52 protein-coding genes and 1 riboswitch (1 of these 53 running past the window's edge) are annotated in these 57,671 nt (G+C 52.1%); of the genes, 24 read left to right on the top strand and 28 right to left on the bottom strand.

Annotated elements, in window-relative coordinates:
- The 3 genes from EZJ44_RS05635 to EZJ44_RS05625 all read right to left on the bottom strand — a co-directional run.
- Positions 1 to 805: the 5' portion of a DUF2971 domain-containing protein gene (locus EZJ44_RS05635; protein ID WP_206661855.1), read on the bottom strand. It extends 239 nt beyond the left edge of the window; the window shows 805 of its 1,044 coding nt (coding positions 1-805); its start codon is at positions 803 to 805; its stop codon lies off the left edge, out of view.
- A gap of 552 nt (positions 806 to 1,357) precedes the next feature.
- A complete protein-coding gene (locus EZJ44_RS05630) occupies positions 1,358 to 2,191 on the bottom strand; it encodes a serine hydrolase domain-containing protein (RefSeq protein WP_241658610.1) in 834 nt (277 codons plus the stop codon).
- A 40-nt stretch (positions 2,192 to 2,231) separates the two neighbouring features.
- Positions 2,232 to 3,185, bottom strand: a complete 954-nt coding sequence (locus EZJ44_RS05625; protein ID WP_131281180.1) for a sugar-binding transcriptional regulator — start codon at positions 3,183 to 3,185, stop codon at positions 2,232 to 2,234.
- 95 nt (positions 3,186 to 3,280) lie between these two features.
- Between EZJ44_RS05625 and EZJ44_RS08750 the strand changes: the two genes are divergently transcribed.
- The 7 genes from EZJ44_RS08750 to EZJ44_RS05595 all read left to right on the top strand — a co-directional run bounded on the left by EZJ44_RS08750 (position 3,281) and on the right by EZJ44_RS05595 (position 9,178).
- A complete protein-coding gene (locus EZJ44_RS08750; protein ID WP_165496129.1) occupies positions 3,281 to 3,421 on the top strand; it encodes a hypothetical protein in 141 nt (46 codons plus the stop codon).
- Between the two features lie 126 nt (positions 3,422 to 3,547).
- Positions 3,548 to 4,534, top strand: coding sequence for a phosphotriesterase family protein (locus EZJ44_RS05620; RefSeq protein ID WP_131281178.1), 987 nt, complete (start codon positions 3,548 to 3,550; stop codon positions 4,532 to 4,534).
- 1 nt (position 4,535) lies between these two features.
- Positions 4,536 to 5,189 carry an orotidine 5'-phosphate decarboxylase / HUMPS family protein gene (locus tag EZJ44_RS05615; RefSeq protein WP_131281176.1) on the top strand — a complete coding sequence of 218 codons (654 nt, stop codon included), beginning with the start codon at positions 4,536 to 4,538 and terminating at the stop codon, positions 5,187 to 5,189.
- On the top strand, positions 5,186 to 6,091 hold the full coding sequence (locus EZJ44_RS05610) for an L-ribulose-5-phosphate 3-epimerase (protein WP_131281174.1): 906 nt from the start codon (positions 5,186 to 5,188) through the stop codon (positions 6,089 to 6,091). The genes EZJ44_RS05615 and EZJ44_RS05610 overlap by 4 nt, the downstream gene beginning before the upstream one ends.
- Before the next feature lie 2 nt (positions 6,092 to 6,093).
- Positions 6,094 to 6,762: an L-ribulose-5-phosphate 4-epimerase gene (locus tag EZJ44_RS05605; RefSeq protein ID WP_131281172.1), complete on the top strand. Its 669-nt coding sequence runs from the start codon at positions 6,094 to 6,096 to the stop codon at positions 6,760 to 6,762.
- Complete coding sequence (locus EZJ44_RS05600) at positions 6,762 to 7,709, top strand: sugar kinase (RefSeq protein ID WP_241658609.1); 948 nt, start codon at positions 6,762 to 6,764, stop codon at positions 7,707 to 7,709. Before EZJ44_RS05605 ends, EZJ44_RS05600 begins: the two co-directional genes overlap by 1 nt.
- 68 nt (positions 7,710 to 7,777) lie before the next feature.
- Positions 7,778 to 9,178 (top strand): MFS transporter, encoded by a 1,401-nt coding sequence (locus tag EZJ44_RS05595; RefSeq protein WP_131281168.1) that lies wholly within the window; start codon positions 7,778 to 7,780, stop codon positions 9,176 to 9,178.
- Between the two features lie 130 nt (positions 9,179 to 9,308).
- Here EZJ44_RS05595 and pyrB read toward each other — a convergent pair whose 3' ends face one another.
- The 6 genes from pyrB to EZJ44_RS05565 form a co-directional block, all read right to left on the bottom strand.
- Complete coding sequence (gene pyrB / locus EZJ44_RS05590) at positions 9,309 to 10,514, bottom strand: aspartate carbamoyltransferase (RefSeq protein WP_131281166.1); 1,206 nt, start codon at positions 10,512 to 10,514, stop codon at positions 9,309 to 9,311.
- 1 nt (position 10,515) lies between these two features.
- Positions 10,516 to 11,178: an orotate phosphoribosyltransferase gene (gene pyrE, locus EZJ44_RS05585; RefSeq protein ID WP_131281164.1), complete on the bottom strand. Its 663-nt coding sequence runs from the start codon at positions 11,176 to 11,178 to the stop codon at positions 10,516 to 10,518.
- Positions 11,179 to 11,243: 65 nt separating this feature from the next.
- Positions 11,244 to 11,963, bottom strand: coding sequence for an orotidine-5'-phosphate decarboxylase (gene pyrF, locus EZJ44_RS05580; protein WP_277751399.1), 720 nt, complete (start codon positions 11,961 to 11,963; stop codon positions 11,244 to 11,246).
- Positions 11,953 to 12,891, bottom strand: a complete 939-nt coding sequence (locus EZJ44_RS05575; RefSeq protein WP_131281162.1) for a dihydroorotate dehydrogenase — start codon at positions 12,889 to 12,891, stop codon at positions 11,953 to 11,955. Before EZJ44_RS05575 ends, pyrF begins: the two co-directional genes overlap by 11 nt.
- Complete coding sequence (locus EZJ44_RS05570) at positions 12,888 to 13,685, bottom strand: dihydroorotate dehydrogenase electron transfer subunit (RefSeq protein WP_206661854.1); 798 nt, start codon at positions 13,683 to 13,685, stop codon at positions 12,888 to 12,890. Before EZJ44_RS05570 ends, EZJ44_RS05575 begins: the two co-directional genes overlap by 4 nt.
- Positions 13,682 to 14,950, bottom strand: a complete 1,269-nt coding sequence (locus tag EZJ44_RS05565) for a dihydroorotase (protein WP_131281160.1) — start codon at positions 14,948 to 14,950, stop codon at positions 13,682 to 13,684. The genes EZJ44_RS05570 and EZJ44_RS05565 overlap by 4 nt, the downstream gene beginning before the upstream one ends.
- Between EZJ44_RS05565 and EZJ44_RS08960 the strand changes: the two genes are divergently transcribed.
- The 3 genes from EZJ44_RS08960 (at position 14,922) to EZJ44_RS05555 (ending at position 16,954) form a co-directional block, all read left to right on the top strand.
- The gene (locus tag EZJ44_RS08960) at positions 14,922 to 15,053 is read left to right on the top strand and encodes a hypothetical protein (RefSeq protein ID WP_277751401.1); all 132 of its coding nucleotides are present in this window, start codon (positions 14,922 to 14,924) and stop codon (positions 15,051 to 15,053) included. The two genes, EZJ44_RS05565 and EZJ44_RS08960, sit on opposite strands and share 29 nt — an antisense overlap.
- Positions 15,054 to 15,179: 126 nt before the next feature.
- Complete coding sequence (locus EZJ44_RS05560; protein ID WP_131281158.1) at positions 15,180 to 15,761, top strand: TM2 domain-containing protein; 582 nt, start codon at positions 15,180 to 15,182, stop codon at positions 15,759 to 15,761.
- A 113-nt stretch (positions 15,762 to 15,874) separates the two neighbouring features.
- On the top strand, positions 15,875 to 16,954 hold the full coding sequence (locus EZJ44_RS05555; protein ID WP_131281156.1) for an inositol-3-phosphate synthase: 1,080 nt from the start codon (positions 15,875 to 15,877) through the stop codon (positions 16,952 to 16,954).
- Positions 16,955 to 17,120: 166 nt separating this feature from the next.
- Here the strand turns inward: EZJ44_RS05555 and EZJ44_RS05550 are convergent, their stop codons facing one another.
- The gene (locus tag EZJ44_RS05550) at positions 17,121 to 18,428 is read right to left on the bottom strand and encodes a TIGR04053 family radical SAM/SPASM domain-containing protein (protein WP_131281154.1); all 1,308 of its coding nucleotides are present in this window, start codon (positions 18,426 to 18,428) and stop codon (positions 17,121 to 17,123) included.
- Between the two features lie 80 nt (positions 18,429 to 18,508).
- A complete protein-coding gene (gene clpB, locus EZJ44_RS05545) occupies positions 18,509 to 21,160 on the bottom strand; it encodes an ATP-dependent chaperone ClpB (RefSeq protein WP_131281152.1) in 2,652 nt (883 codons plus the stop codon).
- Between the two features lie 358 nt (positions 21,161 to 21,518).
- Between clpB and EZJ44_RS05540 the strand changes: the two genes are divergently transcribed.
- Together EZJ44_RS05540 and ybaK are read left to right on the top strand one after the other, a co-directional pair.
- A complete protein-coding gene (locus EZJ44_RS05540) occupies positions 21,519 to 23,003 on the top strand; it encodes an ATP-binding protein (protein ID WP_131281150.1) in 1,485 nt (494 codons plus the stop codon).
- A gap of 115 nt (positions 23,004 to 23,118) precedes the next feature.
- Positions 23,119 to 23,643 carry a Cys-tRNA(Pro) deacylase gene (ybaK, locus tag EZJ44_RS05535; protein ID WP_241658608.1) on the top strand — a complete coding sequence of 175 codons (525 nt, stop codon included), beginning with the start codon at positions 23,119 to 23,121 and terminating at the stop codon, positions 23,641 to 23,643.
- Here ybaK and EZJ44_RS08905 read toward each other — a convergent pair.
- A complete protein-coding gene (locus tag EZJ44_RS08905; RefSeq protein ID WP_131281146.1) occupies positions 23,624 to 24,691 on the bottom strand; it encodes a glutamyl-Q tRNA(Asp) synthetase in 1,068 nt (355 codons plus the stop codon). The genes ybaK and EZJ44_RS08905 overlap by 20 nt on opposite strands.
- Positions 24,691 to 25,170 (bottom strand): GNAT family N-acetyltransferase, encoded by a 480-nt coding sequence (locus EZJ44_RS05525; RefSeq protein ID WP_131281144.1) that lies wholly within the window; start codon positions 25,168 to 25,170, stop codon positions 24,691 to 24,693. Before EZJ44_RS05525 ends, EZJ44_RS08905 begins: the two co-directional genes overlap by 1 nt.
- Before the next feature lie 514 nt (positions 25,171 to 25,684).
- On the opposite strand from EZJ44_RS05525, the gene EZJ44_RS05515 reads away from it, so the two are divergent.
- Positions 25,685 to 27,157 (top strand): catalase, encoded by a 1,473-nt coding sequence (locus tag EZJ44_RS05515; RefSeq protein WP_131281140.1) that lies wholly within the window; start codon positions 25,685 to 25,687, stop codon positions 27,155 to 27,157.
- Between the two features lie 143 nt (positions 27,158 to 27,300).
- Here the strand turns inward: EZJ44_RS05515 and EZJ44_RS05510 are convergent, their stop codons facing one another.
- Positions 27,301 to 30,441, bottom strand: a complete 3,141-nt coding sequence (locus tag EZJ44_RS05510) for an ExeM/NucH family extracellular endonuclease (protein ID WP_165496127.1) — start codon at positions 30,439 to 30,441, stop codon at positions 27,301 to 27,303.
- 211 nt (positions 30,442 to 30,652) lie between these two features.
- On the opposite strand from EZJ44_RS05510, the gene purT reads away from it, so the two are divergent.
- The gene (purT, locus tag EZJ44_RS05505) at positions 30,653 to 31,876 is read left to right on the top strand and encodes a formate-dependent phosphoribosylglycinamide formyltransferase (RefSeq protein WP_131281136.1); all 1,224 of its coding nucleotides are present in this window, start codon (positions 30,653 to 30,655) and stop codon (positions 31,874 to 31,876) included.
- A 253-nt stretch (positions 31,877 to 32,129) separates the two neighbouring features.
- Positions 32,130 to 32,843 (top strand): hypothetical protein, encoded by a 714-nt coding sequence (locus tag EZJ44_RS05500; RefSeq protein ID WP_131281134.1) that lies wholly within the window; start codon positions 32,130 to 32,132, stop codon positions 32,841 to 32,843.
- 36 nt (positions 32,844 to 32,879) lie between these two features.
- Here the strand turns inward: EZJ44_RS05500 and EZJ44_RS05495 are convergent, their stop codons facing one another.
- The 5 genes from EZJ44_RS05495 to dnaK form a co-directional block, all read right to left on the bottom strand.
- Entirely contained in the window at positions 32,880 to 33,476 is a 597-nt protein-coding gene (locus EZJ44_RS05495) for an NUDIX hydrolase (protein WP_131281132.1), read from the bottom strand.
- 65 nt (positions 33,477 to 33,541) lie between these two features.
- Complete coding sequence (locus tag EZJ44_RS05490; protein ID WP_131281129.1) at positions 33,542 to 34,057, bottom strand: heat shock protein transcriptional repressor HspR; 516 nt, start codon at positions 34,055 to 34,057, stop codon at positions 33,542 to 33,544.
- 202 nt (positions 34,058 to 34,259) lie between these two features.
- Positions 34,260 to 35,267, bottom strand: coding sequence for a DnaJ C-terminal domain-containing protein (locus tag EZJ44_RS05485; protein ID WP_131281127.1), 1,008 nt, complete (start codon positions 35,265 to 35,267; stop codon positions 34,260 to 34,262).
- Between the two features lie 13 nt (positions 35,268 to 35,280).
- Positions 35,281 to 35,907, bottom strand: a complete 627-nt coding sequence (locus EZJ44_RS05480) for a nucleotide exchange factor GrpE (protein ID WP_131281124.1) — start codon at positions 35,905 to 35,907, stop codon at positions 35,281 to 35,283.
- 192 nt (positions 35,908 to 36,099) lie between these two features.
- On the bottom strand, positions 36,100 to 37,998 hold the full coding sequence (gene dnaK, locus EZJ44_RS05475; RefSeq protein ID WP_131281121.1) for a molecular chaperone DnaK: 1,899 nt from the start codon (positions 37,996 to 37,998) through the stop codon (positions 36,100 to 36,102).
- Between the two features lie 503 nt (positions 37,999 to 38,501).
- Between dnaK and EZJ44_RS05470 the strand changes: the two genes are divergently transcribed.
- Genes EZJ44_RS05470 through EZJ44_RS05460 form a run of 3 tightly spaced genes read left to right on the top strand, consistent with a single transcriptional unit; the run spans position 38,502 to position 42,754 of the window.
- Positions 38,502 to 41,096: a DMSO/selenate family reductase complex A subunit gene (locus EZJ44_RS05470; RefSeq protein ID WP_131281119.1), complete on the top strand. Its 2,595-nt coding sequence runs from the start codon at positions 38,502 to 38,504 to the stop codon at positions 41,094 to 41,096.
- A 3-nt stretch (positions 41,097 to 41,099) separates the two neighbouring features.
- Positions 41,100 to 41,738: a DMSO/selenate family reductase complex B subunit gene (locus tag EZJ44_RS05465; protein ID WP_131281116.1), complete on the top strand. Its 639-nt coding sequence runs from the start codon at positions 41,100 to 41,102 to the stop codon at positions 41,736 to 41,738.
- A 2-nt stretch (positions 41,739 to 41,740) separates the two neighbouring features.
- Positions 41,741 to 42,754, top strand: a complete 1,014-nt coding sequence (locus EZJ44_RS05460; RefSeq protein ID WP_131281114.1) for a dimethyl sulfoxide reductase anchor subunit family protein — start codon at positions 41,741 to 41,743, stop codon at positions 42,752 to 42,754.
- 210 nt (positions 42,755 to 42,964) lie between these two features.
- Here the strand turns inward: EZJ44_RS05460 and EZJ44_RS08740 are convergent, their stop codons facing one another.
- The 3 genes from EZJ44_RS08740 to EZJ44_RS08735 all read right to left on the bottom strand — a co-directional run bounded on the left by EZJ44_RS08740 (position 42,965) and on the right by EZJ44_RS08735 (position 44,415).
- On the bottom strand, positions 42,965 to 43,120 hold the full coding sequence (locus EZJ44_RS08740) for a hypothetical protein (protein ID WP_165496126.1): 156 nt from the start codon (positions 43,118 to 43,120) through the stop codon (positions 42,965 to 42,967).
- Positions 43,121 to 43,634: 514 nt separating this feature from the next.
- Positions 43,635 to 44,285, bottom strand: a complete 651-nt coding sequence (locus EZJ44_RS05455; protein WP_131281111.1) for a TetR/AcrR family transcriptional regulator — start codon at positions 44,283 to 44,285, stop codon at positions 43,635 to 43,637.
- Positions 44,278 to 44,415, bottom strand: a complete 138-nt coding sequence (locus EZJ44_RS08735) for a hypothetical protein (RefSeq protein WP_165496125.1) — start codon at positions 44,413 to 44,415, stop codon at positions 44,278 to 44,280. The genes EZJ44_RS05455 and EZJ44_RS08735 overlap by 8 nt, the downstream gene beginning before the upstream one ends.
- 89 nt (positions 44,416 to 44,504) lie before the next feature.
- Between EZJ44_RS08735 and EZJ44_RS05450 the strand changes: the two genes are divergently transcribed.
- Positions 44,505 to 45,173: a TorD/DmsD family molecular chaperone gene (locus EZJ44_RS05450; protein ID WP_165496124.1), complete on the top strand. Its 669-nt coding sequence runs from the start codon at positions 44,505 to 44,507 to the stop codon at positions 45,171 to 45,173.
- Positions 45,174 to 45,185: 12 nt separating this feature from the next.
- Complete coding sequence (locus EZJ44_RS05445; protein ID WP_131281105.1) at positions 45,186 to 46,127, top strand: ROK family glucokinase; 942 nt, start codon at positions 45,186 to 45,188, stop codon at positions 46,125 to 46,127.
- A 161-nt stretch (positions 46,128 to 46,288) separates the two neighbouring features.
- On the opposite strand, the gene EZJ44_RS05440 is transcribed toward EZJ44_RS05445, so the two are convergent.
- On the bottom strand, positions 46,289 to 46,771 hold the full coding sequence (locus EZJ44_RS05440; RefSeq protein ID WP_241658607.1) for a cupin domain-containing protein: 483 nt from the start codon (positions 46,769 to 46,771) through the stop codon (positions 46,289 to 46,291).
- Positions 46,772 to 46,875: 104 nt separating this feature from the next.
- A complete protein-coding gene (locus EZJ44_RS05435) occupies positions 46,876 to 48,261 on the bottom strand; it encodes an MFS transporter (RefSeq protein ID WP_131281102.1) in 1,386 nt (461 codons plus the stop codon).
- A 141-nt stretch (positions 48,262 to 48,402) separates the two neighbouring features.
- Between EZJ44_RS05435 and EZJ44_RS05430 the strand changes: the two genes are divergently transcribed.
- Together EZJ44_RS05430 and EZJ44_RS05425 are read left to right on the top strand one after the other, a co-directional pair.
- Complete coding sequence (locus tag EZJ44_RS05430; protein WP_131281100.1) at positions 48,403 to 49,725, top strand: DUF4921 family protein; 1,323 nt, start codon at positions 48,403 to 48,405, stop codon at positions 49,723 to 49,725.
- A gap of 24 nt (positions 49,726 to 49,749) precedes the next feature.
- On the top strand, positions 49,750 to 50,850 hold the full coding sequence (locus EZJ44_RS05425; RefSeq protein ID WP_131281098.1) for a glycerophosphodiester phosphodiesterase: 1,101 nt from the start codon (positions 49,750 to 49,752) through the stop codon (positions 50,848 to 50,850).
- 3 nt (positions 50,851 to 50,853) lie between these two features.
- Here EZJ44_RS05425 and EZJ44_RS05420 read toward each other — a convergent pair whose 3' ends face one another.
- The 3 genes from EZJ44_RS05420 to EZJ44_RS05410 are packed head-to-tail and all read right to left on the bottom strand — an operon-like array spanning position 50,854 to position 54,320.
- Positions 50,854 to 51,567, bottom strand: coding sequence for an ABC transporter ATP-binding protein (locus EZJ44_RS05420; protein ID WP_241658606.1), 714 nt, complete (start codon positions 51,565 to 51,567; stop codon positions 50,854 to 50,856).
- 1 nt (position 51,568) lies between these two features.
- On the bottom strand, positions 51,569 to 53,230 hold the full coding sequence (locus EZJ44_RS05415; RefSeq protein ID WP_206661853.1) for an ABC transporter permease: 1,662 nt from the start codon (positions 53,228 to 53,230) through the stop codon (positions 51,569 to 51,571).
- A 58-nt stretch (positions 53,231 to 53,288) separates the two neighbouring features.
- Complete coding sequence (locus tag EZJ44_RS05410) at positions 53,289 to 54,320, bottom strand: thiamine ABC transporter substrate-binding protein (protein WP_131281096.1); 1,032 nt, start codon at positions 54,318 to 54,320, stop codon at positions 53,289 to 53,291.
- Between the two features lie 50 nt (positions 54,321 to 54,370).
- Positions 54,371 to 54,475, bottom strand: a riboswitch (TPP riboswitch).
- Positions 54,476 to 54,802: 327 nt separating this feature from the next.
- Here EZJ44_RS05410 and EZJ44_RS05405 point away from each other — a divergent pair.
- Complete coding sequence (locus tag EZJ44_RS05405) at positions 54,803 to 55,507, top strand: ABC transporter ATP-binding protein (protein ID WP_131281094.1); 705 nt, start codon at positions 54,803 to 54,805, stop codon at positions 55,505 to 55,507.
- A gap of 323 nt (positions 55,508 to 55,830) precedes the next feature.
- Positions 55,831 to 56,706 (top strand): aromatic acid exporter family protein, encoded by an 876-nt coding sequence (locus EZJ44_RS05400; protein ID WP_131281092.1) that lies wholly within the window; start codon positions 55,831 to 55,833, stop codon positions 56,704 to 56,706.
- 527 nt (positions 56,707 to 57,233) lie between these two features.
- On the opposite strand, the gene EZJ44_RS05395 is transcribed toward EZJ44_RS05400, so the two are convergent.
- Positions 57,234 to 57,620: a YccF domain-containing protein gene (locus tag EZJ44_RS05395; RefSeq protein ID WP_131281090.1), complete on the bottom strand. Its 387-nt coding sequence runs from the start codon at positions 57,618 to 57,620 to the stop codon at positions 57,234 to 57,236.
- Positions 57,621 to 57,671: the final 51 nt, after the last annotated feature.

The following is a 57,671-nucleotide window of genomic DNA, read 5'->3' as shown; positions in this document are numbered from 1 at the left end:
CATTGACCCTGTATTTAATTCCGTGATTTCTCGCCCACTGGGCGGCGTTGGCGGAGTTTACATCACTTGAATGGTCCAGATCCTGCCACGGTTGCGTTAAAACAACACGCCATTCTTTTTCATGAGCAAAATGTGCAGATTTCAAAACTGGCAGATAATCGAACAAAATTTGGTATGCAGCTGACCATATATCGCAACCTGTACTAATTGTCTGTGTGAATCTGCTAGTGATATCTTCTTGAATTTCGTTGAAGCTATCAGGATACACTACTTCCTTTAAAGAAAAATCTTTTTGAGTTTTTATAGCAGACCTCAATTTATGCTTATCAAATCCAAGAGCAACTCCACTGTTTGATGCGTAACCATGCCATTGCACCGTTGAGTCCCTTTCTGCGCAAAAACAGCTCGCATAAAGGTTCAATTCATATGGGTATAGACGATCTGGCTTCAAGTCTGGGTGATAATATAAAAAGTCTCGTAAGTATTGTTTATCGAATTCAAACTCTGACGGATCAACATCGTCTATACCCTTGATATATAAATATGACGCATTATCCATTGCATCTAGAATATAATCACGAATTGTATGTAGCGGAAATGATATCTCTTGTGAATCATTCATTGAACCTAACTGCGATGCCCAAATCTGACCGGATTGCAGGATACTTACCGCAGACTCCACCGAAGTGTAGTGCCAAAGAATTTCGTTTGAATCATCAGTTTCAATTATCGCTTGTGTTCTCACATTACTTTTTATTTCTTCCACCTCAGAAAATACCTTGAATTTACTTGTATTTTTACCCACTCTTGTTCGTTTCATGTGATACCTCGCCCTATTTCCACACCATTGTATCCCTTGTCGTAGCAAGAGGTTAGGAAGATACCGATCAATTTATCAGTTCGGAGCCGATATCGACTAATATATTATTCTCACCGAGACTGAACATATGCCATGATTAAAGCAACTATACCTGTCACAAACAGAACACCATAGAACGGTCAGATCGACCACGTAGTCATCATTGACCAATACTCACGAAGGAGTTCCTTACAGTCTTCCTCTTGATTTCTATAGTCCAATGAGCAGAGAGAAACATCCGGATCTATATCTGTCCTTTAACCCAGATTTTTCCTTTGGCAAGAAGCATGATTGCTAAATGTAAGCACTTGGCATAGTCCATATTTTGCTAATTAACGCCGGGCTACTGTCCAGTCACTTACTCTTTAAGTAACTCTGTTTAAGTTAGATATAATCTTCACGAAGCCCCGGTGGAGTGCTACCTCCAGAGTGATCTGGAAGGTATTCTTACCGGGGTATTGCTTAGGAAAACACCTTGGCTCGTGTCAAGTGATCGTGCTATAACCCACGCATCTCATCCGTTAGCCCAGGCCAATACTTAATATGCTCCTCGCCAAAATTCTGTGCGCCTAAAAACAATCCTGCTTTGTTCACCTGCGGATCCACCCAGATAAAAGATCCTGATTGCCCAAAGTGCCCGAATGTGGCTGGGGAGAAATCTCCGCCCAGCCAGTGCGGAGATTTCTCCCCGCGCAGCTCGAATCCCAGACCCCAGCAATTGTCTCTATGCCGGCCATAGCCAGGCACGATACCGGCGACGCCGCCGAATTGCACCTGCACAGCTTCCCTCAACAACTCATGCGAAATCAGCTGCGGGTTCATCAACTCCAGCACAAACCGAGCCAAGGAATCAGCACTCGCCCGCCCCGAATAAGCAACACTGCCCGCAATCTCAGCCGTATCCATCTCCAGCGGGAGTAACACCGATTCCCGAATCCACTCTTGGATAGGCATGCCAACCAACGGCTCTATAGCCTGCGCTAATACGTCAAAACCATAATTTGAATAAATCCGACGCTGCCCTGGCTTTGCAATAGCTTCCCCCGCCTCTGCTGGCAAACCGGACGCATGCGCCAACAGATGCCGCACTGTGCTACCTGCGGGACCGGCGTCGGCATCCAAATCCACCAGACCACGCTCCACCGCAACCAAAACGGCATACGCGGCAATCGGCTTCGTTACCGATGCCAGCGGAAATACTTCATCAGGATCGCCGACCAGCAATGTGCACGCTGCATTTCCGCCAGCTGCTCCCCAAGCATTCTCACCCGAAAATGCCATATATACGTGTTCGAACGAAAAGCCATCTGAGTTCAAAGCTGAATTGCGCATGCCTATACCCTACGCTTGTTTAACCAATGCTTTCACTTCTTTAACCTATGCTTTCACTATGCACGAGCGCATTGGCAGTGGCTTCGTCGGTCACAAACGTATTGATATAGCCGCCTTTCAACGCAGCACGCAAGGCAGCGATCTTCTCACTCCCCCATGCCACTGCCACCACCTGCGGAATCGTGCGCAATTTCTCCACGTCCATCGCAATGATCCGCCTGCACAACGGCGTCTGAATATGGTTTCCTGAGCTATCAATATGATGTGCACAAATATGCCCCACCGCGCCTTGACGGGCAATCTGTCGATCCAGATCAGCCGAATACCAGCCGTGAAAAATCTGCCCGGGAACGTCGGCTACCAGCGCTCCCACACCCACCAAAGCCAAATCAGCACGCGCAGCCAGCTCCAAAACAGCAGCTACCTGCCCATCTTGGCGCAAGAACTTCGCAGTTGCCGGCGAATCCAGCACTAACGGCGCCGGCAAAATACGATATGTGCCACCGAGCTTTGCTGCCATTCTTCGGCAAATCTCCGGCGAATCCTCCAAGGGATTCGACCTTCCTAAAGAACCAAGCATCTGCACCACACAGGAATTACTGCGATGTTGCTGCGGCAAAGAATCCACCGTTGCCGAAATTGAACTTCCATTCGACACCGCAATCAAGCCATCGCGCGGGGTCTGCGAAGCTACGAATTCCGCAGCTAACTGCGGTGGCCCGATAGGCCCAGAGCGCTGCGATACAAGCGTTCGCTCCACTCCGTATAGTGCGCATATTCGCTCCTCCAAACGTTCAAGACGCTCGAGCGGATGCGAAATCGTGATTTTCACAAGTCCCAAATCCTTTGCCTCTTGCAACATGCGAGAAACAGTCGGGCGAGAATATCCGATTCGTCGGGAAATTTCGGCCTGAGATTCACCGTTGTCGTAATACGCACGGGCGACGTCGATCAGCAAATGTAGACGTCGTCGGTCACCATCACTATTGCACATATGTTCATTCTGCCATGTTTTCCCAAAAACGGAACCCCAATTTACCAGCAAATTATTCAACTACCCACAATCGTCAAGAAATTATAACTGAACAAATGTTCAACTTTTTCCTTGGCAAGCCTGCTTTCCCGTGTGATTCTGGTGACGAACGCACCGTTGCGGAAACGGCCGAAACAGCGGAAACAAGCAACAACAAAATCCGTACGCGCTCCCAAGCGCAGACGACGAAGCGGTAACAGCGGCGGTGTCACATCCAGTTTCATATCCAGCGCCACGCCAAGTGACGCAGACCTAAACACATAACAAACCGAATCACATAGCACACGAATCACGTGTCACATACCGAATCAAAGGAGATCACAATGAGTTTCGCACGTACAATCCTCGGCGACATTGATCCAGCCGACCTTGGCGTCGTCAACGCCCACGACCACCTCATCCGCACCGGAGCAGGCGAGGTTTACATCGACTCCGATCACCTCCTCGCCGATGTTGATAAAGCGGTCTACGAAGCCCAACTCTTTGTGGATGCCTCAAAGAACTGGGCAAACACCGGAACTGTTGTAGATATGTGCCCAGCCAACTCCGGCCGCGATATGGACAAACTCGTGGAAGTAAACAAGCGAGTCAAGGATCTCCACATCATCGCGACCACCGGCTTCCACCGCGAGAAGGTCTACCTCGAAACCCGCTCCCATTGGGTAACGCGCTACAGCGTTGATCAAATCACCGAGCTCCTCATCGCGGACATCAACGAAGGTATTGATCGCCACGATTACTCCGGCCCAATCGTTGACCGCACCGATGTCAAAGCAGGCTGCATCAAGGTAGCAACCTCCTACGGCATGATCACCGATTTCGAGCGCAAGTGCATGCAGGCATGCGCCAACGCCTCTATCGAAACCGGCGCACCGATCAATACGCACACCACTTTCGGCACCTGCGGCCTTGAGCAGGCACAAGAGCTTATCGCAATGGGCGTTCCAGCCGATCAAATCGCCATCGGACACATCCAGCGCAACGCCGACGTGTACTACCTACAGCAGATCCTCGACACCGGTGCCTACCTCGAGATCGACGGCACGAACCGCATCAAGTACCAGCCAGACTCTAACCGCATCATGGAAGTGCGTGAGCTTGGCGAAAAGGGCTACGGCAAGCGGATCCTCCTCGGCACCGATTCCGGCAAGGCCTCCTACCAGAAGGCTTACGGTTCGGTAACCGGCGTGGACTACAACCCAGCCGTGGACGGTCCACGCATGATCGCGGAAGGTTTCGATCCAGAATACGTACGCGATCTGCTCATCAACAACGCCCGCACCTTCTTCACGATGCGCAAGGAAGCCTGATATGACTCCCCGCCTGCAAATCGCCCTCGACACCCGCACGCTGGAAGACGCGCTCAGCGCATTGAGCCGCGGTGGAAGCGACGCAGAGGTGATCGAATGTGGCACGATCTTGATTCTCAACGAAGGCTTGCACGCAGTGCGTGCTATTCGCGCAGCTTATCCCGATAAAACAATCCTCGCCGACGTGCGCATCGCCGAAGCCGGTTCCATCATCGCCCGCGATTGTTTCGCGGCCGGTGCAAACTGGGTGTCCTGCGTGGCAGGCGCGTCATTGACCACCATTCGTCAGGTGGTTGAAGTTGCACAGGAGTACGACGGCGAAGTGCAAGTTGAGCTCAGCGCCGAACACTTCTCTCTTGACCGGGCGAAGGAATGGCGAGCCATCGGCGTCGAACACGTGATCGTCAAACGCTCACGCGATCTCGAAGCCGCAGGAACGCTCACGTGGGGCGAAAAGGAATTTGAGCAGATTGATGCGCTTCACGAACTCGGCTTCACCGTGTCCGTGACCGGCGGAATTAAAGTAGATGAACTCGACACTTTCGCAGGTAAGCCAGTAGGCGTCGTAATCGCTGGTCGCTCCATCGTGGGCGCCACCGATCCGCGCAGCGCTACCGCCCAAATGCACGAAGCGATGCGCAAGGTGTGGTCATGAGCTCCGCAGTTACCTTAGGTATTTACGAGAAGGCGCTGAGGAGTCCCGACGGCGATTGGGCGCGTTTCTTCGCCGACGTTACCGAAGCTGGATTCAGCTTCTGTGACCTCTCAGTGGACGAAACACCACAGCGTGCAGCCCGCCTCGACTGGAGCGAACAAACCTGCCGTGAAGTGCGCAATGCTGCAGCCGATCAAGGCACCCTAATTGGCGGGATCTGCCTATCTCTGCATCGCAAAGTGATGCCAGGCTCCGCAGATCCCCGCGTTCGAGCACAAGCTCTTGACGTTTACCGCAAAGGTATCGATCTGTGCCACAACCTTGGGGTGAGCGTATGCCAAGTTGCAGGCTACTTCGCCTACTACGAAGCTCCTGATCCCGATGCTCGACGCCGCTATCTCGACTGCCTCGCAGCCGCTCTGCCCTATGCCGCGCAAGCTGGCGTAATGCTGGGTATCGAGAATGTGGACGGTCACGATATTTCCTCGATCCCAGACGCGGTTGAAGTTGTAGAGCACTTCAACAATCCGTGGTTACAGACCTATCCAGACATTGGCAATATTGCCGAACATGGAGGCGACGAAACCACGGAGCTGCGCGCCGGCGTCGGAAAAATGCTCGCAATCCATATCAAAGACACTCGCCCCGGCGAACCTCGCCGCGTTCCATTCGGCACCGGAAACGTCAAATGGAACAACGCATTTGCCGAGCTAGCCCGCCAAAAATGGAGCGGCAGGATCATGCTCGAAATGTGGAACGACGATTCACCAGACTCGGTCACTATCTGCGCCGATGCTCGCCAAACGGTGAGCGGCTGGCTTCAAGAGGCCGGAATTTCCGTAATTCCGGCACCAACACACAACTCAGCATCTCGTACACGACGTGAACAACAAAGGAGTTAAGAATGCTGGAAGATCTCAAACAAAAGGTGTGCGAAGGGAACCTTGAGCTGCAACGGCACGTACTCGTAGCCTGGACCGGCGGCAACCTTTCCGCACTAGACCCGGAAACGGGTTATATCGTGATCAAGCCCTCTGGCGTGCGCTATGAGGAAATGACACCCGAAAAAATGGTGGTTGTTGATGCCAACGGAAAGGTTGTGGAAGGAGACTTGGGACCGTCGTCGGACACCGCTTCCCACCTTGCTCTTTACGCAGCCCGCCCGGAATTGCGCTCAATCATCCACACTCACTCTCGCTACGCAACTGCCTTCGCGGCGGTGGGCAAGGATATTCCCTGCTGCCTCACCGCGATCGCCGATGAATTTGGCGGCTCGATCCCCTGCGCACGATACGCGCCTATCGGTGGACTCGATATTGCCAAAGCTATATTAGAATGTGGAGGGCGCTCACCTGCGGTGTTACTCAAACAACACGGAGTTTTCACCATGGGAACATCCATTACCAAAGCTCTGCAAGCTGCTGTTATGGTCGAAGACGTGGCAAGAACGGTGGCAGTCGCGATGGGTCTTGGAGAAGTGGAAGAGCTCCCGCAAGCTGAGATCGAAGCCAACTTCGATCGCTACTCCAACCGCTACGGAACCATTAACGCATCTTTAGGAGTGAGTAAGTGATGTTTGATTTGACGACAATTGGTGAAGGACAGATCCGACTCACGGTTCCGCGTGGAGAGCGCCTCGTCAATGCAGTGAGCTTGCGCATGTCCGCTGCCTGCTCGGAAGCAAATGTGGCGGGCCTACTTTCGCAACTTGGGCGCTCGACGTCGTGGTGTTCCAAGATGCCGCGGGGCGAACTTGCCACCCGCGTTTTGCAAGAGTTCCGTTCTGTGGGCGTTGATATGTCGAATATGGTGCGGGTAGACCACGGGCGCGTGGCTTTGTATTTCATGGAGCCGGGCGATTACCCCATGCCTTCAAAAGTTATTTACGATCGCTTGCACACCCCTTTCCGTAGTATCCAGATTGACGACGTCAACTGGGAGTCGATGCTCGACACGCGGCTCGTGTTTGTAACAGGTATTACCGCTGCTCTTTCACCGGATACGGCGAAGATCGTTCGGCATTTCTGCGAGCAGGCACACGAGCGTGGAATCGATATTGCGCTTGACGTAAATTACCGCTCTTTGCTGTGGGATGCAGAGCAAGCTCGCGAGGTGCTTGAACCGATAGCTCGCATGTCTACTTTGGTATTCGCTTCGCGCAAAGACGCACAGACGGTATTTGGAATGCCAGATCTGAGCGGCGTCGAAGTGTGTAAGAAGACGCGAGAGTTTCTTGAGGTACCTACCGTTGTTTCCACGGATTCGACTGAAGGTGTGTACCTTTCTGATGCGCGTGGCGAAGAACAGTTCGAGGTTAAGGTTGTACCTGTTATTGACCGTCCTGGCGCCGGTGATTCATTCGTAGCGGGAACAATTCACGGTTTCCTTGAGGGCGACGTGCGCGCAGGCGTACAGTATGGGCAGCGTGTTTCCACTTTTGCGCTCACCCATCACGGCGATCTCACCCATATCTCGGCTATGGAACTCAACCTTCCACAGACAACCGACATTATCCGATAAATACCATCCATTCGTATGCTGTGCCGCCAGCGTTGACGGCACAGTGTACCCAAAATTAGGAAAACAATATGTCACTCACTGCAATGGAGCAGGTAGATACCCTGCCATTAACGAGAAACCAAAAATCACTTATCGGGCTCACGATTGTGGGCAATATTTCCGAATTCTTTGATCTCTTCCTCATCGGATTCGTTATTCATCTTTTGATGACGACGCCGGGCTGGCAACTGACCGGTTTTGAGGCAGGAGTCATCGGCGCCGCTTCGGGTATTGGTACCGTGCTTGGCGCTATTTTGTGGGGCCGGTTGGCCGATATGATTGGCCGCAAAAAGGCGTTCATCTGGTGTATCGCTGTGCTCGTGTTCTTCACGGCTATCACGCTCACTATTCAGCCAGGTCAATGGCAGCTTTTGAGCTTGTACCGCATCGGTGTATGTATCGGTGTTGGCGGCCTTAATATTACGTCGATTCCTTTCGTGCAGGAGTTCGTACCTGCGAAACAGCGCGGCTTGCTTTCCGGTTTGACCTCCGTGTTCATTCCGCTTGGCATTTTCCTTGGCTCACTTGCTACGAAAGTACTCGGCGAACCTTTCGGCTGGAAGGGTCTTATCGCACTGGGCTGCGTGCCGGTAGTGCTTATTGCGTGGGCAGCACTAGTTCCTGAATCGCCACGTTTCTTGATTGCGCAAGGCAAGATTGACGAAGCACGTAAGGCATATGCATGGGCTATGAACATTCCCGGGAGCGAAGTAGGCGCCTTGCCTTCTAGCACTGCTGAAAAAGCAACCGAGAAGGCTTCATACGGATTTGTGCTACGTAAGTATCCAAAGCAGCTGGTGATTATTTCACTCGGTTCATTCTGCTTTATTTTGGGTGCCTTTACCGTGCAGTCGTGGGGTCAGAGTATCTTGGGCGAGAGCTTCAAGTTTGATGTTTCCACTGTTGCCTACATGTTCATGGGTGTGTCCCTCGCTGATTTGCTCGGACGTCTCGGTTCGGCCTGGATCTCCGATCGGATTGGACGCCGTCGCACGATGTTCATTTGGGGTTTGATTGGCGCAGTTGGTTGCGTTATCGCAGCTATTTCGGCAAAGGTAGCCTCTGGTATGTTCAGCGGTGGCGGCGCAGAAACTGCCAGCACTACACATACAGCCGGAATTGTGTTCTTTATCGGAATCGTCATTGCTATGGCTTTCGGCGACGGTGCATTCGGTATCCTCAACGCCTTTGGTGCTGAGCAGTTCCCTAACGACGTGCGCTCCACCGGTGTTGGTTTGGGATACGGCATCGGCGCGATTGCAAAGGTAGTTGGCCCATACTTCGTTGGCGCACTCATCGGTGGCGGAAAACCAACTCCAGACGTTGTGTTCCTACCCTTCGTGATATTCGCAGTGCTGCTAGTTGCAGGTGGATTTATCTATCTCCAAGCTGAAGAGACTGCTGGCAAGCAACTCGAACAGATCGGGTGAATTTAGGTTGGTTTGGGGCGGTGGTTGTCCGCCCCAAACCAACCGCCAAGCCTTGGCTCATGGGTGGTGGGGTATCGCGTTTTTACCACGCGATACCCCACCACCCACCAATTTACCTCCCCAAATATCCTCAGCTCTTCACAGACTCCACTAAACTCTCACAATAAAAGCAACGGTATTGGCTTTTCTCAGTCACCGGCCGCACAAGTGGCGCGATACTAGGTTCAGCTGCTGATATACACTGCGTATTGCCGCATTTTCCCTGCGCTTGTTCAATTTGCACGCTCGATGCCGATTCCACATCGACTACTGGCTCCACACCAGCCTGCACCCATCCCCCATTGAGAAGCTCATTAATGAGCGCCATACGAATATATTTGCCGTTCAGAACCTGCTCAAAATAACAAGCTCGCGGATCGTCGTCTACATCAACCGCAATCTCATTCACGCGCGGCAAAGGATGCAAAATGCACATATCTGGCTTCGCTGTTGCGAGCTTCTCACGTCGCAAAATGTACGAGTCCTTCAAGCGCAGATACTCGTTTTGATCCTTGAAACGTTCTTGCTGAATACGCGTCATGTACAACACGTCAAGGTGCGGTAACGCTTCGTCTAAACTCTCAGTTTCTAACACTTCAACACCGCATTTGCCGAGCTCATCAGCACCAATATAGTCCGGCATCCGCAGTTCTGCCGGCGAAATAAACACCATCTTCACCCCCTCATACCGCGCCAAAGCCCGCACCAGGGAATGCACCGTGCGCCCGTACTTCAAATCGCCGCAAAAGCCGATAGTGAGCCCGCCCAATCGCCCTTTTCGTCGGAAAATCGTCAATAAGTCAGTGAGCGTCTGGGTTGGGTGGTTGTGCCCGCCGTCGCCCGCATTAATTACCGGAACGCTCGCATTCAACGCCGCTACCAGCGGCGCTCCCTCGTAGGGATGCCGCATTGCCACGATGTCCGCATAGCATGACACCACTTTCGCTGTGTCCGCCACGCTTTCGCCTTTGGTGGCCGAGGAACTGCCTGCCTGAGAAAAACCAAGCACATTGCCACCTAGCTCGTACATTGCGGCCTCGAAGCTCAGCCGAGTACGGGTGGACGGCTCATAAAACAGTGTGGCCAGCTTCTTTCCTGCACATGCACGCGAATATTTTTCAGGATTGTCGGCAATGTCTACTGCGCGCGCGATAAGCTGCTCAATCTCCGCCACATTCAGATCGAGAATATCGATGAGGCTGCGCGACGCATTTGCTGCGGACCTTGCCGTGAGCTTCCCCGCGGCGTTGCCCGCAGTATCCCCTGCCACGGTCTGCGTGTTCTTTTCCGCCGCCATCTCAATTCTCCTCGTCTAGCTGCGCATGTTGCCATGACTCGTCGCTCGGATTCGCACGAAAAGCCAGCAACTTTGCCACACTTGCGACGTCGATATACCCCGTTTCCGCGGCTACACGCGCAATATCGTCAAAGGTCACGAGCGAAACCGCCTCCACACCAGCGTCCGCAAAAGCTCGCTTTGCTCGTTCCATTCCGTAGGTAAAAATACTGACGACGCCGAGCACCTGCGCTCCTGCCTCACGCAGCGCTGCTACCGCGTCCAACACCGATCCACCTGTGGAAATAAGATCTTCCATAACTACCACGCGCGTGCCCGGCGTCAGGCGACCCTCAATCTGATTGCACCGCCCATGATCTTTGCTTCCCGCACGCACGTATCCCATCGGCAACCCCATCTGACTTGCCACAATGGCAGCGTGGGCGATCCCCGCCGTCGCTGTGCCCATTAAACATTCAACGGCCGGGAACTGTGATTTCACCAGTCGTGCAAAGGCCTCCTCTACCCGTTCACGCACCGCAGGAGCCGTCAATATCAGCCTGTTATCGCAGTACACTGGGCTTTTTATTCCACTCGCCCATGTGAACGGATCATCTGGGCGAAAAAACACCGCCTGAATATCAAGGAGGTCTTTCGCAATAATCTCGCTGCTCGTATCATTCATTTGGTTGCCCATTCTGCACTCCCAGTCTTTTCCATCTTTCAACTCTGCATCTGCCTGTATGACCATCAATTTTCACCACAAAAATCGCTCAGGCATTCCTTATAAGCAGCAACAGGATCCTTTGCCTGCGTGATCGGACGGCCAACCACGATGTAATCCGAACCCGCCTCCCGCGCAGCTCGCGGCGTCATGACGCGCCGCTGATCGTCGTCGCCCTCCGCAAAACGAATACCTGGGGTAACGGCTAGAAACTCTGCGCCGCAAGCTTCATGGACGCCCGCCGCTTCCAGCGGGGAACAAACGACACCGTCAAGCCCTGATTCCCGCGCATTCGCAGCATATGCCGCAACCACTCGCTCCAATGGTTCATTTATCAGCAGCTCATCGCGCATACGCACTTCGTCGGTGCTGGTGAGTTGAGTGACGGCGATCAGTATTGGTCGCGTGCCCTCAGCGCACGTCAGCCCCTCGCGCGCCGCGTTCATCATCTCAATCGTTCCTGCTGCATGTACATTGCACATATCAACACCTAATTCACTGAGCACCGCCATCGTACGCCGCACGGTATTGGGAATATCGTGCAATTTGAGGTCGAGGAATATTCGGTGGCCGCGGTCCTTTATTTGCCGCACAATCTGCGGGCCGCTGGCATAAAACAACTCCATCCCGATTTTCACAAAGGGCTTTGTTTCTTGGCGTTCAAATAAGTCAAGAAACTCCTCCACAGCACTTTGACCCGCAAAATCACACGCCACAATCACATCTTTGGCCATCTCATTCTCCATTCCTTTTCTGTGCTATTTCTTCGATAAGTCGCGCTAAAGTGTCGATACCCAAACGATCCATCACCGCTGGTAACTCCGAAATGATGCGCGGGCACGCGAAAGGATCAACGAGATTTGCTGTGCCTACCTGCACTGCCGTAGCTCCGGCAATCATCATTTCGATCACCTGCTCGGCGCTATGCACGCCTCCAATTCCAATAACCGGAACCTCTACTGCGTTGCTCACCTGGTGAACCATCCGCAATGCCACCGGGAATATCGCCGCACCAGAAAATCCGCCCACCTGGTTGGCAAGTATCGGCACCCGACGCTTGAGGTCAAAACGCATACCGATCAAGGTATTAACCACGCTCAGAGCGTCGGCCCCGGCGTCCACACACGCTCGCGCAACGGCCACGACGTCGGTCACATTAGGCGATAACTTCACCACCAATGGCTTGCCGGTCACTTCACGCACTGCTGCCGTAACCTGCGCTGCCGAGTCAGGATAGCTACCGAAGTTCACGCCACCACCATGCACGTTCGGGCAACTAATATTGAGCTCCAACCAGCCGATACTCGTTTCCTCGTCCAATTCGCTCGCAACGTGTTGGTACTCCTCAACCGTGAATCCCGAGATATTTGCCATCACAGGCTTGGCAAAGAACTCCCTCATCCGAGGCAACTCGACGCGTTTCACTTCGTCCACACCAGGATTTTGCAGGCCAATCGCATTGAGCATACCCGCCTCACACTCAGCCACTCGCGGCGTGGGATTACCAAAGCGCGCCTGCCCTGTAGTGCCCTTAAATGCAAAACTCCCCAAAATATTCAGATCGTAGAGCTGCGAAAACTCATATCCGAAGCCGAATGTACCCGAAGCGGGAATGATGGGATTGCTCAAATCGATCCCGCAAAGATTCACCTGTAGCCTGCGTGCATCACTCATTTTTGCTCCCATACAACGTCTTGTGTGCGCACAACTGGTCCTTCTACACACAGGCGCCGCGAACCGCCGTCGGCAACCTGAAATGAACAACCCATACAGACCCCGAATCCACAAGCCATACGTTCTTCGAAGCTCAGCTCCCCGGGTGCCACGTCCAACTGAGCAATCGCTTTGAGCATGGCGTTCGGACCGCAGGCATATATATAACTGAGTGCCCTGTGCTGGGCGAGCTCCGCGAGCGCCGTCGTGACGAGGCCAGTTTCCCCAGCGCTTCCGTCTACAGTGCACGTGCGCACTGTGCAGCCGAGCGTTCGAAACTCGGCTTCGTAAAATACCTCGCTGGCAGTGTTAAATCCGAGGATCACCGTTGGCGTGATTCCGCGCTCTACCAGCCGGCGTGCGAGCAAAAATAAAGGCGGCACTCCAACGCCGCCGCCTATTAATACTGGATCGCTTCCTGATCGGGAAACGTCGAAACCATTTCCTAACCCCAGAAGCACATCTAGCCGAGTTTCCTTTTCCATGCGTGCCAAGGCTCGCGTTCCGTCTCCGAACGTCTTGTACACAAGGGTGACGACGCCGGATTGCGTGCCGTCACTATCAGTCACGTTGCATACAGAGAGCGGACGACGGGTGGCAAAGCCCGGAATCTTGATATTGACGAACTGACCAGGATTTTTGATCGCGGACACATCTCCGCGCAAGGTAATTTCGTAAATATTGCTGGCAATCTCGCGGTTGCTGGTAACAGTGAGCATGGTTTGGATCATCGTCGTTTTGGCTGCTGGGATCATAGTTGGCCTTTCGTGGAGGGAGTCATTGCGGCAGTCGTTGTGGAAATCATCGCGGCAGAATCGAGATATGCGATCTTTCCACCGCATACCGTGAGCAGGCATTTTCCAAAAAGCTCAGTGCCAGCAAATGGAGTAGCCCGTCCGAGGGACTCGAACTCATTCGGGTCTAGGTTTTGGCGATGGTCCAAATCCCATACGCTGAAATCTTCACCAAGTGGAATTTTGAAACGTTTGCGTGGATTATGCGCTAATAACTCCATTGCCCGTTCCATAGTTATCACTCCGGGCCGCACAAGGTGCGTGTATATCGCTTGGAAGGAGTTTTCGATACCCACCACGCCGAAAGCCGATTCAGCTAGGCCACGCGATTTTTCTTCTTCTGCGTGCGGCGCGTGATCCGTGGCGAACATATCAATGGTTCCATCGGCCACTGCCTCGAGTAATGCATGGCGATCCTGTGGCGCGCGCAGCGGCGGGTTCATTTTGAAGCGGCCGTCCTCTTGCAGCATCGAATCGTCAAACACAAGGTAATGCGGTGCTGTCTCGCAACTTGCATCGATACCATCTGCTTTTGCTTGCCGCATCAACTCCACGCTTTCAGCACATGAAATATGACAAGCATGAAAGGCTACCCCTGTGTCTTTGGCGAGCTCAAGATCGCGTTCAAGCTCACGCCATTCGCTTTCTTTCGGAATGCCAATGTGATTATGGGCGCGCGCATACTCGCCGTCATTGATATATCCACGGCCTTTGAGCTCGGCGTCCTCACAGTGAGCAGCGATCACTTTTCCTAGCTCTTTTGCTAGTACCATAGCCTCGCGCATGAGCTCCCGCGACTGCACTCCCATGCCGTCGTCGGAAAACGCGAGCGCATACGGCGCCATGTCGCGCAGGTCAGCGAGGCGCTCTCCTCTTTCAGCAGCAGTAATTGAACCATAAGGGTAGACGTTGATGAGGGCACCGGCGTCGATATACTCTTGCGCCAAGGCAAGATTTTCCACAGAGTCTGGAACTGGGTCGAGATTCGGCATGGTGCCGACGGCGGTGAAACCACCTCGCGCGGCAGCTCTAGTGCCAGTTGCCACCGTCTCTTTATAAGAAAACCCCGGCTCTCGGAAGTGAACATGCACATCGCAGAAGCCGGGGAAAATGGAAAACCGAGCGGAATTGAGAAATTCCAACAACGGGTTTTCATCGAAAATAGTGGGACGGCAAGGTATCGTTCCACTACATTGAGTGGAGTCTGGCTTATTCAAAGCAATCATTGCTGCTGTGCCAACCTCTCAAGGCTTGATTCAAGGCTCAATCTTGGACGACGCGGATCTGTGTAGATCTGTGCGCCGGACGTTCGATTCTGAACAAGAATAAGTTTCACAGAAGTCAAAGTCAATGCTTTGACCAAAATTCGGAACGGTTTTCGTCACATTGCGGACGTACTAGGGAAGGCAAAAATCGAAATTAGGGAATCCAAATATTTCCGGTACAGTTAGCTTCATGGAGGACAAGACTCAGAAGTCTGAACGCGAGAACTCTGTATTTAGCGCGGCTCCCGATCCGCTGCTCGATGTACGTGCCGACGTTGACGTCAATATCTACGAGCCTGGATCGCTGTTCTCGCGGCAAAGCCCGCCCGGCATGAGCGCCTGCGCTAGAGATTCATTGCGCCAAGTACACCCTGATTTCATGTCCGCTTGGCGTGCTCACCCCTCACAATTCGGACGCAAGCAAGCGCAAGCGCCGTCGTCACACATGGCACAAGGAATGCAGCCGCGTTTTGGGGAAATGGCGACGACGCCGTCACCCTCACGTTTCGAAACGTCCAAGAAAACCCGCGGTACCGCCGTCGTACTGGGACTCCTCTTTGGATTCCAAGGTGCGCACAATTTTTACTGGGGGCATGTTCAGCGTGGAATGATGGATCTGCTGCTGTGGATTATGTGCCTGTGCGCTTATATCTATTCAGGCATCTTATTCATGATGCTGCCTGCTTTTATTTATGTGGGTATTGAGCTGTTCCAGATCGCTTTGGCGCACGGAATCTACCAGGAGCTACCTGACTCTTCCTCTCTGAGCTGATTCAAATTTGTTAAGACAATTGATAATTTCGCTTCAACGTGGAAAGATCGAAATGTTAGGACATTTACGTCCGCACGTGCTCAGCCGATTAGGCAGATAATCTAGGAGAATATATGAGCAAGATTCGCGTAGGCATTGTTGGCGTTGGAAACTGCGCCAGCTCCCTAGTGCAAGGCGTCCATTTTTACCGCGACGCAGACCCATCTGACACCATCCCAGGCCTCATGCACGTCAACTTCGGTGGTTACCACGTTAATGACGTTGAGTTTGCTGCCGCATTTGACGTTGACGCAGACAAAGTTGGCAAGGATCTCTCCGAGGCAATTTGGGCTGGCGAAAACAACACTTTCAAGTTTACCGATGTGCCACATTTGGGAGTGACCGTGAGCCGCGGCAAGACTCTCGATGGTCTTGGCGAATACTACCGCGCCACAATCGAGGAATCCGCAGAACCAGAAGTTGACGTGGTGCAGGTACTCAAGGACGCACAGATTGACGTGCTCGTATCCTACCTGCCAGTTGGTTCGGAAGAAGCCGATCGCTTCTACGCTCAGTGCGCTATCGACGCAGGCGTAGCTTTTGTGAACTGCTTGCCTGTGTTTATTGCTTCCAATCCGGAGTGGGCCGCGAAGTTCGAGGCAGCTGGCGTGCCAATTGTGGGCGACGATATTAAGTCGCAGTACGGCGCAACAATTTCGCACCGCGATATTGTGCGACTCATGGAAGAGCGCGGTGTGCGGATTGATCGCACTTACCAGCTCAACGTGGGTGGAAATATGGACTTCAAGAATATGTTGCAGCGCAACCGCCTTGAGTCGAAGAAGATTTCCAAGACCAACGCGGTGACTTCCAATATGACTGGTCCAGTCAACGATCACGATATTCACGTTGGCCCATCCGATTACGTGCCATGGCTCGAGGATCGCAAATTCGCTTTCGTGCGTATCGAGGGAACAACCTTCGGTGAAGTGCCAATTCAGATGGAGTACAAGCTTGAGGTTTGGGATTCACCAAACTCAGCTGGCATCGTGATTGACGCTATCCGCGCCGCAAAGATCGCACTTGATCGCGGCGTGGGCGGCCCAATCCTTTCGGCCTCTTCCTACCTGATGAAATCGCCACCTGAGCAGCGCCGCGATAATATCGCACGCGAATCCGTTGAAGGATTCATCCGTGGCGAAGTAGAGCGCTGATCGACTTATTATCAGGCTAACTCTGCTGTGTGGGGGTGGAGATGGGTGTTTTCCCATCTCCACCCCCAGTTCACGCACATTTAGTTAGAATGCTTTGCTTCGAGTTAGAGCGCTTGGTCTCAAGAGAGAACGCTTCACCTCGAGTCACTGTCTCGCGGAGTTCCAATCACCAGCTAGCAGGCATTTCACCTGTATATCCAGCCGGCACATACGCACACGACGGATCAGCGGCAAGCGGATCGCGAGTCAAGGCGTAAGCCGTCGAGCGCGATCCGCCACAAAAGTGGTTATATTCGCACACTCCACATTTCCCACCAAAATGTTCAGGAGTGCGCAACTCACGCATCACGGGAGAATCAGAGTATAGCTGCGCCAAAGGAGTTTCTTTCACCGAACCCACATGAATCGGCAAGAATCCCGACGGATACACATCGCCCACATGGTCAATGAACACAAATCCTGAACCAGAATTCACAGCCAAAGGCGTGCGCGGAATTCGCGTCTTTTCCGGCGTCTTCCCTAATAGCCGCACAGTTTCCTCAGTCAACCAGTAATACAATTCCCCATGTTCAGGCATAGCTTGCCCGCCTTCAGCGGCTCGCGCACGTTGGAAAGCAATACGGCGGTATTGCGGCGCCTCCGTCGTCTTAATCGCAATCCGATCCGACACATCGTGCAGCCACTGTAATACGTCCTCACGTTCCAAAGGCGAGAGCATATTCAAATTGGCACCTCGCCCTGTTGGCACCAGCATAAATATGTACCACATGAACGCCCGCAGCTCGATCGCTTTTGCGAGCATAGCCGGCGCTTCCTTGATATTTCCGCGGGTCAAGGTGGAGTTTATTTGCAAGCGAAAGCCCACTTCATTGATGATTTTCGTGGCTTCCACGGTTTTGTCGAAAGTGCCCTTGATACCACGGAAGGCATCGTGCGTTTCGGCAGTTGCGCCGTCCATCGACACCGACATCGCTTTACCGCCAGCCTCCCGCAAGGCCACCAAACGCTCCTTTGTAAACAAAGGAGTAACGGACGGCGAAATCGACATCGAAAGTCCCAGTTCAGTTCCGTAGCGCACCAGTTCAACGAGGTCGTCACGTTCGAAGCAGTCTCCACCAGTAAGGACGACGAGCGGCAGAGGTTTCGAATAACTAGCAAGTTGACGCAGCAAGTCTTTCCCCTGCTCAGTGGTGAGCTGGCCGGGCGCAGCATGACGCTGCGCCTCGGCTCGGCAATGTGCACACACAAGCCCACACGCTCTGGTAACCTCCCAGATCGCGATAAACGGTTTCTCATTCAAATCGTGCCGGATTTCGCGCACGATTGGATGAGCTCGGCGTTCACCTGGATGACTGCGCTGTTCACCAGAGTGATTCCGGTGAGCATCCGGGTGACTCTGCTGCTCACCCGGATGCCGCCGCGCACCGTGTGGCGCGTGCCTCCCATGCAGTGTCTGCTGTTCGTGGTGCTCCATGCTGCTCAACTCCTTAGATCTCTCTCATCATAAACTTGAGGAGCAGAAATCCTTGGGACTTTAGCGACGCCTACTGCCAGTCATTGCCGCACGCTGAGCTTCAAACGCTGATGAGCTGTGCTAATACCGTTCTCACCCTGCGCGACATCCCCAAAATCACTTGGGTCAATATCGGCAGCATCTACCACCACAGTGTCGCCGTCCACCACCGTGCCAGCCAGAAGCATTCTCGCCATCTGATCTCCGATTTCACGTTGGATGAGTCGACGCAACGGCCGTGCACCAAACGCGGCATCATAACCATCAACAGTGAGAATATCCTTCGCCGCAGGAAGCACCTCCAACTTGATTCGGCGGGTAGAAAGCCGCTGCGCCAATTGCGCCACTTGCAATTCGACAATCTGCCCCAGCTGCTCAATCGTCAGCGGCTCGAACATAATCACGTCGTCCAAACGGTTGAGGAACTCCGGCTTAAAATGAGCACGCACAGCGCTCATCACCGCCGAATTCTTCTGCTCAGCGGTCAATTCCGTATCAGAAAGGAACTGCGATCCAAGATTCGACGTCAAAATGAGAATCGTATTTCGGAAATCGACCGTGCGCCCCTGCCCGTCCGTCAAGCGACCGTCGTCGAGCACTTGCAATAAAATATCGAAGACTTCCGGATGCGCTTTTTCAACCTCGTCGAGAAGTACAACACCGTAGGGACGACGCCGCACTGCTTCCGTGAGCTGCCCACCTTCTTCGTATCCGACGTATCCTGGAGGTGCGCCTACCAGACGCGCCACCGAGTGTTTCTCACTGTACTCAGACATATCGATACGAACCATGGCGCGCTCGTCGTCGAAAAGAAAATCAGCGAGAGCCTTGGCGAGTTCCGTCTTTCCGACACCGGTTGGTCCAAGGAAGAGGAACGAACCAGTTGGACGGTTCGGGTCAGCCACACCGGAGCGCGAACGACGCACAGCATCAGACACCGAACGCACTGCGCTGTCTTGGCCAATGAGGCGTTTGCCAAGGTAATGCTCCATATCGAGGAGTTTTTCCGTCTCTCCTTGCAAAAGACGACCTACCGGAATTCCCGTCCAAGCGGCAATAACCTCAGCAATACCTTCAGCATCCACGCGCTCCGCAATCATCGGAGTGGCATCTGCACTCGGCGGCTCTTCCGATTCACCCTCAGCAATTTGCCGCTCAACATCTGGAATATCGCCGTTTTGAATGCGTCCGGCGTCTTCGTACCTACCCTCGCGAATAGCTTTTTCCAGTTCAGTGCGCAATTCATCGAGCTTTACGCGCAAATCGCCCACTTTGTTACGACCCGCCTTCTCTGCTTGCCAACGCGCGTTGAGTCCAGCCAGCTCTTCGGACTTATCAGCCAACTCGGCTTCCAAGCGCTCAAGACGCTCAGCTGCACCGGCATCGTCGTCCGTTTCAGTCTCTTCGAGATAGGCCTTTTCCATCCGCAGACGATCTACCTGGCGTTGAAGCACGTCGATTTCCTCAGGCGAAGAATCTAGCTCCATACGCAGCCGCGACGCTGCTTCGTCTACCAAATCGATGGCTTTATCGGGAAGCTGCCGTCCAGAGATATAGCGATCAGAAAGTGTGGCAGCAGCAACGAGCGCGCCGTCAGAAATCGTCACCTTGTGATGTGCTTCGTACTTAGGCGCAATTCCGCGCAAGATAGCGATCGTATCTTCAACCGACGGCTCGCCAACGAAAATCTGCTGGAACCTGCGCTCAAGCGCCGGATCTTTCTCGATATTTTCGCGGTATTCATCGAGCGTAGTGGCACCAACTAGTCGCAATTCGCCGCGGGCGAGCATCGGCTTGAGCATATTGCCCGCGTCCATGGCGCCGTCAGCGCCTCCACCCGCGCCGACCACCGTGTGAAGCTCATCGATAAAGGTGACCACTTCGCCGTCGGAATCTTTGATCTCTTGCAGAACTGCTTTCAGGCGTTCCTCGAATTCGCCTCGATACTTTGCCCCAGCCACCATTGCCGAGATGTCGAGCGCAATCAGACGCTTTCCACGCAGAGACTCAGGCACATCGCCGTCAACGATTCGCTGCGCAAGCCCCTCCACCACTGCGGTTTTACCTACGCCCGGCTCACCAATCAGCACCGGATTGTTCTTGGTGCGACGCGAGAGCACCTGAATTACACGGCGGATTTCAGAGTCGCGGCCAATTACCGGATCCAGTTTCCCATCGCGTGCCGCCTGGGTGAGATCGGTGCCGTACTTTTCAAGTGCCTTGAAAGTACCCTCCGGATCGGCGGACTGCACTTTGGCAGAGCCACGCACCGAAGGCAGAGCTGCAAAAAGTTGATCTCGACCGGCTCCTGCCGAGCGCAAGATTTCACCGGCCGAGCTCTGCGATTGAGAAATTGCGAGCAACAGATGCTCGGTAGAAATGAAAGAATCTCCGAGGGCAGTAGCCTCTTGACCAGCGTCGTTGAGTACTTGCGAGAGGTTACGTGAAGCTTGTGGCTGAGCCACGCTCGATCCCGACGCCCCTGGAAGCGCTGTGAGCTGCGCTTGCACGCGCTGTTCGATTGCGTGCCGATCGACGCCGACGGCGTCCAGTAGCGCCACCGCCACACCTCCTGTTTGCCCAAGTAAAGCTGCGAGGAGATGAAGTGGCTCAAGTTGCGGGTTTCCCGCTGCCGAAGCGCTTTGAATCGCTTGCGCGAGCGCCTCCTGTGATTTAGTTGTGAGTTTGTCCATGACGTTCTCCTGATTGTTGCTGTAAGTCAATATTCACTCAACGTAACGCAATAATAGTTGAGTCTATTCCACTCAACTTAACATGTCGAGAGGTAGGCTAGTTTACATTCGCAAACAGGGCAAACGGGAGGTTATGTTGGATCGGGAGCGGAAGGGATTTGGTATAGACGTGATGCGACGTAACCCCCGTCGTCACAGAGTTCTTCATGCGACTAACACAGCCGAACACTACACATGACACTCAACACAACACTCAACATGTGAAGTGTTATGTGCAGTGTTGTGTGTAGTGTTGCATGTTCATGTATAGTGTTATGTGTAGTGTTACATCTTTTGACACTCTTGAGGTGGGAAACTCATGGATCTATCTGCACTAATCGAAGACACTGTGGCGACTCTGCGCGCGCATAAGACAGACAATCTCAGAGTCGAAGCAAAAGCTGCTGTTGGTGGAGTTCCCAAGAAACTTTCCCGAACGATTTCTGCATTTTCTAATACAGCTGGTGGCCTAATTCTCCTCGGACTAGATGAAAATGCCGGCTTTATTCCGGCCGAAAATTTCGATGCGAAGCGCATCGCCGATGGTCTTTCTCGTATGTGTGCCGACGACCTCACGCCTCCCATTCGTGCACAAATTGAAATAGTTCTGTTTGAAGATTCCGAGATTGTTGTTGCAATAATTGACGAGCTTCCTGCTTACGACAAGCCAGCTTGGATCACAACGGCAGGAAAATACGCGTCCAGCTACGTTCGTGGGCACGACGGCGATCGCGCTCTTACCAACTATGAGATCGACCGACTCGAAGAAAATAAAGGTCAGCCCGCATGGGATATAGAATTGGTACTCGACGCTTCAGAATCTGATCTCAACAGCGAGATCGTCAACCAAATTATTCTGCGTGAAAAAACTCTGCATCCACGGGTATTCGGAGCGCTTTCTGACGACGAAGCGAAGGTATCTTTACATCTTCTAAAGAGAGGTGACGACGGCACACTCCACCCAACAATGGCAGGTCTACTCGTAGCCGGCAAATATCCACAACAGTATTTCCCTCGTCTCAACCTTACTGTTTCGGTGTTTCCAGGAACTGATAAATCTTCGCAACTTGACGGAAAAAGATTCCTTGACAATGTGAGCTTGGTGGGACCGATCCCATACCTCGTGTCTGATGCCGTCGCCGCTATCTCTAGAAATATGCGAATAGGCGGTGTTGTCGATGGTACTTTCCGTCACGACCTCCCAGACTACCCGCTTGTTGCTTTGCGAGAAGCGATCACCAACGCACTCATGCACCGGGACTATTCCCTCGCAGCACGAGGTAGTCAAGTGCAGATAAATATGTATGCCGACCGTCTCGAGATCATTAATCCCGGCGGACTATTTGGCCCACTTACAATTGACACACTTGGGCAGAGTGGCATAAGTGCGGCACGAAATCAATTCTTATCTCGGCTACTCGAAACCACCTCTTATCCCGGTAGCCAAGGCGGTTTTGTTGCAGAGAATCGAGGAACTGGATTTGCTGAAATTGTCTCGCAAATGACCAAGAATTTGATGCCCACTCCTCGAGTAACCGATTCATTAACCCAGTTCAAGATCGAATTTTTACGTCGAAACCCCACAACATCAGAAAAGCACGCAGCAAAGCATGGATCCTCTGCAGATGCAATTTTGCAATATCTTTCCACGCACACCAGTGCGACTAGTAAAGAACTCGCCGCGGCGGCTGGAATTAGCGTTGGAGGAGTTCGTCGCCTACTTAATAATATGGTCGCCAGTAAGCAGCTCGAAAGGCTCGAACCGTTACGCAGTCCGAAACAGCGTTATCGGCTCATTCCTTAGCACTACACACAACACTCAACACAACACTCAACATGTGTAGTGTTATGTGCAGTGTTGTGTGTAGTGTTGCATGTTCATGCGCAGTGTTCGAGAAACAAAAGAAAGGTGGCGGCACGTGGCCAAAAAGTCCAGCCCAGTAGGAACTCCCGCACTTCGAGTACTCAACAGCGCAGGCGTGGAGTACGAACTTTTCGAATACGAGCACTCAGCCACGATGGAACATGGATACGCGCTCGACACATCCGCAGTGCTCGGCATTGAGCCCGCGCTTATCTTCAAAACCTTGCTTACCGAATGCGACGCGCGACCCGTCGTCGCCGTTATGCCGGCGTCGTCACAACTCAGCTTGAAAGCCTTGGCAAAAGCCGCCGGAGCAAAGAACGCGGCGATGATGAACCCCGCTCAAGCCGAAAAGATTACCGGTTACGTGACCGGCGGGATTTCTCCCCTTGGCCAGCGCAAACTCTACCCAACTTTCATCGACGAATCAGCGCTCACCCACGAAAGAATCCTCGTTTCCGGCGGGAAAAGAAACTTATCAGTGGCACTGCGAGCACAGGATTTGGCATTGCTTACCAACGCACAATTTTTCGCTATTGCGGCCGACACCAGCAGCAACACTAAAAATTCGGCTCAGTAAAAACCCACGGCTCTTTGTTCATATACTCTGGCTGAAAGACCTCAAGAAACTCTTGTGCGGAGCCTACTGCTGGGAATCCCAGCGACTCGGCGAACATACCCACTAATTGCGACGTCGATATGCCCAGTTCGTGAAGTTGTGGCAGCGTAACCGCACCGTCGCGTTTCGAAAGACGAACGGCGTCGTGATTCACGACGAGCGGCACGTGCGCGTACTGCGGCGGTTTGAATCCAAGCAATTTCTGCAGGTAGATTTGGCGCGGCGTGGACGAAAGCAGGTCATTTCCACGCACGATCTGTGTCACCTGCGGCGTTAACAAGACTCTCGCATCGGCACACTTCTCGTTGCCGCTACCACATCTACTATCACCAACGCTCTTACCAGCATTGTCACTACCAGCAAAAATACTAGCTATTAACGGACTCGGATCGGTACCGTGCCCCAAAATATCGTCTACTACTGCCACGAAATTATAGGAGTAGGTTCCATCGCCACGCCGCAAAACGATGTCGTCAGCATGCCCGCTATGGCTGCCGTAGTTTTCGTCTGTGAAAGCCACGCTCACCGCCTCGGAGCGCAGGCGAATCGCCGGAGCGCGGCCGGTGAGGGAACGACGTCGTTCAGCTCGTTGCTGCGTGCTCAGATCACGACACTTTCCCGGATAAAATCCCAGTTCATGGTGAGGAGCGCGGGCGGCTTCGGCTAGGTCCTTGCGCGAGCAGTAACATTCAAAGGTTAAGTTTTGGGCGCTCAGAGCATCAGTAATTGCCGCATAAATCGAAACACGATCAGACTGCCGGATTGGTGCGCCGTCCCAATCAATGCCCAATTCTGATAAATCGCTTAACTGTGCAGCTTCAAATTCTGGGCGTGCGCGGCCGTCTAGATCTTCAATGCGCAGCAGAAATCCGCGCTGCGAACTGCGCGCATACGCCCAAGCCAGGAGCGCCGTGCGGAGGTTTCCCACATGCAAAATTCCCGACGGCGAGGGGGCATATCTTCCGTCGCCGAGCGTATTTAAACTATCTAACAAAGTACCGTCAGTCATCAGCGAATGAGCTCTATCAACTGCGGACAATGAGAATTGGAGGTAGTTTCACCTGTCCGTTGAAACCCGTGAGACGAAAGAATTTCTAAGACTACCGGCGAAGTTTTCTGCGGCACCGTGAATAAGGCAGGCATATCACCAAGACCCACTTCCAGAAGGCGCATGGTCACCACAATAACCTCGCTCGAGTCAAGATTATGAGCAGTCAAGAACCAGTCAGCGCCAACTAGTCGTGGCTGATTTGGGCCGAGTGCCCGCGCCGCAATGAATCCAACAATATGCACGACGCCGATCGCATCATTATCCGCCGTCGCGCCGTCATCTTCTGCTAGCGCAACCCAATACGCAGAGGAATCTGGTAGCGCAAAGGAGAGTTCTAGCTTATGCGCGTCGAACGTAACGTCATACGGGCGCGCGAGCTGAACAATTTCCTCAGCGTCCATTGGTTGAGCGGGGCGTATCTTGATCGATCTGGCCATAATGCCATTATGCCCGTGGGGGCGTCACCAACAAAGTTAAATCGGTACCGTAGGCCAGTTTAGATTTTGGATCCAATTTAGCTGCGCTCGGATACCACATGGATAGTGGCTGGAATGCATCCGCACTAAAAGTAAAAGTTGGGTTGTTCAGCTTAAGATCTTGAACGTCACTGTTAATCGAAGATCCAGCTGGCATTTGGCCGATTTCTACAGGTTGATTACTCGGCATAGGCAACCAGTTCGAATTAACTTGAGTAGTTGGATTCGAAGCCACTGTTGGAAGCTTACGAACCACTGGGATTACTCACTGCCGTGACAGAAACACTATAGGTAGCAGTGTTCGGTGCCGCAGATTGAGTTGGTTCCGACGCGGTAATTACGCGTCACTGCTTTTTGAAAATTTCTAATTCAGCTCTCACCTAAATTCCTCCCCCGCCTCAACCAAATTCGATAGTTTGGAAATGATCCAAAAACTAAGAAACATTATTCCAACGTTGACTGATGAGGAGGAAAAATGACAATGAACAGCAACAACATCGGTGACTCAACCGGTTCCCAGATGTACAACGGTGCCCCAGCAGAATCTGATAGAAATTCGCTTGCATTAGGCGATCTGGGACCGCTTCTTCTTCATGACGTTCATCTTGTGGATAACCTCGCGCACTTCAACCGCGAATCCGTTCCTGAACGCCGCCCACACGCCAAAGGATCGGGAGCGTTCGGCGTCTTCCGTGTTACCCACGACGTTTCGCATTACACCAAGGCGGATCTCTTCCAGCCCGGTCGTGAGACGCGCATGCTCGCTCGATTTTCAACTGTTGCAGGTGAACTCGGATCACCAGACACCTGGCGCGACGTTCGAGGATTTGCTCTGCGGTTCTACACCAATGAAGGCAATTTTGACATTGTAGGTAACAATACGCCTGTATTCTTTGTTCGTGACCCAATGAAGTTCCCGCACTTCATTCATTCACAAAAGCGCACTGCAGACTCTGGTCTACGGTCTGAGGACATGCAGTGGGATTTTTGGACTAACAATCCTGAATCCGCACATCAGGTCACTTATCTTATGGGGCCGCGCGGTTTGCCACGGTCTTGGCGTCACATGAACGGATACGGTTCACACACCTACATGTGGATCAACGCAAGCGGAGAAAGATTCTGGGTCAAGTATCATTTCCACACCCAACAAGGAGTCGAAAATCTGTCGAACGCCGAGGCACAAGAGCTTGCTGGTGTCGACGCAGACTTCCATCGACGCGACCTCTTCGAGGCGATCGCCGAAGGGAACTTCCCGAAATGGCGATTCTCAGTCCAGATCATGCCTTATGAGGAAGCAAAAACCTACCACATCAACCCATTCGATTTGACGAAGACGTGGTCGCACCATGACTACCCGCTGATTGACGTGGGTGAATTCGAACTCAACGAGAATCCGGAAAATTATCACGCACAGATCGAACAAGCAGCATTCGCCCCTTCGAACTTCGTGCCTGGAACCGGTTTCTCGCCCGACAAGATGCTACTCGGACGCGTCTTCGCTTATGCGGATGCCCAGCGTTACCGCATCGGGCCGAACTACGATCAGCTCCCCATTAACCAACCAAAGAACGGCGCTGTCCTCACCTATAAGCAGGACGGACCAATGGCGTATCACCACAACGGTTCAGATCCTACTTACGCCCCTAATTCCTACGGAAAACCTTATTCGGACTTCGAAGGGACTGTGGAAAACTCATGGGAAGCCGACGGCGAGATGATCCGGGCTGCCTACACGCTACGTGAGGACGACGACGATTTCACACAAGCCGGAACCCTTGTACGCGAAGTCTACACCCCCGAAGAGGTCACTGATCTGGTTGAAACTGTTGCCGACATGTTGGTCAAAGCGTCGAGTGTAGTTCGTGAGCGTGCATTTACTTACTGGAAGAACATCGACACCGCCACCGGTCAAAAAATTGAAGACGCCGTTCACGCGCGTGTATAACGAACACGCACGTACCAAAAGGTATTAGTAGGTCTATCACTAGGTCGCGCATAAATAGCGGTGGCTTTGTTAACTGAGTTAGGGGAGCACTTCCTTTGAAGTGCTCCCCTAACAATTAGCGATCGCTGAAATCACCTACACTGTTACTTCTTTCTTCTGGCAAATCCGATTCCACTCACAAGGCTTGCACCAACGAGCGCCAGCACAATGCCACTAAGTGCAATCGTCAAATTGTCGGAACCTGTGGTGGCAAGTCGATTGCCATCCCCGCTCATTGAACCTCCAACACCGGCAGTTCCGGTAGCACTAGCGTCAGCTCCACCAGCTCCTGCGGCAGTCGCTGGTTCAACGAGTACCTGCATCGCAGCTACCGACGAATCCACTTCGGAATAGGCAACCACATAGTGCAGACCTGGCTCAGCGACAGCAGGAACAGCAAAGTCAAATGCGATTTCTCCAGTTGCCGTCGTCGTTGATTCACCGATGAGCTTTGCATCCGTGTAGAAGTAGAACTTCACGGGTGAATTTGGAGTGAAACCGCAGAAATGGGTTGCAACCCCATTGTTCTTCTTCGCTTTCTTCATCCCAAATTTATTGTTTGGATGTTTCTTACCCCAGTCCTCAATTGCTTTGGTATTCGGGAACACTTTAGATACGTGCCCCATTGGCTTCACACATTGGGTTGCGTCGTCGGCATTTGGAACATCTGCTACCTTCCCAAGCTTGAGAGCAAACTTGATCGGATCATGATCGGAAGACCGGTATGGCGTAGTATCAAACAGATCGTTGACCTTGACGTTCATGTTGTAGTTTGAGTACTCAAAAGCCGCTGGCTCCATTGCATTGACGTTCCAAACATCAGCTCCTACCAGCATCTTTTCCCCAGCCGGGTTGGCGAAACCGTGGTCGAGTGAGCCAATAATACCACTGAACTGATACGAGTGGTTCTTGACGTTGTATTTCTTTGCAATGCTTACATATCCCTTGTTCTCAATGGTGCGAAGTGGATCTTCTTCCGTGTAGGAGTTCATATCACCCAAGATAAACACTGGTTTTTGCGCGAAGTTTTGCTCGACCCATGCAAGCATCGCCTTAGCTTGCTCCACCCGAAGCAGGTTGTTCTTTCCTTGTCCCTTATCGACATCGTTAGGAATCTTAGTTGCCTGTGATCCCTTTGACTTCAGGTGATTAACAACCGTCACGAAGGTCTGCCCGAATCCTTCACCACGAGCATTTACACCTTGCCATTCTTGAGCCAAAGGCTCGCGAGCAAAGCCACTGATGAATTCATTTCCAATGAGGATCTTTGATTCTCCCACTGGCTTCACGTTTTTGCTCTGGTAAATATAGGCAAGTCGAATAACGTCTTCGGACTGAGGTACTGCCGACGGCGACGCTACCCGCGTCCATTTATCGTAACCAGCAGCCTTGTTGAGTTCTCGAACTAAGTTGTCCAAGGCGGTGTCACGTGGTTTTCCATATTTCGCCGAGTTCTCGATTTCCTCAAGTCCGATGATCGTTGAATCAAGAGCATTAATCGCCGCCACGATCTTCGTCTGCTGACGCTTCATCGCAGCCTCAGTGTAGGCGCCTCGTACGCTACATTTATTCGCGGTAATAGGTTCGCCCTTACGATCAGGCCAGCCTTGGCACTTGGCTTCCTGCGCACCCAACGACACAAAATAATTCAAAACATTGAATGACGATACCGTTACGTCTCCACCAAAGTTTCCAGGAGCCGCAGGACGCTTATTGTTGCTGATTGTAATCCAATTCTTAGAATTGTCCACATACGAGTTTGGATCATCAGCACCCATCACGTTCACAGGTTCCGTTGGCTGGTAATTCCACTGATACCGGAAATCCAAAATCATTGGTTTCTTAAAAGTCACGTGAGCACCAACTCGAAGTGGATCCTTGACGTTGAGGTATGGAACCGGCACCAAATCATTCTTGTACTTGCTGCCAAAATACGACCAGCTAGATCCGTCGTCCAACGTTATTTTTCGCTTCGCATTCGCCTCGCTCATTGCTTTGAAGCCAATAGGATTTTCGCTCGGATTGAACATCTCGGTAGGTTGGATCAACGGCTCGGCACCAATCGCTAAGCCGACTTGCCCGTATTTGTTCGTATCGTAGTTGTTGGTGACGGTATGAGTTCCAGTTACGGCGATCAACATGCCTTCAAGCGCCTCACGATCTGCTTCCTCAGTAGGCGCAGCATCGATGACTACCGGAACTGGATCCACAACCTCTGCAGTTTTCTCGAGTTTTTCCCAGCTCATAGCCTTTAATTGCGTCAGACTATAATATTCGTTCACCTCACCAACCACAGAAATGTAATCTCCAATTTTCACACTTTGGGCGAGAGTTTTGCTGTATACAAACAGACCGTCCGAAACGCCGTCGTCATTCTTGCCGCCAGTACCAGGCGTTTGGATATATATTCCGTCGAACCCTCCGGTAGGGTAGACACCGGTAACAACACCTTGCGTCTTGACTTTCTGCCCTTGTAACGGACTTTGGCTTCCCGAACCCTGCACTTGGGCAATCGTGACTTCTTGAATATCAACAGGCAAGTTCGTAGAATCGGTATTTCCCGAACTAGGATCTTTTGGATCATTGTTTCCCGATGCGCCAGTAGCATCGCCGCCACTGTACTGCGGAGTTGCTGATTTAACCGAAAAATCTACCGAGTTGTCGTTTGTGTCAATGCCACCATCGGCACGTTGATTGGAAGTTCCTCCAGCAGTTTGTGCCTTGTGTGCCTTCCCCTCAAAGGATTTCGTAGCTCCCCAACCGAAAGTATCGATTACGCCGGTGTTTGCACTCTGGTCTCCGTCAAATAACGTTTGTGCTTGCGTCCCCTGTGCAAGCACAATTGTCGCTGCACTTGCTGAAGCGTTGAGAGTAGTTTCCTGATCTGCTTTCAAAGGAGATTCAGTGCCAGAATTCCCTGCTTTTCCAACAAGAAGGAAATATCCTTTTGGAGCAATCTTGCCGTGTAAAGCGAAGGAATTACTACTGCTGAGCTTGTCTTTAGTGAAGTATTGAATCGACATTCCATCAAGCGAAATATCCTTATCTGTTGGATTGTACAGTTCAACGTAATCACGGAATCTAGCATCACTACTACCACCACGCACGTAAACTTCACTGATCACAATTGATGCCCCTGTAGAGTATGACCCTGCTGGCGCGGCCTCCGAAATGCTTGTTCCGAATGGGACAACTAAACCTGCAGCGACAGTTAGCCCCGCAAGTTGCATTAGTTTCTTACGCATATTTTCCCCTTTAATGCGTCCGTATGAGAATCGTGACTGTGCATCATCGCACGTTATAAGGCTATATTCACACTGATGAAAATTAAAGCGATTACTGAAAACCTTAAAGAAATATTTCCGATCCGTTAGTCCAAAATTTTCTACATGAGACGCAGCATTAACAATATTCGGACGCATCCCAAGCTTTGCCTAGGACAAGTAAAATATGAGTATGACTTCTCAGACAGCACACTTCCCGCTCACCTTACCTATCCGTATCCTTCTGCTGGGAAGCGGAGAACTCGGCAAAGAACTCACCATTTCACTTCAGCGCCTTGGTTGCCACGTTATCGCCTGCGACACTTACCAAAACGCACCTGCCATGAGCGTTGCTGCGCAGTCCGTCGTCATCGATATGACCGACGCCGACGCCGTCACCACGCTTATCAACGAGACGCAACCAGACCTCATTGTTCCCGAAGTGGAAAAATTGGCCATCGGGGCACTCACTCAGGCCGCTCAGGACGGGATTCGGGTAGCCCCCTCGGCAAAAATTGTACAACTCACTTTTGACCGCCAAGGCATCCGCACCCTCGCTGCCGAAAAAGCTGGCGTTCCTACCAGTAGTTATGCATTTGCCGATTCTTTAGAACCGCTTCAAGAAGCCGCCAAAACAATCGGATTCCCCTGCTTCATCAAGCCAACGATGTCTTCGTCTGGGCACGGGCAGTCGCGTATACGCGACGCAAGTGAGCTGGAGACCGCATGGAATGAGGCCTGCTCCGGCGCACGAGCCAACACTGGACGGGTCATTATCGAAGGTCAAATAGATTTTGACTACGAAATCACCCTGCTCACTGTTCGGCATCTCGACGGCGATCAGGTGGTCACGAGTTTCTGCGCCCCGATTGGTCACTGCCAAGAGAACGGCGACTACGTCGAATCGTGGCAACCGCAAGAGATGAGCCCACTAGCTGCCGAACGAGCCAAAGCTATTGCGAAAGCTGTAACAGACACCCTCGCCGAGGAATCTGCGCACGAAAATTACCCTGTATTGGGCATTTTCGGCGTTGAGCTGTTCATCAAGGGCGACGACGTTTTCTTCTCCGAGCTTTCACCACGCCCGCACGACACCGGCTTGGTCACATTGGCCTCACAAACGCAAAGCGAGTTTGACCTCCATGCGCGCGCCATTCTTGGACTACCAATCGACACAACGCTTCAGACGCCGGCAGCATCGGCACCGCTAAAGGCACCAACCGCCGTCGAAACTCCACGCTACCACGGCGTTGCTGAAGCCCTTGCTGATCCTTCCGTGACTGTGCGCATTTTCGGCAAACCGCACGCCCACCCTGGCCGTCGAATGGCTGTTGCCGCAGCTCAAGCTCAAGATGTTGCCACTGCACGTGAAATCGCACGCGCAGCAATCGGTAAAATCAAAATCGAATCTGAATAAGCAGGTTGCGCCCAGCCGAAATTAGGTAGGTTGCGCCCAAAATCTTGCCCACCTCTGCACCCGATAGCGCAAACGAAACCGTTTATTTGTTGGTAGAATCGGTTTAATTCTGTTCGTTTTGGGGAGTGCCGACGCTCAAGTCATTCACTTTGATCACAAGCCTCCCGAGGTGTACAAGGCGTGGATTTTCTTTTTCGTGCAGGAAAATACATGAAATTAATCGACGTCGGATTACAGATTACGCGGGGACGCCATGACTGAAGCGCTAGTGCCACCAGTGCCGCCAAGGCATCTACTGCTACCCATATACCTGATTTCCAGCGCGAATAACACTGAGTTAGCGCCGAAAGCTTCGATCCTTTTGGACCATATCTGCCAAGATCTCGAGGCTCTGGGACTCAACCCGATCCGCGCAAACGTTGATGAGTTCGCGCAGCTCACCCAGAAGGAAAGTCAACAGCTCATCAGCTCGGTGGTTTTTGTCCCCAACACCGAAACTCTCACCGAGTTATGCGAAACCCTTCCTACGTGGCATAGCTTTGTAAGCAATAATGAGTCACTAATCGTGCTCGCAGTAGAATCTTCCGCGGATCTTGAGCATGCCGCCGCGTTCACCAACTCCGTTAAGTCGCTTGGAGTTGTTTTTTCGAGCGATAGCGCCCTTGACTCAATCACTGCAAGCGTTCTCGAAACATTATGCGCACAGGCGGCCAACAGCGGAGCATGGTATCTCGTCCATTCTTTTGGCTCTGGGGCTGCTGTGATAGAACCTGATCGAGATCCGGTGCTCATTGGCACGTTTGAATGCGGCGTCGTCAATACGCACGGAGTAGACGAGGCGTTTATGGCCGGAGTGCTCAATGGTCTAGCTCAAGAGTGGCAACCAAACAAAGCCGCGCGTTTTGGTAGCTTTGTGGCCAGTGGTGTTGCCGAAATAGACGGTGAGTTTCTCGCCGTCGACGAGTGAATGAACGCCGTCAGCGCATGTGCTAGCTATCAGCGCTCAACGCGAGATCGCACCCAAGAATCGCGGCGGCACGGTGACGATCCGCTCCTGATCCCAGGGCATTTCCCAACCAGCAAGATTCAAAAGTGCATCAGTAATCTCAGCCGTTAATCCCCAGATGAATAAGTCACGCACAGCAAATGCTGGACCGGTGCGCATCTGTTCGTCACCGGTGACACGCCAAGTGCAACGATGAGCGGGATTGACCAGATCATCTACCGAAATGAGATGAACCTGCTCCACTTCCTCGCGGTTTGGTTGACAACTCTCAATATCTCCGTGCCAACGTGCCAGCACGGGCACCACATGAAAGAGATTTCCTCGCAATTTCGTGTCTGGGAGCCGCCCCTGCACGCTAATATGCTCCGGTGGAATTCCCACTTCTTCGAAGCACTCTCGAACAGCGGTTTCTTCCGGCGTCTCAATTCCATCGCGCGAACCACCCGGAAAACATATCTGCCCAGCTTGGAAACGCATACTGCGCGCACGCTCAGTAAACAAAATGCTCGGCTCACTTTCCCCACTGGAAAGTAAGACGAGCACCGCCGCTTGACGCGCAGTATTGGCAGTAGCGTGTGATTCTAAGCGATTCATCTTCTCACCCAGACTCTCCTCGTGCCGTGCCCTGCTTGGCAAGTAACTCTTATCACTCCGCGATGTTATAGCGATTCATCAGGCAAAACGATCATATTACGTGGATTCCAGATCACCACATCTTGATTTTCGCTACTAGTAGCTTGCCTGCGAAGCGCGCGGCGCAATAGGTCCATACGCTCGGCCATCGTCACATCACCAGAAGCAGAAGCGGCAAAAACGCGCCTCTCACGCCTATTTTGCCGCTCAAGTTCGTCGCGCATAAACTCACCCACTTGTCGCACTCGCTCGAGTTGTTTTTCAAGGCGAATGCGCTGCTCATTTAGGCGTTCCACATCGGCTTGTAGTTTGAGAATGCGCGAAATTCCAGAGAGATTAATCCCTTCGTCTTGGGAAAGGCGCTGGATCTCAATCAGTTTGTCGACGTCGTTCAAGGAGTAACGACGGCCGCCACCACGAGTGCGTCCAGCCACCACCAGCCCGAGGCGGTCATATTGACGCACGGTTTGTGGATGCATTCCAGCAAGCTCAGCAGCAACCGACACAGTAAGTATCGGCGCACTGCGTGAAACTTTAGCCATCGTTCCTCCTCTCCCAACTCGAAACTATCTCGTTATCTCGGCTCAGCCCTTTGGCACTGCCTTTGACCAGCACCGCATTTAAGATCAGCACAATACCGACATTGAAATTCTATCGTGCCGCTTCATTTTCCACACTTGCATCAAAAATCTAGCGATCGTTTTCTACGCCTGTGTCAAACCCGAGCGTGTTAACCAGACTCCGTTAAACCTGAGCCATCTTTTGGAATTCCGCGCGCGGATCAGCACCTTCCGAAGCCTTTCTGAAAGCCTCAACCGCAGCACGAGTTTCTTCAGACATCTTCTTTGGCACAACCACTTTCAAGCGGACGTACATGTCGCCTGCCTCGCCTTTTGTGGGCTGCACTCCCCGACCACGCACTCGCAGCGTTTTGTCTGAAGAAGATCCCTCAGGCACTTTGACGTGCACAGTCTCTCCGTAAAGGGTTGGCACATCAACCGTTGCCCCCAAGGCCGCTTCATCAAAAGCCACCGGCACATTGATGTACACGTCTTTGCCACGCAGCTCATAAACGGGATGGGGTTCCACAGCAACTTTAATCAGGATATCTCCCGATTCGCCGCCGTTAATGCCGGGCTGACCTTTGCCTTTGATCCGGATTTTCTGCCCGTCCGTTACGCCTGCAGGAATACGCGCGGTAACTTTGCCGGACGGCGTCGTCACCGAAACCGTGGTGCCACCGATTGCGTCGCGCAAAGGAATTGACGCATTGGTGATTACGTCGTCGCCACGTTCACGACGCCGCGAACCAAACCCGCCAAAACCACCGAAGCCGCCTTGCGAGTCCGCTTTTGGCGCACCTGCGCCAAACATCGAGGATAGTATGTCTTCGAAGCCAGGATTCGGAGCGCCGCCACCGGTGTTGAAGCGAACGTTCCCGCCGCCAAACATCGAGGAAAATACGTCCTCAAAACCACCAGCACCTCCAGCACCAGGAGAAAAGCGCGCTCCTCCGCCCGACATCGTCCGAATAGCATCGTACTGTTTGCGATCCTGCTCGTTCGAAAGAACTTGAAAGGCCTCGGAAACTTCTTTGAATTTGTTTTCTGCAGCCTTGTCACCTGGATTTTGGTCAGGGTGATACTTGCGCGCCAACTTACGATATGCCTTTTTAATATCGTCTTGCGACGCCGATTTATCTACGCCCAAAGTGGCATAGAAATCCTTTTGCATCCAATCTTGACTTGCCATCCGGCGTCACCTCCTACTGCGGCGAAACGACCCCAACGCGCGCTGGGCGCAGAATCTTTTCGCCATGCCGATAGCCTGGCTGGATCAAGTGCGCCACGTGTTCAGTTTCGGCATCTGCCGAGGTCTGGTGCATTAGCGCTTCGTGAACCTCTGGATCAAAAGCCTCGCCCACTTCACCGAAGCGCTTGAGATCAAAATTACGCTCGAGCGTCGATTCAAGTTCAGAGATCACAGCACCCGCCGGGCCTTCTAAATCGCCGTGTTGGCGCGCCAAATCTGCGTTATCGAGCACGCCCATGAGTGCTTCCAAAACTTTTGCTACTCCGAAGGCCTGTTGGTTTGCCGCGTCTGCCTTCGCACGCTTGACGTATCCGTTGTACTCCTGTTGCAGGTTGTACAAATCAGCTTTTCGGCGCGCTACTTCGTCCTCAAGTTCGGTTATCCTGAGCAAAGCTTGGTCAAGCTCAGATAGCTCCCCTGGCTGCGATTCGTCACCAGCCGAGTTTTCCTCAGCGGCTGGCTGTTGCTCACATCCACAGTTAGACGATTCCTCGCTCACCTGCGCAGATTCGGTAGCTTCCACATCGGCTAACGGAGTTTCCTCCGCATCACGGTTGTCTTGTAGATTTTCCTCAGTCATCGTGGCTCCTCACCTAGATGTATCTCGATCACGGTTTTCAATTACTACCTGCAAGATCTTGATATGCTCCTTTTCCGTTTGTGGCTGGTGGCGCACCGCCCATCGGCAATGCGCCACCACAGTGTGAAGATTTGTGTTGAATATGTGACCTCACCACAATTCTTCACTCAGCCACAATCGGGTTCAAGAAGCTCAGTTCTTGCCCTTTTGATCGTTTTCGTCCACGATTTCCGCATCGACAACGTCGTCCTCGCCAGCTGCTTTAGCTCCCTTTGCGGCGTCGGTCCAGCCTTCGCCTCCTGGTGCAGCTCCCGCAGCAGCCTGCTCAGCTTGCGCCTGAGAATAAAGGGCTTCGCCGATCTTTTGCGACTTGGTGTTCAGCTCTTCTTGCGCCTTCTTGATTGCCTCAAGATCTTCGCCTTCAAGAGCCTTGCGCAGTGCATCGTTTGCCTCTTTGACCTCGGTGGTTACCGCGTCGTCGAGCTTATCGGCATTGTCGGCAATAAGCTTGTCGATCGAGTAGACCTGCTGCTCAGCCGTGTTACGCACCTCGGCATCTTCTTTACGCTTGGCGTCTTCAGCAGCATGCTCTTCTGCTTCCTTGACCATGCGCTCGATGTCTTCCTTCGAGAGAGCCGAACCGCCGGTGATGGTCACAGACTGCTCTTTACCAGTGCCGCGATCCTTTGCAGCTACGTGGACGATACCGTTGGCATCGATGTCGAAAGTAACTTCGATCTGTGGCATACCGCGCGGAGCCGGAGCAATACCCGAAAGTTCAAAGGTGCCGAGCAACTTGTTGTCGCGAGCGAAGGAACGCTCACCCTGGTAGACCTGAATAAGCACACTTGGCTGGTTATCCTCAGCGGTGGAGAATACCTCCGAGCGCTTCGTTGGGATAGCAGTGTTGCGCTCGATGAGCTTCGTCATGACGCCGCCCTTGGTTTCAATTCCAAGGGAAAGCGGGGTGACGTCAATAAGCAACACGTCGGTACGATCGCCCGAGATAACGCCTGCCTGCAAAGCAGCGCCAACAGCAACTACTTCGTCTGGGTTTACACCCTTGTTTGGCTCGCGTCCACCGGTGAGTTCCTTGACGACGTCGGTCACCGCTGGCATACGGGTGGAACCGCCCACGAGCACGACGTGATCGATCTCGGAAAGCTTGATACCGGCGTCTTCGATGACCTTCTGGAATGGAATCTTGGTGCGCTCGAGAAGATCTTTCGTCATTTCCTCGAACTTGGCGCGCGTGAGCTTCTCATCCAAGTGGATCGGGCCATTTTCGGACATCGACAGGTACTGCAGCGTGATATTCGTAGAAGTTGCCGAGGAGAGTTCCTTCTTTGCCTGCTCAGCAGCTTCCTTCAGACGCTGGAGTGCAATCTTGTCTTTCGACAGATCTGCGCCGTAGTTGTTCTTCACCTGCTCAACGAGCCAGTTGACGATGCGCTGATCCCAGTCGTCACCGCCAAGTTCGTTATCGCCCGAGGTGGCGCGCACCTGGATGGTGGAGAAATCGTCGTCGGCATCCTTGCTCACTTCGAGCAGGGAGACGTCGAACGTGCCGCCACCGAGATCGAAAACGAGGATAAGTTCGTCTTCCTTGCCCTTTTCAAGACCGTAAGCGAGCGCCGCAGCCGTTGGCTCATTAACGATGCGCTGAACGTTCAGACCAGCAATCTGACCAGCATCTTTAGTTGCCTGACGCTGAGCGTCGTTGAAGTATGCCGGCACAGTAATCACTGCATCAGTCACTGGCTCACCGAGGTATGCTTCAGCGTCCTTCTTGAGCTTCTGAAGAATGAATGCCGAGATCTGCTGAGCGTTGTAAGACTTGTCGTCAATATCGACTTTCCACGAGCTATCGCCCATGTGGCGCTTAACCGAAGAAATAGTGCGATCCACATTGGTAACCGCTTGACGCTTGGCGATTTCTCCTACGAGCACTTCGCCCGTTTTGGAAAAACCGACGACGGATGGGGTGGTGCGCGCGCCTTCAGCGTTTGCGATAACGGTTGGCTCGCCACCTTCAAGAACGGTAACAACCGAGTTGGTTGTTCCGAGGTCAATGCCTACTGCACGTGCCATTGTTGTTGTCTCCTTTTATATGTGAAACCTCTTGAGAGAGGATTCGAAAGTTCTGTGTTATTGATACCTCTCAAGTTTTGCACCCGATTGAAGTTGTGTCCAATCGACTTACTAATTCTTGAGTCTACTTCACTCAACTTTGACGGCACTGATTTTATTCCCAAACAAACTAAGAAACCGAACGAGACCTCAACCACACACTTCCAAACCCACCCAAAACATTTACGCAAAATAAGCCTCATGAATTCCTGACCTGCAAAAACGCAGAAAATTTTTACCGATCTAGGACTTTCGGGACTCTTTTCCTAAGCGACAGGTGTCGTTTAATTTAAGCTTTAAGCAAGAGCCGCACTGTGCCCTCTTGCCTTACCTGCGTTATTACCGTCGTGGTTGCTACGCCAGGCACGAGCAAGATCAGCCCATGAAGCACTCAAAATCAAAGATCAATCCTTAATTACGAGAATTACGAATCGGACTTAGGACACTAGGAGAAGTAGGTAAACATGGATAACACCATTACCAGTGCCGAAACACAAGGCACCCCTACCACGCAGCGTGGACCTTCTCGCCGTACCTTCCTCAAGTGGTCTGGTGTAGCAGCTGGTGCTGTTGGACTAGTTGCCACAACCACCAACCTCGGCATGCCTATCAAAGCTAATGCCGCTCAGGTTGAAGGAATGGAAGACGTCGATAAAACAGTATGGTCTGCCTGTACCGTAAACTGTGGCTCGCGTTGCCCACTGCGTTTGCAGGTGAAAGACGGCACGGTTGTGCGCGTTCTTCCCGATAATACTGGCGACGACACCCTCGGCAACCAGCAAGTTCGTGCTTGTGTGCGCGGCCGCTCAATTCGCCACCGCATTTACAACCCAGATCGCCTCAAGAAGCCAATGAAGCGCAAGCCTGGAACCAAACGCGGTGAGGAAAAGTGGGAAGAGATCTCTTGGGATCAAGCACTCACTGAAATTGCTGAGAAGATGAAGGAAATCAAATCCAAGTACGGAAATGAAGCCTTCTACATCCAGTACGGCACCGGCGTCCTCGGTTCAATCATGGCCTGTTCCTGGCCACCAGAGGCATCGCCAACGGCACGCCTGCTTAAGGCTTACGGTGGATACCTCGATCACTACTCGGATTACTCCACCACGAACATCACCCAGGCATATCCATATTTCTATGGCGGCTGGGTAAGCTCAAACTCTTTTGACGACGCTCGCAACGCCAAGCTCCAGGTTATGTTTGGTAACAACCCACTCGAAACCCGCATGTCGGGCGGTGGGCACACCTTCGTTACCCAAGAGACGAAGCGCAATGCAGGCGTACGCACTATCGTGGTTGATCCACGCTATTCAGAAACCGCCGTTGCACTTGGTGACGATTGGGTAGCATTGCGCCCAGGCACCGACGCCGCGCTCATCGCTGGCATGATCCATGTGATGCTCAAAGAGAACCTGCACGACCAAGCTTTCTTGGACAAATACACTGTTGGTTTTGACGAGCACACCCTTCCTGCTGGCGCGAAGCCGAACAGCTCCTACCGCGCCTACATTGACGGCACTGGTTATGACAAGGTTGAAAAGACTCCTGAGTGGGCCGCGGAAATCACCGGCGTTCCTGCCAACCGGATTCGCCAGCTCGCTCGCGAAATTGCCGGCGCAAAGCCATGTGCAATCACGCAAGGATGGGGACCGCAGCGCCACGCAAACGGAGAAAACACCTCTCGCGCAATCTTCTTGCTTGCCTGCGTAACCGGAAATATCGGCATTAGCGGTGGCGGCACTGGAGCACGTGAATCAGCAGCTGGTTTCGGCATTAAGCGCCCGTTCGTCTCCGGCTTGAAGAACTCTTCAAATAAGATCATTTCCTGCTTCAGCTGGCTTGACGCAGTGGATCATGGTCCGAAGATGAACACGTTCAATGCTGGTGTTGGCGTGAAGCCAGAAGATGGCTCCCGCGAACTGAAAGTTCCAGTTGATGCCAATATGCAACCGGAAAACACCAAGCTTGATGTTCCAATCAAGGCAGTGTTCCAATACGGTTCAAACTCCCTCGTCAACCAGACTGGCGATAACAACACTTCCGTTGAAATCCTCCAAGACGAGTCAAAGGCTGAGCTCATCGTTACGTGTGACATCATGTACACGGTTTCGGCACGCTACTCGGATTACATTCTTCCAGGCACATCCACCGCCGAAGAATTCGATTTCCACGGTGGCGAAAACGGCGGCCCAATGGCTTACGGAATCGTGTCTGAACAGGCAATTGAGCCGCTCTACGAGTGCAAGTCGATGTTTGACATCTGTGCTGAGCTCGCAGACAAGCTCGGCATCAAAGATGCCTACACCGGAGGAAAGACCCGCGAAGAATGGTTGCGCGCAACCATTGAGGCTTCGCGCGAGAAGTCCCCAACACTTCCTACCTATGACGAGTGGAAGAAGATGGGAATTTACCGCGAAAACAAGGGCCCAAGCATTCCACTAAAGGATTTCCGTACCGATCCGGGCGCACATCCACTCGATACGCCGTCAGGAAAGATCGAAATCTACTCCCAGCGTTTGGCGAACCTTGCCGAGAAGTGGGAATACGGCGTCTTCCGCCCGAAGATGCGTGGCGAGCACATCGCACCGATCCCTGAGTTCACCGACACGTGGGAAGGCGCACTCGAGGCACGCGAGAACAAGAAGTATCCGCTCCAGGTGATCGGACACCACTTCAAGGGTCGTACCCACTCCAGCTACGGAAATGTGGACTGGCTGAAAGAAGCACATATTCAGACTGCATGGATCAATCCGATTGATGCTCACGAACGTGGCATCAAGAACGACGACGTCGTCTTCGTTTACAACGAGCGCGGCACCGTGCAGCTGCAGGCGAAGGTCACCGAGCGTATCGCCCCCGGAGTTATGTCGATTCCACAGGGCGCTTGGTACAAGCCGCTACCAAGTTCGGAATTTGATCTTCCAGAAGGTGCGAATCCCAAGAAACCAGTTGATACCGCAGGCTCGGTAAACACGCTGACATCGCTCCATCCGACGCCGTTGGCGCGCGGACTCGTCAGCCACACAGTATTGGCAAACGTTGCAAAGGCAGGGAAGTAAACAATGGCTGAGAAAGCAACTGTTGCTGGCGCCGACTACGGATTTTTCTTCGACCAGGAGATTTGTACCGGATGTAAGGCATGCCAGATTGCATGTAAAGACAAGCATGATCTGCCTGTAGGCGTGAACTGGCGCCGAGTCGTTGAGTACACCGGCGGCTCATGGCAGCGTTCGGGAAACACATTTGCACCGAGCGTGTTCACCTACTACACCTCGGTATCGTGTAACCACTGCGAAAACCCAGTGTGTATGCAGGTGTGCCCAACTACTGCAATGACCCAGCGTGAGGACGGCACCGTCTACGTTGACCAGGATAAATGCGTAGGATGCCGCTACTGTGAATGGGCCTGCCCTTACTCGGCTCCACAGTTCAATGCGGAAACCGGCCACATGTCCAAGTGCGACCTGTGCTACGACTACCGTTCCACTGGTCAAGACCCTGCCTGCGTGGAGGCCTGCCCTTCACGCGCATTGGATTGGGGCCCAATCAAAGATTTGCGCAAGAAGTACGGCGAGACTAACGCCGTTGCTCCACTTCCAGATCCGTCGATCACCAATCCACACTTGGTTATCAAACCCCACCGTGACGCTCAAGCATGGGATGCTGCCAGCGGAAACATCGTTAATCCGAAGGAGATCTGAGAATGAACGTACACGAATTGCCGATGATCCTCTTCACCGTGATCGCGCAGATGTGCGTGGGTGCATTCATCATCCTCGGTGTGATGCAGCTTCGTCTCGCTGCTAAGCACGGCAACGAGACGGTGGAGCGTCTTACGCTTCCTGTGCTCTACGCAATCGGCCCAATCATGATCCTTGGCCTGATCGTTTCGATGTTCCACATGAATGATCCGTTCCACGTGCTCAACGTGCTACGTCACTGGAATTCATCGTGGCTGACCCGCGAAATTCTGTTCGGAACTGGCTTTGCTGGTCTCGGCTTCGTATTCGCCTTCATGCAATGGTTCCAGATTGGTTCTACGCGAATCCGCATGATTTTGGGCATCCTGACCGGCCTAGTAGGCATCGGATTGATTATCTCCATGACGATGATCTACATGGTTCTCAAGGCTGTTCCGGCTTGGAGCACTCCAGCTACGCTAGTATTCTTCTTCGCGACGACGCTGCTTCTCGGTGCGCTGATCGTGGCAGCTGCGTTGATGGTCACCACCATGGTTCGCTTCAAGAAGGAAACGAAGACGGCGCCAGTGGAAGTTCCAGCCAAGGCTCCGGCTCCAGCAAAGAAAGATACGTTTGGATGGCACCGCAATGCGCAAGCAATCAATGCACCAACCACTGAAAAAGAGTGGGGCATTATCGCCAATGTTGTACGTGCACTAACCGTAACGGCGGCAGTTGTTGCAACCATCATCTTGATCACCTACATCATTCACATTGCGAACTTGGCAACGGGTAATCCAACGGCACAAGCAGCTGCCGGCGTTTTCGCCAGCGGTTTCTTCTACGCCCGACTCATTCTCCTTGCCGGCGCAGGAATCGTGATGGCGATTTACACCTACAAGATTGCTGGTCAAACCCTTGCTACCAAGCCTGCTCCGCTGGCTTGGCTAGTAATCGGCGTGTTTGCAATTGTGCTCATCAGTGAGCTCATGGGACGCTCTCTCCACTACGATTCGCTAGTACAGGTAGGAATCTAAGAGCGAGTGGAGTTGCTCTAAACTCGGTTCGCGGATTTAAAAATCGAAGTGTAGTTGGAGCACATTGTTCGAGGTGCTCCACAGCACGCCAAGTTATTAAGTGGTGGGCTGGAGAATATTTTCCAGCCCACCACTTAATAAACATCACATCTTCTTTGATGAACACCCATATAGTGGTTGCCGGTCTTTAATGAGTGCACAAAGATGACCTTACTTTTCGTTGAGCGTTTGTTGGCGCTTTGGTTTTTCGTGTGAGTCCATATAACGAATGACCTTTGCCATAAAAATTCCAACAACAACGATACCCGCCACTAGCAGCAATAAAATGATCACTATTAACGTGGTGAGAAAGACTGGTGTATTCATAGTTCGTCCTTAAGAGAAATTGCAATTCTTCCAGATATTTATCCATTGGTTGATATGGCTGTCGAGCCATAGATATCGACCTGAACCCATAAGGTAGCCTGGTAAACGCTGGCAGCAATAGCACCTGAAAGTTTTCGACTGATTTTCATCTTGATCCTCTCTAGGTAATGCAACCACCCTTTCATTGTCACATTCCTCACTATGCCTGTCTAGACCTCTATTTATATATAAAATTCAAGCATTTTATCGCGGTTATGCACCAGTTTTAGCTAATATCGATCCAGCTTATTTTTATGCTTATGCTCATCGAAATTCGCCGTATTCTGCACGCGGATTGGAGATCCGTAACAGTTGACATAGGCGTCCGCCACCCGAAGTGATTGCACGACTCCTAAACACTTAACAAGTAGCAAATTTGTATCAAAATGCAAGGTCACAGAGAGAAGGACAATTTATTTCTATCCAACGTTCATAATTAAATTCCGACAGGTGGCAGTATTAGACACACGACACATCAGGCGGGCTCTTGCAGAAAACGCAACGAACGCCCCAACGACGTCTTACCATGCGTATCGAAGCGCGCCAGCTGCCACGGCGGCGCGAGCGAAAGATAGGTGTTCACCACGGCGACCGGATCGTCGGCACAATCTTGCCGACACCAAGCGCCAATAACCGCCAAAAAATTGTGAACCTGCTGGCTCACGGCCATTTCTTTCCACAGCGTAGTGAGGTCATTTTCCACGTGCTGTTCAAAGAGCTTCAGGTAGCCTTCGTAAAAGTCAGCAAGGTAGCTAATCACATACCCGAGCACACCCGAAGAATTCTCACGTGAAAACATCGGCACATAGATTTCTTTTCGAGCTTTGATTCCACGCAAAATATCAGCGTAAACATCGCGCCATTGCACAAGATAGTCTTGAGTTGGCTGCGCGATAATTTCGCTCATTTTGTTGAGATGCGGTTCAAGTTCTTCAATAATCACATCAGCGATGAACTGTGCTGGGCTCACTCCGTGTTTATAGAAAGTGGTGCGAGAAATTCCGGCGGCGCGCGTCAGCTCAGCCACGGAAATATCTTCCACTGGTTTATGAGCAGCCAAGTCAAATACCGCAGCGCGAAGGTTCTCGCGCACACGAACGAATCGTGGATCAGTATTGTTAAGCATCGTCCCTCATTTCTACCTCAATCAGAATATCGGCAATATCAATATTCCGGAAGAAACTTTGCAAAAATAAGGAAAAATTCGCACTTTCGTCCCAGATAACTAGCCTGCTCAAAATGCGTTTATCGGCCATATTTACTAAGATTATGTAGGCGAGAAATCCCCCGAAGCGTGATTGTCTGTTCCCCTTCTTCTCGCTCATACCGTCGAAATGAGAGATTCGTGAACACCACTCAATTAGAAGCAGTTGCCGCCGCCTTTTCTACCCTAGCTCGCCTCCATCTGCATGCTCCCGACGGCGATACACTAGCTGAACTACAAACCATCTATCCTGAGTGGCCACTTCAGGAGAGCTACACCGGTATCACCACAGCTCCAGAGACTGCGCGCGGACTCCAACTTTGGGCAGCATCATTCAATGCACACGAAGACGCCGAAGCCATTGCCGATGATCTCAATCTGCTTTACGGCCGCACTGCCACTGCCAAAATCGCACCTTATGAATCAGTGCATCGCGGTCAAGATCGACTCATTTTCGATGAACAAACTCTTGAGGTGCGCAATTTCTACCGCGAACTCAATCTCGAGGCTCCACATCTCAACCGCGAACCAGACGATCACATCGGTCTTGAGTTTGATTTCATTGCCCAAGCAGCCACGTTATGGCTCACCGCTCTTGAGCACAACGCTCCGCACGACGCCGAACGCTACCGTAACGCCGTCGTCACCTTCCATAAGGAGCATCTGAGCCAATGGGCACCAGAATTTTTGGAGAACGCTGAAAAACTAGCCGACACAAAGTTCCTGCAAGGAATGCTTGCTCTCTCGCAAGGAGCGCTACGTATGGCCGATTCAGGACTTATGGATTCGGGTTTTACCAATATTTCATGAAAGAATATCAGCATGACATTAACAATTGGAGTTGATGTTGGCGGAACGAAAATCGCAGCAGGAGTAGTCAACGAAGACGGCGAAATTCTTGCGATCTCACGGAAGCCAACTCCCGCAAAAGACGCACAGCAATCCGTTCAGACCATCATTGACGTTATCAACGATCTCAAAGAATCGTATGACGTCGATGCGGTAGGAATTGGAGCGCCTGGGTTTATCGACAATTCTCGGTCTTCCGTTATTTTGGCACCTAATATGTGCTGGCAAAACGAGCCGCTGGCGATGAAAGTCGCACAGGCCGTAAGCTTGCCAGTATTTCTTGAGAATGATGCCAACGCAGCTGCTTGGGGTGAGTACCGCTTTGGCGCAGCTAAAGGACGTTCCTCGGCCATCACCGTCACGGTGGGCACTGGAATCGGCGGCGGTGTGATTATGGAGGGAAATCTGCTGCGTGGATCTTATGGTTTTGCAGCAGAAATCGGACATATGAATATGGTTCCCGAGGGCTTGCTCTGCGGCTGCGGAGAAAATGGCTGTTGGGAAATGTACGCCTCTGGTAATGCGCTCGTGCGCCTTGCAAAAGAACGTGCCACGAAGTCCCCCGCTTTGGCACAAAGAATGCTCGAATTAGCTGAAGGCAATGTTGAGGCCATCAACGGTTACACGGTTACGCAAGCAGCTCAAGACGGCGATCGGGCCGCGCGAGCTTGTTTCCACGATCTCGGGCGGTGGCTTGGTCAGGGTATTGCTGATCTTGCCGCAATTTTCGATCCAGAAGTATTCGTGCTCTCCGGCGGAGTATCCGAAGCCGGTGATCTGTTGCTTGCTCCTGTGCGCAATGCTTTTGAAATGCGACTAACTGCTCGCACGCTCCGACCGTTGCCCGCTATGGTACTCGCAACGCTTGGCAATCAAGCTGGTCTTATCGGCGCAGCGAACCTCGCTTTGCAGTAGCCGCTTGGCTATTTAGTGAAAAGTTAACTAGCGCAAAATTAGGAACTCACGCAGTAAATAAGTTAACTGGTACAGGACTAAATGTTTGTGGCTTCCGCTCAATTGTGCGGGAGCCACAGCAACATCTATGCGAGCAACACTATGCGCATTAATACGGCAGGTCAGTCCTCGTTCGGGTCGTTTTCTGCGTCCTGAGCTGTCTCATGCACAGTGCCTGGCACGTGATCAGGACCTGCGTAAATCGTGTAGAGCTTCAAGGGCTCATCGCCAATATTTGTTACATTGTGCCATGTATCTGCAGGTACGAAGATAGCGTCGTCATCCGAAACCTCGGCTTCGAAATTGAGGTTATCTTCGCTCGGTCCCATTTGGGTCAAGCCTTTTCCTTGCTCAATGCGCAAGAATTGGTCGATACCGTGATGTACTTCCAAGCCGATTTCTCCACCAACTGGAATAGTCATCACTGTGAGCTGCAACTTTTCACCCGTCCACATCGTGGTGCGGAAGTTCTCGTTGTCCAGTGTTTCTTTTTCGATGTCGATAACCCAAGGCTTCTTGCCTTGATCGTCGTAGCGGTGATCGTATGCCATCTGCGATTCCTCTTTTCTTTGTTCCTCATCATGTCTCCGAAAACGCCGCATCATAGTCAACAAACGCCTTGCAATAGTCACCTTGCAATAGTCGAGCATTCCAGAAAATCGCCAACTACCTGCGCGTTTACGGTTCTCTAACGTGTCACATTTCCATACTACTTCACTTGCGGTTTGATTTCTTTGACTAGGAAAAGCCATATCAACGCCGCCGCCAGCAAAATCGTGCCCGCCACCGAGTAAGCCGCACCAAATCCCCAAAAATCGATGATCACACCTGAGATGATCGGTCCGATAATCTGGCCTAAATCAGCTGACTGCTGAAAGAACGACACCACGCGCCCGCCAGATCGATTCCCAATAATATCTGCCACCGCGCCTTGTTGTGCAGGCTGCACAAAACCTGAGCCAATACCGGCCACTACACTCATCACCAGCAACAAAACAGGATTGCTAAATACACCCATCCCGTAGGTGAACAATCCAGACACCGCAAGACCAGTAATAACAATCGGCCGTCTTCCGTAGATATCGGACCAACGCCCGGTTCGCAAGAGCGCTAAACCATTGCCCACCGCAAATCCACCCAAAAGCGCACCCGGAAGCCAAATTGGAGCTCCCACCAGCGAAGCAGCTAGCAGCGGCACAACAGACATACGCACCCCGAGGTTCGTCCATCCTTGAGCAAACGCCGTCAGAAGTGCCACTCGGAATTGCGGAACTAGTAACGCCTCAGCCACTGTCATCACGTCACGTGCCGCACGACGCCGCGAGCGCCGTCGTCCTTTCCGCGCGCTCCCCCTGCCCGTGCGTTGCGAATCGGCGCGTCGCGAATCAGATTCCGCACTTGGAGCAAGAGTTTCCGCCAAACTTCCCGAATTTGCATCGGCGGCTAAAGCGTCAGGCAAGCCCGATTCTGCATCAGCAGGTAATGGCGCAGCATCTGAATCTTCAGACTTTACCACACTCGCTCGGGGATCGGTAGCGCCAGCTGGAATCGCAATAGTTACGATCAGCGCAGCTATTACCAGCATAATTGCGTAAATAATGAACGGCCCACGGTATCCGAGCGCGCTCAACATAGCACCGATCACCGGACCGATAATATTTCCGAGCAGGAATCCCGAACCGTACGCTGCCGAGGCGCGGCCCCGAGCCTGCGGCGGCGCCAGCCTAAATACGAGCGACATTGCCGCAACAGAGAACGTCACCGAGCCAATTCCACCCATGGCACGAAAAAGCAGCAGTTGCCAATAACTATGCGCGAACGCCGAGGTGAACGAAGAAAGCGCCACGATATAGATACCGATGAGGTACATTCGCCGCTCTCCAAACACACCAGACAGCCAGCCCGAAGCCGGAGCGAAAGTTAAGCGCATGAGGGCAAAAGCAGACACCACAAACGTCGCCATCATATTGGTAACGTTGAAACTCTTCGCAAACTGGGGCAATACGGGCGCAACGATACCGAAACCTAGAGCGATACAAACAGCGGCAATAACAAGTACCCAAATCTCACGCGGCAACGTCACTTTTTCATTCACATATACGGTCTATCAACATTTCAAACAGTTTTCGAGCCGACCGCCGCTATTTTTGGTGTCCGGATAATCACGTCTGAGAGATTGTGCGTACCATCTCATACCTGCGAGCTTTTCGGCGCAAGGAACGATAAAGTTGGAGGTATGGGAAATGCATTTAGACCGCCATTGACGAAGATGGCCGACGGGACGATCAAGCAGATCAATCCGTTCTCAGAAACAGAAGTGTGGACGATTCCGGGTCGTGCACATCGCCCACTCGATATCGCGGTTCCTGAGCCAAAGCCAATCAATCCTGACGCAATTGGTCACCATTGTGCATTTTGTACCCAGCGTGTGCTCGAAACTCCGCCAGAAAAAGCGCGCCTCGTGCGCAAGCGTGACGACGCCGTCGTCTACCGTTCTACCGGCGTCGATATGCTCACCCGCGAATGGGATTTTCGGCGTATCCCGAATCTTTTTGAAATCGTGTCGTTTATGTACTGGGAGAAAAACTACGGGCACAAACTGTCGCGGGAAGCTGAGCAGCGAATGGAGGCTTATTTAGCCGATCCTGCCGGACGCGCCCACGTGATGGGCGTTCTCGACACCAAGTTGCGCGCGTTCATGGCTACCGACGACGTCGCTGCCATGCCCGATGGTGAAAAACTCGAGTATGCAAAGTCGTTTTTCGGCTCGTGTCACGATCTGATCGTGGCGCGCCGCCATTTTGTTGACGACGCCGTGGACGATACGCAGCTCGCAGGCTCCGGTACGCTTTCGCCTCAGGAGCATGAGTGGTATATCCGGCTCACTGTTGATGCAATGGAAGATATATACAATTCAAACCGATATGCGAAATATGTGCAGGTTTTCCAGAACTGGTTGAAGCCTGCCGGCGCATCTTTCGACCATCTTCACAAACAGCTTGTGGCTATCGATCAGCGTTCCGTCAATGGTCAGATGGAAGTCGAGAAGGCGCGCGAAAATCCCAATATTTACAACGAAGCCGCCGTCGATTATGCCAGCTTCCACAATCTCGTTTTGGCTGAAAACAAACATGCCGTGGCGATTGCCGGATTTGGTCACCGGTATCCTACTTTGGAGATTTGGTCCAAGTCTGAACACTGCCAGCCGTGGGAGCACAGCCGCGAAGAGCTCCAAGGAATGTCCGATTTGATCCACGCGATGCACGCGGCAACCGGCACCCATGTGCCTACCAATGAGGAATGGCACTGCAAGCCGATTGACGCGGACGTTGCAATCCCGTGGAAAGTACTGATCAAATGGCGTGTATCCACTTTGGCTGGATTTGAAGGCGGAACGAAGATTTACGTCAATACGATTGATCCGTGGGCGTTGCGTGATCGTGTAGTGCCGAAATTGCTAGAACTACGTGCCGAAGGAAAGATTGCCAATAATATAAATATTGCGAGCGAATGCAGTTGTCGAGTAAATTCGCTTAGGTACAATCCGGCTCTTCAGTAACTACACAGGACAAAGCACAGAGGTATGGAGCAAGCACGTCTACCGCGAGTTATAGGGACTTCAAAGAAATTTGAAGGCCCGCTTCCTCCCCGCTTTGCTTCCCATTTTCGCGAGCGTGTTATTGCCCATCGCGGTTCGAGCGGTCTTTATCCTGAGAACACGATGATGGCTTTTCGCCATGCGTGGGACGGCGGCTGCCGAGTGCTAGAGACGGACGTGCAGGTGACGGCCGACGGCGTCGTGGTATGTTTTCACGATGCCACCCTCGATCGCATCACCAATCTCAACGGACCAATTAGCGGTTATACGTGGGAAATTCTGGCAACAACGGCAGTGGTGCACGGACCAAATGGCTGGCGTGATCGAATCTTAAAACTGGACGATCTTCTCGTGGCATTTCCGTATGCACAGTTCATTATCGACATCAAAAATCCGGCGGCAATCGATGCGCTGATCGAAGTTATCAACCGTACGCGCAGTGCCGGCCGGATCTGCGTCTCTCACTCGTGGGCGTCGTATTTAGAAGAAGTGCGCGCTCGCACCTCCCCACTCTTGCAGCGCACCTTGGGTTGGGAGAATCTTGCCGAGCTCATTCGTTGCGCACGTCTCGGCTTGAAGCCTGACCCACACTTACGTGTGTCCAATTGGGCGCATATTCCGTACGACGGCGTTATGTCACCTTTGATGCGCAATCCAGTTTTCGCCGAGCGGTTTATGTCAATGGCACACGATTTGGGAATCGGCGTACGGGTATGGTCGGTGAACTCATTTACTGCGATGAACCAGTTCTGGAATATGGGTATCGACGCAGTGACCACCGATTATCCGGAACGAGCCATTGAGATGATGATTAATCGGGAGGCTCGAAATCGACGTGGAGAGTTGCTGGTATGCCCTTCTGCGCTAACGTCGAACTCCACTGAGCCCCGCTGCACCACACCCGAACAAGTAACGCAGGTTGCACAGTCAGCTCAAGCGGATCTATCAGCACAGCCATCTCAAGGAGCTCGGACTTCATCGACGCCATCGCAGCGCTCAACCCAAAGCGCTCCGGCTGAGTCCATCACCATGAAACGGCCCAGCCGACGAGAGCTACGGCTGGCAGGTCACTATCGAAAGTCGTAGCTGTTAGCGCTGCCTTTGATGATCGGCACTGATCTGCCCAGCTTCCATCACTACCACGCGATCCGCCACGGTATGCGCCTCATCTTCATCGTGAGTAACAAAAATGCTGGTGGTCGCCGTCGTCGTCAATATACTGCGCAATTGCACCGCGAGCGACTCTCGCAACTTGCGGTCTAGGGCGGAAAGCGGTTCATCAAGCAGTAACACTGCTGGCCTGGGCGCAAGGGAGCGCGCTAATGCAACTCTTTGTGCTTGCCCACCAGAGAGCGTACTCACAGGTCGCCCGGCAAATTGCTCCAAATCGACAAGTTTGAGCAGTTCACGAACTCGTTCTTCGCGTTCGTCTCGCGGCACGCGGCGCATTTCAAGCCCGTAGGAAATATTCCTGAACACGTTTCGGTGCGGAAAAAGTTGTCCGTCTTGGAATACCATTCCGGTATTTCGCTGGTGAACTGGAGCGTCGCGCACGTCTTTACCGTCGAGAAATATCACTCCCGAGCTAACGCGCTCAAGGCCTGCAATCGCGCGCAGTAAAGTGGATTTTCCCGAGCCAGAAGCCCCCAGTAGTGCGACGATTTCTCCGTGCCGAACACCGAGGTCGACGCCGCGCACAGCCGTGAAACCATTAGGGTAGGTAACGTCTACCCCGCGCAAATCGAGCGCCAGTGGCTGTTGGGCGTGCCCGTCAGAATTACTGCTCGCCATGTTGCTCGCCATATCATGCCTTCCTTTCTAAGAGCGATGCCGTTTCGCGGCGCATGCTCAAAGTTTCCGCAGCGATCATCGCCGACGCCGTCGCCACCGCTAGGATCACAGCACCGGCGAGCGCCATCCCATAGTTGTATTCGCCTGGTCGCGAGAGGAGTTTGACAATCACCACAGGTAGCGTCTGATAAGCGGGATCTGCGAGGAATGATGTGGCACCAAATTCGCCAAGTGATACCGCAAAAGAGAATCCTGTGGCTAATCCTAAACCACGCGCCAAGAATGGCAGATCTATCGTCTGCAATATTTTCGCTGGTGAAGCACCAAGGGTTGCAGCCGCCTCTCTCATGCGCGGATCTATAGCCCGCAAAACTGGTAGTAGTACGCGCACTGCCAGTGGCAACGCCACTACGGCTTGTGCTACTGGAACGAGTAGCGGTGAACGGCCAAAAGTCGTTGGGCCAAATGTGATGAGAAAACCGAATCCTACGGTTACTGTTGAGATTCCTAGCGGCAATAGCACGAATCCGTCGAGGAGCTGTTGAAAACGCGCGCGCACTCCATCAACTTGCCGAGATAGTACGAGAGCCAAGGGGATCGCGATAACGAGCGCAATCATCGTGGCGTCCGTGGCGATTTTTATGGAGTGCGAGATGCCTTCAAACACGGTGGTCCCGCCCGTGAAGCCAGTTCCAGGAGTTTGCAATCGGCGATAATTTTCCAACGACCATTCATCATGCACTCGAAAAGATCGGACCGCGAGTGTGAGCAAGGGAGCCACGATGAACGCTACTGAGGCTAAAGTCGCCACGAGGGCTCCGGCGTCGCCCCTGCGCACTGGACACGAAGAATCTTTGCGCACCCGCAACGCGACCTCTGTTTTTTTGGTTAAACTCGTGGTTACAAGCAAGGCAAACAAGACGATCATGAATTGCAAAACGCTGAGAATCGCGGCGCGATCAAGATTGAAGAAAGTCACCGTTTGCAGGTATATCTCCATCTCGATGGTTCCGTATCCCGGATTTCCGAGTGTAGTGACTATGCCGTACGCCGTGGAGCAATAGAGAAATACCAGGCCAGAACCGGCGGCGACGGCGGGCGCAAGCTGAGGTAACGTAACTGTGAGAAAGGCACGCAGCGGCGTAGCACCGAGTGTGCGAGCAGCTTCAGCTGTGCGGTGGTCGATACCAGACCACATTGTGCCAACTGTGCGCACGATTACCGAGAAATTGAAGAATACCATCGCCATGACCACTGCTGATGTGGAATTTGCGAGTCCGAGAAAGCTGAGCGGACCTTCAAGAAGAGAGCGGAAAGCGATGCCAACTACCACTGTGGGCAGCACAAACGGAATCGAAACCAGACCGCGCAAAAGTCGTTTTCCTCGAAAATCTAGGCAATACAACGTATAAGCACCTGGAATGCCTAAGAGCACCGACAATGCAGTTCCTGCGAATGCCATCCACAGGGTTTGCCAGATGATTTTCCAAGTTCTCGACTCGCCAAATACCTCGAAGACCCCCGACCATATTCCCGTTTGGTTCGATGATGTTGCATCTACTCCAAGGAATCCTCGGACCAGCATCGCACCCACCGGCCATACGAAGAATATAAGAATGAACACTAGGGGCAGCGCTATCGCGCTGCCCCAGCCAAGTTTGCTCAATACTTTCACGTGTTCTTGAGTTCTTCTTGTGTTAGGCGAAATTCTGCATCAACGAGACTAAACGAGCCTATTTAGCAGGGTTAGACTTTTGATACAGTTCCGACCAATCCTTGAGCCAAGAATCTCGATTCTTAGCAACCTTCTTCAGATCAACTTCGATGGGATTTTTCGGCATCTGAGCGTATTTTTGCCAGTCATCTGGGAGTTTAACCGAGTCGAGAACTGGGTACATATACATGTTCTCAGGGATTGTCTTTTGTACTTTCTCGGAGACTAGGAAGGAAATGAATGCCTGTGCACCGTCGGGATTCTTCGCTCCTTCGGTCACTCCAGCGTATTCGACCTGTTCAATGCAGGTAGCGTCTACCGAGCCGGTTTTCCCCTGCGAATATGCTGGCGACGACGAATAGCTTAGCACGATTGGGTACGCACCTTTTCCATCACCACCGGAGAAATCTGTATAGTACGCGCTCGACCACCCGTCGTCGATCTTGGCGCCATTAGCAAGTAGGTTCGTCCAGTAGGTTTTCCAGTCGTCACCGTACTTGGTGATAGTTGCGGTGAGGAAGGCGAATCCTGGGGTGGACGTGAGCGGATCGGTGAGCACCGTGAGCTTCTTGAACTCTGGTTTGAGGAGATCGTCGAAGCTTGCCGGCGCAGCTTGGTTGCGGGCTTTGAACCATTCGTTGTCCACGTTGAGGCAGACGTGACCGCGATCAATCGGGGTCAATTTATCGTCCACGATATAAGGTGACGAGAAGTCTTTTGGCACGAAGTCAGCTGCAACACCAGCGTCAACAACAGCCTGTGCGTTAAAAGAATCGACGCCGAAGAAGCCGTCCACAGTGGGCTTGTCTTTGTTGAGTTTGAGCTGGTTAAGCACCGTGCCATCGCCAGTAGACACAGTCTTAAGTTTGTAGCCCGATTCTTTTTCGAACGCGGCAATATCGTCCTTGCTCAAGTTAAACGAATCATGAGTGAGGATTGTGACGGTTGAACCTTTGCCTGAATCTGACTTCTTTTGATCGGCAGCAGAACAACCAGCCAATGCAAGAGCTGCGACGGCGATCGTAGCAGCCACTTTACGAAGAGAAAACATTTTTCCTCCAAATAGAGTTTTGGAGGGCGATTTCGCGCGCTATTGCACGAAACGGAGAGAACTCGACTTCCTTCGCCGGCATGATCCGGAATCAGGTTCGAGGGTCTGCATCAATTGCACTCTCAGCGCCTTCCGGCGCTCCCCTGTCGGTGTTTTTATTGTATAGGATTCAGCGCCGTAAAAGGACTTAAATTCGAAATAATGTGCATGATGCGCGGATTTACTAGACATAAAAACGCCGAAAACCGCCACAAAATCAACAATTGCACAAAAGGGTCAAAAGTAGCGCTATTCACAAATCGGGAACAACGGCGTATCGTTTGAAGCGACGCAAACAGCAGTTTCCGAAAGGGATTTTGTCATGTCAAATAAACTCCGTGACGGCGATGCCATGCGGGGCGAGATGTATGCTTGCGCTCAAATGGGCTTTCCGATTCCTGACAAATGCACCGAAGCAATACTAACCATTGGATACTAAATCCATGCTGTCCGTTTCGCAGTTAGATTGTTCATTTGGAGAAAAACAAGCACTACGTGGCATCTCTTTCAATGCGACTACAGGAATCAGCGTATTTTTGGGCGCTAATGGTGCTGGAAAAACCACATTATTTCGGATTCTCGCAACATTACAAGAAAAATATCGAGGCATTGTTCGGCTTGATGAGACCGAATATTGTGCTTCGCAAGTCTCAACAATCCGATATCAGCTTGGATACATGGATCAGTTCGCCACATTTTCCGCTCAATACACAGTATATGAGGCACTCGCCTATGCAGCCTGGTTGAAAGGAGTTCCGCGGCACGAGTACAAGACTCTAATCACTACTATGCTCGAACAATCTGATTTACTATCTGTGGCTGACTGCAAGTTAAGAGCTTTATCTGGCGGAATGAAACAACGGGTTTATTTGTTGCAAGCCCTCGTAAATAATCCCCATCTCTTAATTCTGGACGAGCCTTGCTCTGGGCTGGATCCGTTACACCAAGAGAAGATCAATGCTCTACTGAAAATATATGCGCAAAACTCTATCGTTCTACTCTCAACTCACTCGCTTGATCAGGCTCTAGCTATTGCCGACTGGGTTTTCGTCATGAACAACGGGCGCCTCATCGCGCAGTGCGAAAATTCTGCTCAACTAACCCGCACAGATCTTATTGATCTTATGAGTCAAGAGTGGCAAGACTAATGCTTAAGTACAGTATTGATAGACGACACTGGTTAGTCATCGCATTTATATGCATCGGAATATTTTCAGTTCATCTTCTTGCACGACCTCGTACTTGGGTATTCGATTACACCCTAGCTTCGATGCAAGCATCAATGTGCACGATTATTTTATGCCCTGTGATCGCTGGTTACGCTAGCGCCGCTTATTCACCACACATGCGCTCAAGCAATCCGCTCAACGCACTTTCGCTAAAGAAATATCGCTCATATTTCGTCGAATTAATCGGAATATCAACACCATTCTTATGCTACTTTTTCGTGTTTTACATCATTATGTTGGCTATGTGCACGAACAAAGTGCCGCTTTCTGACTTCACTCCGGCCGATCTACTTCCTATCATCAGTGCATCTGCTTTTATTATCACCAGCGCATCAATAGGTCTAGCATTTGGATTGCACCACGCATCCGACTATCTCGGCCCAATCATCGCAGTAGTAGTGTTTGGCATATATATCGCTCTCTATGGCTCAACATTGCGGATTTTAGTGCAAACAGGCGGTGCTACCGGCACACTTGTTGGATACGAACCCAACATTCTCTATCATTTGTTACAAATAGGTTGCCACATTTGCATTATTTTCGTCGCAAGTGCATTTGCTATTCCTAACCGCGCAAAAGTCACCGTAACGTTCAGAATGCTTTCGTGCGTATTATTTCTCCTGATCATTGTCTTGAGCCATCAAACAGAACTCAAATACTCTCGCAACAATATTGATTTTCGCCTAGCCTCGAGTTTGCCCTCGATTACGTGCAAAAGTACCGAAAATCTACATGTGTGTGTCGGAATAGGATACAAAGAATTTCTTAATAAGTCTGCCCAAAGATTACAAAGCACCTACACACAGCTACATAACGAATTCCCAACCATTGCATGGTCCACCGATTGGGCACAAGACGGCGCAGGACAAGAAAGCAGTCCATTTGGCGTGTTTCACGACGACGAAGGGCTCGCGAACAATGCCCAAGATTTTATGAATGCGCTCGTATCTCCCCAGTGTGATTTCAACAAGATCCAACAATACTGGACTGACGCATATCAATATTTTTATGAGCTTGAGCAAAAGGCTATGAAGGATACCGACCGCAACCGTTCAATAAGTCACGAAGTAGCAGAACATGCTCTTATCGAAATTTCACGATGTTCTTCTCGTCCTTAGAATACGAAAACTTGTTTTCGTTGCCTTATTTATTACTACATTAAGCATATTGACAGCACTTATCCCCAGCGAAAGCTATAAAGTTATCGGACGGTTGGGTGTTTATAACGTATTGTGGAGTCTGCCGTTTTCGCTATACTGCATCCCCGTCGTCGTCCTGAACACAGAGCAGTCGGAAACGATAAATAAACTTAGCCCCTATGCCAATCGCAACAACGCGATCGACTCGTTGCTACTTGCAAGCTGCATTTTGCTAGGTTCAGTGCTCACTACAGCTGGCGACCTCGAATATATTTTAGTTCTGCGAACGGCTATATATTATTCTTTGTTAGCCGCAGTATTAGTGCCGTTCTCGCGTAACTTAGCCTATTTCATACCGATTGCGAACGCGATAGTGATATGGATACTGGGTGTGGATAATAATTCTAAGCCCCTCATGTGGGCCTTCGCTTTGCAGCCATACAACGCCACGACGCCGTGGATTGCTAATGCCTGCCTGTTGTTCCTACTTGTGATTGTGAAAATACTTAGAAAGCCGAGTTAGCCGAAAGTACGATCTGCTTGCCAAACGGGAAGCACGTAACCGGGATAAGTTTAATATTCGCCCAGGCTAGAGGAACGCCAATGATCGTTAGTGCCAGGGCAACAGCCGTAACAACATGGCCCACCGCCAACGGCAATCCCGCCACAATAAACCAAACAACGTTCATAAGCATCGAACCTACGCCGGCATTTGGCTGGTCAACTACTGTGCGACCAAACGGCCACAAAACGTAGAATGCGATTCGAAAACACGCAACTCCGGCCGGAATCGTGACAATGAACAGGCACGCGATTACCCCAAAGAGCACATACCACCAAAATAGCCAAAATCCGCTGAGTACGAGCCAGATAACGTTAAGTATAAACCTCACCTGACCTGCTCCTTTCTCACCTTGTTCATGTTCGACGTTGTGTGGTGGTTG

The sequence above is a fragment of the Arcanobacterium bovis genome (assembly GCF_004331995.1).
GTDB classification, from domain to species: Bacteria; Actinomycetota; Actinomycetes; order Actinomycetales; family Actinomycetaceae; genus Arcanobacterium_A; species Arcanobacterium_A bovis.
Note: the sequence above shows the minus strand (reverse complement) of the source record. Positions and strands in the feature narration are given on the sequence as shown.

Excerpts from the sequence above, each read along its gene's own strand:
- EZJ44_RS05630 (WP_241658610.1), bottom strand. The coding sequence starts at position 2,191 with ATGCGCAATTCAGCTTTGAACTCAGATGGCTTTTCGTTCGAACACGTA.
- EZJ44_RS05625 (WP_131281180.1), bottom strand. The coding sequence starts at position 3,185 with ATGTGCAATAGTGATGGTGACCGACGACGTCTACATTTGCTGATCGAC.
- EZJ44_RS08750 (WP_165496129.1), top strand. The coding sequence starts at position 3,281 with ATGTTCAACTTTTTCCTTGGCAAGCCTGCTTTCCCGTGTGATTCTGGT.
- EZJ44_RS05620 (WP_131281178.1), top strand. The coding sequence starts at position 3,548 with ATGAGTTTCGCACGTACAATCCTCGGCGACATTGATCCAGCCGACCTT.
- EZJ44_RS05615 (WP_131281176.1), top strand. The coding sequence starts at position 4,536 with ATGACTCCCCGCCTGCAAATCGCCCTCGACACCCGCACGCTGGAAGAC.
- EZJ44_RS05610 (WP_131281174.1), top strand. The coding sequence starts at position 5,186 with ATGAGCTCCGCAGTTACCTTAGGTATTTACGAGAAGGCGCTGAGGAGT.
- EZJ44_RS05605 (WP_131281172.1), top strand. The coding sequence starts at position 6,094 with ATGCTGGAAGATCTCAAACAAAAGGTGTGCGAAGGGAACCTTGAGCTG.
- EZJ44_RS05600 (WP_241658609.1), top strand. The coding sequence starts at position 6,762 with ATGTTTGATTTGACGACAATTGGTGAAGGACAGATCCGACTCACGGTT.
- EZJ44_RS05595 (WP_131281168.1), top strand. The coding sequence starts at position 7,778 with ATGTCACTCACTGCAATGGAGCAGGTAGATACCCTGCCATTAACGAGA.
- pyrB (WP_131281166.1), bottom strand. The coding sequence starts at position 10,514 with ATGGCGGCGGAAAAGAACACGCAGACCGTGGCAGGGGATACTGCGGGC.
- pyrE (WP_131281164.1), bottom strand. The coding sequence starts at position 11,178 with ATGAATGATACGAGCAGCGAGATTATTGCGAAAGACCTCCTTGATATT.
- pyrF (WP_277751399.1), bottom strand. The coding sequence starts at position 11,963 with ATGGAGAATGAGATGGCCAAAGATGTGATTGTGGCGTGTGATTTTGCG.
- EZJ44_RS05575 (WP_131281162.1), bottom strand. The coding sequence starts at position 12,891 with ATGAGTGATGCACGCAGGCTACAGGTGAATCTTTGCGGGATCGATTTG.
- EZJ44_RS05570 (WP_206661854.1), bottom strand. The coding sequence starts at position 13,685 with ATGATCCCAGCAGCCAAAACGACGATGATCCAAACCATGCTCACTGTT.
- EZJ44_RS05565 (WP_131281160.1), bottom strand. The coding sequence starts at position 14,950 with ATGATTGCTTTGAATAAGCCAGACTCCACTCAATGTAGTGGAACGATA.
- EZJ44_RS05560 (WP_131281158.1), top strand. The coding sequence starts at position 15,180 with ATGGAGGACAAGACTCAGAAGTCTGAACGCGAGAACTCTGTATTTAGC.
- EZJ44_RS05555 (WP_131281156.1), top strand. The coding sequence starts at position 15,875 with ATGAGCAAGATTCGCGTAGGCATTGTTGGCGTTGGAAACTGCGCCAGC.
- EZJ44_RS05550 (WP_131281154.1), bottom strand. The coding sequence starts at position 18,428 with ATGGAGCACCACGAACAGCAGACACTGCATGGGAGGCACGCGCCACAC.
- clpB (WP_131281152.1), bottom strand. The coding sequence starts at position 21,160 with ATGGACAAACTCACAACTAAATCACAGGAGGCGCTCGCGCAAGCGATT.
- EZJ44_RS05540 (WP_131281150.1), top strand. The coding sequence starts at position 21,519 with ATGGATCTATCTGCACTAATCGAAGACACTGTGGCGACTCTGCGCGCG.
- EZJ44_RS08905 (WP_131281146.1), bottom strand. The coding sequence starts at position 24,691 with ATGACTGACGGTACTTTGTTAGATAGTTTAAATACGCTCGGCGACGGA.
- EZJ44_RS05525 (WP_131281144.1), bottom strand. The coding sequence starts at position 25,170 with ATGGCCAGATCGATCAAGATACGCCCCGCTCAACCAATGGACGCTGAG.
- EZJ44_RS05515 (WP_131281140.1), top strand. The coding sequence starts at position 25,685 with ATGACAATGAACAGCAACAACATCGGTGACTCAACCGGTTCCCAGATG.
- EZJ44_RS05510 (WP_165496127.1), bottom strand. The coding sequence starts at position 30,441 with ATGCGTAAGAAACTAATGCAACTTGCGGGGCTAACTGTCGCTGCAGGT.
- purT (WP_131281136.1), top strand. The coding sequence starts at position 30,653 with ATGACTTCTCAGACAGCACACTTCCCGCTCACCTTACCTATCCGTATC.
- EZJ44_RS05500 (WP_131281134.1), top strand. The coding sequence starts at position 32,130 with ATGACTGAAGCGCTAGTGCCACCAGTGCCGCCAAGGCATCTACTGCTA.
- EZJ44_RS05495 (WP_131281132.1), bottom strand. The coding sequence starts at position 33,476 with ATGAATCGCTTAGAATCACACGCTACTGCCAATACTGCGCGTCAAGCG.
- EZJ44_RS05490 (WP_131281129.1), bottom strand. The coding sequence starts at position 34,057 with ATGGCTAAAGTTTCACGCAGTGCGCCGATACTTACTGTGTCGGTTGCT.
- EZJ44_RS05485 (WP_131281127.1), bottom strand. The coding sequence starts at position 35,267 with ATGGCAAGTCAAGATTGGATGCAAAAGGATTTCTATGCCACTTTGGGC.
- EZJ44_RS05480 (WP_131281124.1), bottom strand. The coding sequence starts at position 35,907 with ATGACTGAGGAAAATCTACAAGACAACCGTGATGCGGAGGAAACTCCG.
- dnaK (WP_131281121.1), bottom strand. The coding sequence starts at position 37,998 with ATGGCACGTGCAGTAGGCATTGACCTCGGAACAACCAACTCGGTTGTT.
- EZJ44_RS05470 (WP_131281119.1), top strand. The coding sequence starts at position 38,502 with ATGGATAACACCATTACCAGTGCCGAAACACAAGGCACCCCTACCACG.
- EZJ44_RS05465 (WP_131281116.1), top strand. The coding sequence starts at position 41,100 with ATGGCTGAGAAAGCAACTGTTGCTGGCGCCGACTACGGATTTTTCTTC.
- EZJ44_RS05460 (WP_131281114.1), top strand. The coding sequence starts at position 41,741 with ATGAACGTACACGAATTGCCGATGATCCTCTTCACCGTGATCGCGCAG.
- EZJ44_RS08740 (WP_165496126.1), bottom strand. The coding sequence starts at position 43,120 with ATGAATACACCAGTCTTTCTCACCACGTTAATAGTGATCATTTTATTG.
- EZJ44_RS05455 (WP_131281111.1), bottom strand. The coding sequence starts at position 44,285 with ATGCTTAACAATACTGATCCACGATTCGTTCGTGTGCGCGAGAACCTT.
- EZJ44_RS08735 (WP_165496125.1), bottom strand. The coding sequence starts at position 44,415 with ATGGCCGATAAACGCATTTTGAGCAGGCTAGTTATCTGGGACGAAAGT.
- EZJ44_RS05445 (WP_131281105.1), top strand. The coding sequence starts at position 45,186 with ATGACATTAACAATTGGAGTTGATGTTGGCGGAACGAAAATCGCAGCA.
- EZJ44_RS05440 (WP_241658607.1), bottom strand. The coding sequence starts at position 46,771 with ATGATGCGGCGTTTTCGGAGACATGATGAGGAACAAAGAAAAGAGGAA.
- EZJ44_RS05430 (WP_131281100.1), top strand. The coding sequence starts at position 48,403 with ATGGGAAATGCATTTAGACCGCCATTGACGAAGATGGCCGACGGGACG.
- EZJ44_RS05425 (WP_131281098.1), top strand. The coding sequence starts at position 49,750 with ATGGAGCAAGCACGTCTACCGCGAGTTATAGGGACTTCAAAGAAATTT.
- EZJ44_RS05420 (WP_241658606.1), bottom strand. The coding sequence starts at position 51,567 with ATGGCGAGCAACATGGCGAGCAGTAATTCTGACGGGCACGCCCAACAG.
- EZJ44_RS05410 (WP_131281096.1), bottom strand. The coding sequence starts at position 54,320 with ATGTTTTCTCTTCGTAAAGTGGCTGCTACGATCGCCGTCGCAGCTCTT.
- EZJ44_RS05405 (WP_131281094.1), top strand. The coding sequence starts at position 54,803 with ATGCTGTCCGTTTCGCAGTTAGATTGTTCATTTGGAGAAAAACAAGCA.
- EZJ44_RS05400 (WP_131281092.1), top strand. The coding sequence starts at position 55,831 with ATGTGCACGAACAAAGTGCCGCTTTCTGACTTCACTCCGGCCGATCTA.